Source organism: Ramlibacter aurantiacus (assembly GCF_016722895.1).
Lineage (GTDB): Bacteria > Pseudomonadota > Gammaproteobacteria > Burkholderiales > Burkholderiaceae_C > Ramlibacter > Ramlibacter aurantiacus.
In genome coordinates this window covers 324,620-379,864 of record NZ_JAEQNA010000002.1, presented here as the reverse complement: position 1 = coordinate 379,864, position 55,245 = coordinate 324,620, and the positions used below count along the sequence as shown (strand labels likewise).

The 55,245-nt window shown below is 69.2% G+C and carries 56 protein-coding genes (2 of these 56 only partly in view); 33 read left to right on the top strand and 23 right to left on the bottom strand.

Annotated elements, in window-relative coordinates; all coding sequences use genetic code 11:
- The 4 genes in view from JI739_RS09605 to JI739_RS09590 are tightly spaced (at most 53 nt apart) and all read right to left on the bottom strand, a layout consistent with a single transcriptional unit that may run on beyond the window.
- Window positions 1-392, bottom strand: partial view of a M16 family metallopeptidase gene (locus tag JI739_RS09605; RefSeq protein WP_236589436.1) — the beginning only. The gene continues 937 nt to the left of window position 1, outside the view; 392 of the gene's 1,329 nt are visible here — the first part of the coding sequence; the start codon lies at window positions 390-392; its stop codon lies beyond the left edge, outside the window.
- Complete coding sequence (locus JI739_RS09600; protein WP_201683661.1) at window positions 392-1,156, bottom strand: hypothetical protein; 765 nt, start codon at window positions 1,154-1,156, stop codon at window positions 392-394. Before JI739_RS09600 ends, JI739_RS09605 begins: the two co-directional genes overlap by 1 nt.
- Before the next feature lie 20 nt (window positions 1,157-1,176).
- On the bottom strand, window positions 1,177-1,650 hold the full coding sequence (locus JI739_RS09595) for a cupin domain-containing protein (RefSeq protein WP_201683750.1): 474 nt from the start codon (window positions 1,648-1,650) through the stop codon (window positions 1,177-1,179).
- A 53-nt stretch (window positions 1,651-1,703) separates the two neighbouring features.
- Window positions 1,704-2,618 (bottom strand): LysR family transcriptional regulator, encoded by a 915-nt coding sequence (locus JI739_RS09590; RefSeq protein ID WP_201683660.1) that lies wholly within the window; start codon window positions 2,616-2,618, stop codon window positions 1,704-1,706.
- Window positions 2,619-2,700: 82 nt separating this feature from the next.
- Here JI739_RS09590 and JI739_RS09585 point away from each other — a divergent pair, with 82 nt between their 5' ends.
- Together JI739_RS09585 and JI739_RS09580 are read left to right on the top strand one after the other, a co-directional pair.
- Entirely contained in the window at window positions 2,701-3,690 is a 990-nt protein-coding gene (locus JI739_RS09585; protein ID WP_201683659.1) for a Bug family tripartite tricarboxylate transporter substrate binding protein, read from the top strand.
- Window positions 3,687-4,889 (top strand): aromatic ring-hydroxylating dioxygenase subunit alpha, encoded by a 1,203-nt coding sequence (locus tag JI739_RS09580; RefSeq protein ID WP_201683658.1) that lies wholly within the window; start codon window positions 3,687-3,689, stop codon window positions 4,887-4,889. The genes JI739_RS09585 and JI739_RS09580 overlap by 4 nt, the downstream gene beginning before the upstream one ends.
- Before the next feature lie 393 nt (window positions 4,890-5,282).
- Here the strand turns inward: JI739_RS09580 and JI739_RS09575 are convergent, their stop codons facing one another.
- Window positions 5,283-5,909 carry an OmpW/AlkL family protein gene (locus tag JI739_RS09575; protein WP_201683657.1) on the bottom strand — a complete coding sequence of 209 codons (627 nt, stop codon included), beginning with the start codon at window positions 5,907-5,909 and terminating at the stop codon, window positions 5,283-5,285.
- Between the two features lie 193 nt (window positions 5,910-6,102).
- Here JI739_RS09575 and JI739_RS09570 point away from each other — a divergent pair, with 193 nt between their 5' ends.
- The 3 genes from JI739_RS09570 to JI739_RS09560 all read left to right on the top strand — a co-directional run bounded on the left by JI739_RS09570 (window position 6,103) and on the right by JI739_RS09560 (window position 8,440).
- Window positions 6,103-7,611, top strand: coding sequence for a protein adenylyltransferase SelO (locus JI739_RS09570; RefSeq protein ID WP_201683656.1), 1,509 nt, complete (start codon window positions 6,103-6,105; stop codon window positions 7,609-7,611).
- 104 nt (window positions 7,612-7,715) lie between these two features.
- Window positions 7,716-8,159: a PACE efflux transporter gene (locus JI739_RS09565; RefSeq protein WP_201683749.1), complete on the top strand. Its 444-nt coding sequence runs from the start codon at window positions 7,716-7,718 to the stop codon at window positions 8,157-8,159.
- Window positions 8,160-8,230: 71 nt separating this feature from the next.
- The gene (locus tag JI739_RS09560) at window positions 8,231-8,440 is read left to right on the top strand and encodes a hypothetical protein (RefSeq protein WP_201683655.1); all 210 of its coding nucleotides are present in this window, start codon (window positions 8,231-8,233) and stop codon (window positions 8,438-8,440) included.
- Between the two features lie 6 nt (window positions 8,441-8,446).
- Here JI739_RS09560 and glgX read toward each other — a convergent pair whose 3' ends face one another.
- From glgX to JI739_RS09545, 3 genes are all read right to left on the bottom strand, one after another.
- A complete protein-coding gene (gene glgX / locus JI739_RS09555) occupies window positions 8,447-10,579 on the bottom strand; it encodes a glycogen debranching protein GlgX (protein WP_201683654.1) in 2,133 nt (710 codons plus the stop codon).
- An 85-nt stretch (window positions 10,580-10,664) separates the two neighbouring features.
- Window positions 10,665-11,549 carry a pirin family protein gene (locus tag JI739_RS09550; RefSeq protein ID WP_201683653.1) on the bottom strand — a complete coding sequence of 295 codons (885 nt, stop codon included), beginning with the start codon at window positions 11,547-11,549 and terminating at the stop codon, window positions 10,665-10,667.
- A gap of 84 nt (window positions 11,550-11,633) precedes the next feature.
- A complete protein-coding gene (locus tag JI739_RS09545) occupies window positions 11,634-12,566 on the bottom strand; it encodes a LysR family transcriptional regulator (RefSeq protein WP_201683652.1) in 933 nt (310 codons plus the stop codon).
- A gap of 206 nt (window positions 12,567-12,772) precedes the next feature.
- On the opposite strand from JI739_RS09545, the gene JI739_RS09540 reads away from it, so the two are divergent.
- The 4 genes from JI739_RS09540 to JI739_RS09525 all read left to right on the top strand — a co-directional run bounded on the left by JI739_RS09540 (window position 12,773) and on the right by JI739_RS09525 (window position 16,138).
- The gene (locus JI739_RS09540) at window positions 12,773-13,123 is read left to right on the top strand and encodes a DUF4148 domain-containing protein (RefSeq protein WP_201683651.1); all 351 of its coding nucleotides are present in this window, start codon (window positions 12,773-12,775) and stop codon (window positions 13,121-13,123) included.
- Window positions 13,124-13,243: 120 nt separating this feature from the next.
- Window positions 13,244-14,146, top strand: a complete 903-nt coding sequence (locus JI739_RS09535) for a LysR family transcriptional regulator (protein ID WP_201683650.1) — start codon at window positions 13,244-13,246, stop codon at window positions 14,144-14,146.
- 117 nt (window positions 14,147-14,263) lie between these two features.
- A complete protein-coding gene (locus JI739_RS09530; RefSeq protein ID WP_201683649.1) occupies window positions 14,264-15,283 on the top strand; it encodes a Rieske 2Fe-2S domain-containing protein in 1,020 nt (339 codons plus the stop codon).
- Between the two features lie 42 nt (window positions 15,284-15,325).
- Window positions 15,326-16,138, top strand: coding sequence for an IclR family transcriptional regulator (locus JI739_RS09525; protein ID WP_236589434.1), 813 nt, complete (start codon window positions 15,326-15,328; stop codon window positions 16,136-16,138).
- Between the two features lie 19 nt (window positions 16,139-16,157).
- On the opposite strand, the gene JI739_RS09520 is transcribed toward JI739_RS09525, so the two are convergent.
- Window positions 16,158-17,195, bottom strand: coding sequence for a VWA domain-containing protein (locus JI739_RS09520; RefSeq protein ID WP_201683647.1), 1,038 nt, complete (start codon window positions 17,193-17,195; stop codon window positions 16,158-16,160).
- A 176-nt stretch (window positions 17,196-17,371) separates the two neighbouring features.
- On the opposite strand from JI739_RS09520, the gene JI739_RS09515 reads away from it, so the two are divergent.
- The gene (locus JI739_RS09515) at window positions 17,372-18,793 is read left to right on the top strand and encodes an FAD-dependent oxidoreductase (protein WP_201683646.1); all 1,422 of its coding nucleotides are present in this window, start codon (window positions 17,372-17,374) and stop codon (window positions 18,791-18,793) included.
- A gap of 24 nt (window positions 18,794-18,817) precedes the next feature.
- A complete protein-coding gene (locus JI739_RS09510; protein WP_201683645.1) occupies window positions 18,818-19,837 on the top strand; it encodes a Bug family tripartite tricarboxylate transporter substrate binding protein in 1,020 nt (339 codons plus the stop codon).
- Between the two features lie 97 nt (window positions 19,838-19,934).
- On the opposite strand, the gene JI739_RS09505 is transcribed toward JI739_RS09510, so the two are convergent.
- Both JI739_RS09505 and JI739_RS09500 read right to left on the bottom strand, forming a co-directional pair.
- The gene (locus JI739_RS09505; RefSeq protein ID WP_201683644.1) at window positions 19,935-20,909 is read right to left on the bottom strand and encodes a Bug family tripartite tricarboxylate transporter substrate binding protein; all 975 of its coding nucleotides are present in this window, start codon (window positions 20,907-20,909) and stop codon (window positions 19,935-19,937) included.
- A 41-nt stretch (window positions 20,910-20,950) separates the two neighbouring features.
- Window positions 20,951-22,258: a sulfatase family protein gene (locus tag JI739_RS09500; RefSeq protein ID WP_201683643.1), complete on the bottom strand. Its 1,308-nt coding sequence runs from the start codon at window positions 22,256-22,258 to the stop codon at window positions 20,951-20,953.
- A gap of 72 nt (window positions 22,259-22,330) precedes the next feature.
- Between JI739_RS09500 and JI739_RS09495 the strand changes: the two genes are divergently transcribed.
- Window positions 22,331-23,233: a LysR family transcriptional regulator gene (locus JI739_RS09495; RefSeq protein WP_201683642.1), complete on the top strand. Its 903-nt coding sequence runs from the start codon at window positions 22,331-22,333 to the stop codon at window positions 23,231-23,233.
- Window positions 23,234-23,248: 15 nt separating this feature from the next.
- Here JI739_RS09495 and JI739_RS09490 read toward each other — a convergent pair whose 3' ends face one another.
- Window positions 23,249-23,899, bottom strand: a complete 651-nt coding sequence (locus tag JI739_RS09490; protein WP_201683641.1) for a trimeric intracellular cation channel family protein — start codon at window positions 23,897-23,899, stop codon at window positions 23,249-23,251.
- A gap of 61 nt (window positions 23,900-23,960) precedes the next feature.
- Between JI739_RS09490 and JI739_RS09485 the strand changes: the two genes are divergently transcribed.
- The 8 genes from JI739_RS09485 to JI739_RS09450 all read left to right on the top strand — a co-directional run bounded on the left by JI739_RS09485 (window position 23,961) and on the right by JI739_RS09450 (window position 30,482).
- A complete protein-coding gene (locus tag JI739_RS09485) occupies window positions 23,961-24,263 on the top strand; it encodes a 2Fe-2S iron-sulfur cluster-binding protein (protein ID WP_201683640.1) in 303 nt (100 codons plus the stop codon).
- 109 nt (window positions 24,264-24,372) lie between these two features.
- Entirely contained in the window at window positions 24,373-25,209 is an 837-nt protein-coding gene (locus JI739_RS09480; protein ID WP_201683639.1) for a phytanoyl-CoA dioxygenase family protein, read from the top strand.
- 112 nt (window positions 25,210-25,321) lie between these two features.
- Window positions 25,322-26,467 (top strand): S1C family serine protease, encoded by a 1,146-nt coding sequence (locus JI739_RS09475; protein WP_201683638.1) that lies wholly within the window; start codon window positions 25,322-25,324, stop codon window positions 26,465-26,467.
- A gap of 9 nt (window positions 26,468-26,476) precedes the next feature.
- On the top strand, window positions 26,477-27,412 hold the full coding sequence (locus tag JI739_RS09470) for a cation diffusion facilitator family transporter (RefSeq protein WP_201683637.1): 936 nt from the start codon (window positions 26,477-26,479) through the stop codon (window positions 27,410-27,412).
- A 33-nt stretch (window positions 27,413-27,445) separates the two neighbouring features.
- A complete protein-coding gene (locus JI739_RS09465) occupies window positions 27,446-28,135 on the top strand; it encodes a 4'-phosphopantetheinyl transferase family protein (RefSeq protein ID WP_201683636.1) in 690 nt (229 codons plus the stop codon).
- On the top strand, window positions 28,132-28,896 hold the full coding sequence (gene aat, locus JI739_RS09460; RefSeq protein ID WP_201683635.1) for a leucyl/phenylalanyl-tRNA--protein transferase: 765 nt from the start codon (window positions 28,132-28,134) through the stop codon (window positions 28,894-28,896). Before JI739_RS09465 ends, aat begins: the two co-directional genes overlap by 4 nt.
- Window positions 28,893-29,648 carry an arginyltransferase gene (locus JI739_RS09455; protein WP_201683634.1) on the top strand — a complete coding sequence of 252 codons (756 nt, stop codon included), beginning with the start codon at window positions 28,893-28,895 and terminating at the stop codon, window positions 29,646-29,648. The genes aat and JI739_RS09455 overlap by 4 nt, the downstream gene beginning before the upstream one ends.
- A 39-nt stretch (window positions 29,649-29,687) precedes the next feature.
- The gene (locus JI739_RS09450) at window positions 29,688-30,482 is read left to right on the top strand and encodes an IclR family transcriptional regulator (RefSeq protein ID WP_201683633.1); all 795 of its coding nucleotides are present in this window, start codon (window positions 29,688-29,690) and stop codon (window positions 30,480-30,482) included.
- 51 nt (window positions 30,483-30,533) lie between these two features.
- On the opposite strand, the gene JI739_RS09445 is transcribed toward JI739_RS09450, so the two are convergent.
- The 7 genes from JI739_RS09445 to JI739_RS09415 form a co-directional block, all read right to left on the bottom strand.
- Window positions 30,534-31,532, bottom strand: a complete 999-nt coding sequence (locus JI739_RS09445) for a serine hydrolase (RefSeq protein ID WP_201683632.1) — start codon at window positions 31,530-31,532, stop codon at window positions 30,534-30,536.
- 141 nt (window positions 31,533-31,673) lie between these two features.
- Entirely contained in the window at window positions 31,674-33,212 is a 1,539-nt protein-coding gene (locus tag JI739_RS09440) for a 2-isopropylmalate synthase (RefSeq protein ID WP_201683631.1), read from the bottom strand.
- Complete coding sequence (gene leuA, locus JI739_RS09435; RefSeq protein WP_201683630.1) at window positions 33,197-34,891, bottom strand: 2-isopropylmalate synthase; 1,695 nt, start codon at window positions 34,889-34,891, stop codon at window positions 33,197-33,199. Before leuA ends, JI739_RS09440 begins: the two co-directional genes overlap by 16 nt.
- Before the next feature lie 176 nt (window positions 34,892-35,067).
- Window positions 35,068-35,886: a CDP-diacylglycerol--serine O-phosphatidyltransferase gene (gene pssA, locus JI739_RS09430; protein ID WP_201683629.1), complete on the bottom strand. Its 819-nt coding sequence runs from the start codon at window positions 35,884-35,886 to the stop codon at window positions 35,068-35,070.
- A 130-nt stretch (window positions 35,887-36,016) separates the two neighbouring features.
- Window positions 36,017-37,033: a ketol-acid reductoisomerase gene (gene ilvC / locus JI739_RS09425; RefSeq protein ID WP_201683628.1), complete on the bottom strand. Its 1,017-nt coding sequence runs from the start codon at window positions 37,031-37,033 to the stop codon at window positions 36,017-36,019.
- 108 nt (window positions 37,034-37,141) lie between these two features.
- On the bottom strand, window positions 37,142-37,633 hold the full coding sequence (ilvN, locus tag JI739_RS09420; protein ID WP_201683627.1) for an acetolactate synthase small subunit: 492 nt from the start codon (window positions 37,631-37,633) through the stop codon (window positions 37,142-37,144).
- A 105-nt stretch (window positions 37,634-37,738) separates the two neighbouring features.
- Window positions 37,739-39,511 (bottom strand): acetolactate synthase 3 catalytic subunit, encoded by a 1,773-nt coding sequence (locus tag JI739_RS09415; protein WP_201683626.1) that lies wholly within the window; start codon window positions 39,509-39,511, stop codon window positions 37,739-37,741.
- A gap of 264 nt (window positions 39,512-39,775) precedes the next feature.
- Between JI739_RS09415 and JI739_RS09410 the strand changes: the two genes are divergently transcribed.
- Genes JI739_RS09410 through JI739_RS09390 form a run of 5 tightly spaced genes read left to right on the top strand, consistent with a single transcriptional unit; the run spans window position 39,776 to window position 42,520 of the window.
- On the top strand, window positions 39,776-40,342 hold the full coding sequence (locus tag JI739_RS09410) for an RNA polymerase sigma factor (RefSeq protein ID WP_201683625.1): 567 nt from the start codon (window positions 39,776-39,778) through the stop codon (window positions 40,340-40,342).
- Window positions 40,339-40,764 (top strand): DUF3619 family protein, encoded by a 426-nt coding sequence (locus tag JI739_RS09405; protein WP_201683624.1) that lies wholly within the window; start codon window positions 40,339-40,341, stop codon window positions 40,762-40,764. The genes JI739_RS09410 and JI739_RS09405 overlap by 4 nt, the downstream gene beginning before the upstream one ends.
- A gap of 18 nt (window positions 40,765-40,782) precedes the next feature.
- Entirely contained in the window at window positions 40,783-41,397 is a 615-nt protein-coding gene (locus JI739_RS09400; RefSeq protein WP_201683748.1) for a DUF3106 domain-containing protein, read from the top strand.
- A gap of 2 nt (window positions 41,398-41,399) precedes the next feature.
- Window positions 41,400-41,936 carry an RDD family protein gene (locus JI739_RS09395; protein WP_354003701.1) on the top strand — a complete coding sequence of 179 codons (537 nt, stop codon included), beginning with the start codon at window positions 41,400-41,402 and terminating at the stop codon, window positions 41,934-41,936.
- Window positions 41,933-42,520, top strand: a complete 588-nt coding sequence (locus tag JI739_RS09390) for an LOG family protein (RefSeq protein ID WP_201683622.1) — start codon at window positions 41,933-41,935, stop codon at window positions 42,518-42,520. The genes JI739_RS09395 and JI739_RS09390 overlap by 4 nt, the downstream gene beginning before the upstream one ends.
- Before the next feature lie 50 nt (window positions 42,521-42,570).
- Here the strand turns inward: JI739_RS09390 and kefC are convergent, their stop codons facing one another.
- The 3 genes from kefC to JI739_RS09375 form a co-directional block, all read right to left on the bottom strand.
- Window positions 42,571-44,397: a glutathione-regulated potassium-efflux system protein KefC gene (kefC, locus tag JI739_RS09385; protein ID WP_201683747.1), complete on the bottom strand. Its 1,827-nt coding sequence runs from the start codon at window positions 44,395-44,397 to the stop codon at window positions 42,571-42,573.
- Window positions 44,398-44,429: 32 nt separating this feature from the next.
- Entirely contained in the window at window positions 44,430-44,648 is a 219-nt protein-coding gene (locus JI739_RS09380) for a hypothetical protein (protein WP_201683756.1), read from the bottom strand.
- Window positions 44,649-44,738: 90 nt separating this feature from the next.
- Window positions 44,739-45,077: a P-II family nitrogen regulator gene (locus JI739_RS09375; RefSeq protein ID WP_201683621.1), complete on the bottom strand. Its 339-nt coding sequence runs from the start codon at window positions 45,075-45,077 to the stop codon at window positions 44,739-44,741.
- A gap of 141 nt (window positions 45,078-45,218) precedes the next feature.
- Here JI739_RS09375 and JI739_RS09370 point away from each other — a divergent pair, with 141 nt between their 5' ends.
- The gene (locus tag JI739_RS09370) at window positions 45,219-46,409 is read left to right on the top strand and encodes a GNAT family N-acetyltransferase (RefSeq protein ID WP_435531598.1); all 1,191 of its coding nucleotides are present in this window, start codon (window positions 45,219-45,221) and stop codon (window positions 46,407-46,409) included.
- 14 nt (window positions 46,410-46,423) lie between these two features.
- Here JI739_RS09370 and ppa read toward each other — a convergent pair whose 3' ends face one another.
- Complete coding sequence (gene ppa, locus JI739_RS09365) at window positions 46,424-46,966, bottom strand: inorganic diphosphatase (protein WP_201683619.1); 543 nt, start codon at window positions 46,964-46,966, stop codon at window positions 46,424-46,426.
- 203 nt (window positions 46,967-47,169) lie between these two features.
- On the opposite strand from ppa, the gene JI739_RS09360 reads away from it, so the two are divergent.
- From JI739_RS09360 to JI739_RS09330, 7 genes are all read left to right on the top strand, one after another.
- The gene (locus JI739_RS09360) at window positions 47,170-49,302 is read left to right on the top strand and encodes a sodium-translocating pyrophosphatase (protein WP_201683618.1); all 2,133 of its coding nucleotides are present in this window, start codon (window positions 47,170-47,172) and stop codon (window positions 49,300-49,302) included.
- A gap of 150 nt (window positions 49,303-49,452) precedes the next feature.
- Window positions 49,453-50,496, top strand: coding sequence for an ArsJ-associated glyceraldehyde-3-phosphate dehydrogenase (locus tag JI739_RS09355; protein ID WP_201683617.1), 1,044 nt, complete (start codon window positions 49,453-49,455; stop codon window positions 50,494-50,496).
- 1 nt (window position 50,497) lies between these two features.
- A complete protein-coding gene (arsJ, locus tag JI739_RS09350; protein WP_354003700.1) occupies window positions 50,498-51,739 on the top strand; it encodes an organoarsenical effux MFS transporter ArsJ in 1,242 nt (413 codons plus the stop codon).
- A 211-nt stretch (window positions 51,740-51,950) separates the two neighbouring features.
- A complete protein-coding gene (gene moaA, locus JI739_RS09345) occupies window positions 51,951-53,063 on the top strand; it encodes a GTP 3',8-cyclase MoaA (RefSeq protein ID WP_201683615.1) in 1,113 nt (370 codons plus the stop codon).
- 54 nt (window positions 53,064-53,117) lie between these two features.
- Window positions 53,118-53,672: a molybdenum cofactor guanylyltransferase MobA gene (gene mobA, locus JI739_RS09340; RefSeq protein WP_236589466.1), complete on the top strand. Its 555-nt coding sequence runs from the start codon at window positions 53,118-53,120 to the stop codon at window positions 53,670-53,672.
- Window positions 53,672-54,940: a molybdopterin molybdotransferase MoeA gene (moeA, locus tag JI739_RS09335; protein ID WP_201683746.1), complete on the top strand. Its 1,269-nt coding sequence runs from the start codon at window positions 53,672-53,674 to the stop codon at window positions 54,938-54,940. Before mobA ends, moeA begins: the two co-directional genes overlap by 1 nt.
- 133 nt (window positions 54,941-55,073) lie before the next feature.
- Window positions 55,074-55,245 carry the 5' end (the start) of a hybrid sensor histidine kinase/response regulator gene (locus JI739_RS09330; RefSeq protein ID WP_201683613.1) on the top strand. It continues 2,429 nt past the right edge of the window, so only the first 172 of its 2,601 coding nucleotides appear in the window; it begins with the start codon at window positions 55,074-55,076; the stop codon falls past the right edge of the window.

Sequence of the window (55,245 nt, the reverse complement as noted above, 5' to 3'; positions counted from 1 at the left end):
CGCGAGAGTTCGGCCTCGGGGAAAGTGCTGTTCAGGACGATGTCCGCCGTCATCTCGAGCATGCGCGGCACATGGCGGCCCAGCCCGGTCATGAAGTAACCCGTGGTGTCCTTGCCGGTGAACGCGTTCACCTCCGCGCCCAGGCGCTCGGCGTCGAGGTTGATGGCCTGCACCGAGCGCGTGCGGGTGCCCTTGAAGGCCATGTGTTCCAGCACATGGCCGATGCCGTTGTTGGCGGCGTCCTCGTCGCGCGAGCCCACGCGCACGAACACGCCCACGCTGGCGCTGCGCACATGCGGCATGGGCACGGCCAGCAGCCGCACGCCGTTGGGCAGCATCCGCCAGACGGGGCGGGGTTCGTCGTCCGAAGAGGAATCGGATCGATCGGACATCACGAACGCCCGGTTTCGGCGGGAGCGCACAGCAGGGCCTTGGCGGCCTCGATGCGCAGGGGCAGGGCGACGGCCGCGTCGTTCATGACCGCCAGCAGGAAGGTGCGGGGATCGGAGTTGCCGCCTGCGCCTCGAGGCGGCTGCGGATCGGTCGGCGCGGGCTCGGTGCTTGCCGGTGCGGGTTCGGCGGACGGCTGCAGCATCCGCTCCATCGCCTGCCGCAGCTCCTCCGCGCCGATCGTGCGCAAAGGGGCCAGGAGCTCGGCCTGTGCATCGCGGCCGGGTGGCAGGTCGAGCCAGGGCTCATCGGCGAAGAGGCGGGCCAGGTCGGGCGCCAGGAAGGCCGACCAGCGGCCGGGCGCCACCTCCGAGGGTGGCAGCGTGGCCGGCGGCGTCGGTGCGGGCCCGGCGCCGTTGCCGCGGGGATGCAGCCGCACCCGCTCGGGCGCCAGCTCGCCCAGGTAGCGCCGGCGCAGCGCGTCCAGAAAGGCCGCGCCCTGGGTCCAGGGGACGGGCTCGGCCAGCGAGAACCACAGCTGCAGGCCATCGACGCCATTGACCGCGACCGCCGGCGCGGGCAATCGCAGCTCGGCCTGCACGCCTTGCCAGACGCGGGTGATGGCATCGCAGCCGTCTCGCCCGCCCAGCTCCAGCACCATGGCTCGCATCCGCCCGTGCGGACCCAGCAGGTCCAGCGGCTCGGTATCGGCGCCTGGCCGCTGCGCGGCGTAGAGGCGCTGCAATTCAGCTCGTAATCGGCTCATCGGTCGTGTCGTGTGGGTGCTCAGTAAGGCGTGCCGTCCTTGCGGGTGAAGCGCCAGCGGCCCTCCACCAGCTCGGCCTGCAGGTCGTCGTCGGGGTAGAAGGCCTGGTCGCCCGGGCTGCGGTCGCCGATCTCCAGGTACTCGACGGGCTCATCGGTGTCGTTGACGAGCTGGTGCGCATCGCCGGTGCCCGCCTTGAACCCGGCGCACATGCCCGGCGCGAGCGGCGTGTCGCCCTGGTCGGTGCGCAGCGTCGGGTGGCCGCGCAGGACGTAGATGAACTCGTCCTGCCGGCTGTGGCCATGGCGCAGCGCGGAGATCGAGCGCGGCGCGAGGCGCGTGAGGTTGACGCCGAAGTTGGTGAGGCCGAACACGTCCCCCAGCTGCCGCTTTTCGCGGCCCTGCATGCGCGAGGCGAACGGCTCGGGGTAGTTCGATGGCTTGCTGCGCGGGGCCACCTCGGCGGCCGCGGTGGCGATGACGGGATGGGTCATGAGATCTCGAAGATAACTGAGCGACCGCGCCGGCTTGCGGACGTCGATGGCGCTCATGCCGCCTGCGCCGCGATGCGCACCACTTCGTCCCTGAGCCATCGCACGCCCGGATCGCTGGCGGCGCTCGCGCTCCAGCAGACCAGCCCGTGGTACGGCGGCAGCTCCATCGGCACCGGATGGATCGCCAGCTCGTCTTGATGGCGGCGCGCCAGGCGCTCGCCGATGACGCCGGCATGGTCGCTGTGCAGCAGCTGGTGAATGATCTGCCCCAGTCCGCTGACCGCCAGCTGCGCATGGCGGCGGCGGCCTTCGCGAGCCAGGGCTTCGTCGATCAGGTCCTCCAGCACCGAATGGCCATAGCCATGGAAGATCTGCGGGATGCTGCAGAAGTCGTCGAGCGTGATCGGCCCGGCCGCGCGCGGATGGCCCTTGCGCAGCACGTAGACGTAGCGGTCTTCATAGAGCAACTCGGTCTCCATGTCGTGCGGGCGCCGGATGCGCGAGAGCACCGCCAGGTCGATCTCGCCCTTGTCCAGGCGTTGCCCGATCGCGCCGGTGCTGGCGGGCTCCCACGACAGGCGCACGGCCGAGCCGGCGTCGATCAGGCGGCGCGACAGGGGCGCGAGGAACTGGCTGCTGGCGAAGTCGGAGCCGGCGATGCGGAAGATGCGGCTGGACGCCGCCGGGTCGAAGGGCGCGTCATCGTCCAGCAGCCGCGCCAGGTCCTGCAGCAGCCGGTCCACCTGCGGCGCCAGCGCCTGCGCGCGGGCGGTGGGCACCACGCCGTGCGCGGCGCGGGTGAACAGCGGGTCGCCGAACACTTCGCGCAGGCGCGTGAGCGAGGCGCTCACCGCCGGCTGGGTGACGAACAGCCGGGCCGCCGCGCGCGAGACGCTGCGCTCGTGCACCAGGGCCTGGAAGGTGCGCAGCAGGCCCACGTCGAGGCTGCGGATATCACGCGTGCTCATATCTCCTATCAAATCTTTCGAATTGCCCGGCCGCTCTTGGCCGGGGATGATTTTCGGCTTTTCGCACAAGAGGAAGACAAGCATGCCAATCGACCGTCGCGCCTTCGGCGCAAGCATGGGCGCCGCCGCGCTGAGCCTGGCTGCCGGCCCGCTGCTGGCCCAGGCCCCCGGCACGTTTCCCAGCCGCCCCATCCGCATCGTGCCCTTCGGCACGCCCGGTGCGCCGCTGGACATCCTGGCCCGTGTCTACGGCGAAAAGCTGCAGGCACGCTGGGGCCAGCCCATCGTGGTGGAAACCAAGCCCGGCGCCGGCGGCATCATCGCGGCCGATTTCGTGGCCAAGGCCGCGCCCGACGGCCACACGGTGCTCTTCACGCTGCCGGCCTCGCACATCAATGCAGCCATCCTGCAGCCCAAGCTGCCCTACGACCCGTTCAAGGACTTCCAGCCCCTGAGCATCATCGGCACCGGCGGCGTGATGCTGGTGGCGCGCGCCGACGCGCCCTACAACAACGCGCGCGAATTCGTCGAGTTCGCCAGGAAGCAGCCCAAGGGCCTGACCTACGGCACCTGGGGCAACGGCTCGTCCGGCCACCTGATGGGTGAATTGCTCAAGCGCCAGGCCGGCGTGAACCTGATCCACGTGGCCTACAAGGGTGAGGCGCCCGCGCACAACGACCTGTTCGGCAACGCACTGGACTTCGCGTGGGCCAACCCGGCCACCGCCAAGACGCACTCGCAGTCGGGCCGCATCAAGGTGCTGGGCGTGACCGGCACCCGGCGCCTGTCGGTGCTGCCGCAGGTGCCCACCTTCACCGAGCAAGGCTTCGCGGGCTTCGACCTGGACAGCTGGTGGGGCATCTACGGCCCCGCGAAGATGCCGCAGCCCGTCGTGGATGCCTGGGCGGCGGCACTGCGCGAGATCACCGCCATGCCCGACGTGTCGGCGCGCGTGGTCGCCTTCGGCCTGGAGCCGCTGGGCAACACGCCCGCGCAGTTCGCCGATCGCATGAAGCAGGACTACGCCCGTTATGCAGAACTCATCAAGGCCGCTGGAGTGACCGTCGAATGAGCGCGCGACAAGCCGGCGTCGACGCGGACAGCGGCACGGCCTATGGCCGCCCCGCGCCGACTCACCGCGCCGAGCTGGCCGAGGTGGGCCCGGGCACGCCCATGGGCGAGCTGCTGCGGCGCTACTGGCACCCGATCGGCGTGGCCGCCGACGCCAGCGAAACGCCGCGCAAGGTGCGCGTGCTGGGCGAAGACCTGATCCTGTTCCGCGACAAATCGGGCCGGCCGGGCCTGGTGTACCCGCACTGCGCGCACCGGGGCAGCTCGCTGTACTACGGCCGGGTGGACGAGCGCGGCATCCGCTGCTGCTACCACGGCTGGCTGTTCGACGTGCAGGGCCGCTGCCTGGACCAGCCCTGCGAACCCGGGAACGGCGCGAAATTCCGCGAGCGGGTGCGCCAGCCCTGGTACCCGGTGGCCGAGCGGTACGGCCTGGTCTTTGCCTACCTGGGCCCGGCCGATCGCAAGCCGGTGCTGCCGCGCTACGAGTGCCTGGAAAACCTGGACGAGGGCGAGATGCTGGAGGCCAATGCCAACAGCATCGGCGGCGGCGGCCCGGCCGTCATCCCGTGCAACTGGCTGCAGCACTACGAGAACATCGCCGATTCGTTCCACGTGCCCATCCTGCACGGCGCCTTCAGCGGCACGCAGTTCGTGGACCAGATGGGGCTGATGCCCGAGGTGTCGTGGCGCGTTCGTGACGCCGGCCTGGAAGTGACGGCGGTGCGCAGGATGCCCGACGGCCGCACCTTCCGCCGCGTGTCCGAGGCGGGCCTGCCGACCCTGCGCGTGGTGCCCAGCCCGCGCGTGGGCCAGTACGGCCGGGTCGAATCGCTCGGCTGGGTGCTGCCCATCGACGACCACCACTTCCGCATCTACGTGGTGGGGCGCGTGAAGCAGGTGGGCGACCTGGCCCGCATGCGCTCGCGCCAGAACGGCAAGCTGTGGGAGGAGCTCACCGAGGAGGAGCACCAGCAGTTCCCAGGCGACTACGAGGCCATGGTCAGCCAGGGCTCGATCGCCAGGCACTCCGAGGAGCACCTGGCCACCTCCGACCGGGGCATCGTGATGCTGCGGCGCTTGCTGCAGCAGCAGGTGGAGACGGTGGCGGCCGGGGGGGATCCGGCGGGGGTGAGCTTCGACCCCGAGGCGAAGCCCATCGAGTTCACGGCGGGCAACTACCTCGAAGACCAGGACTGAGGATCTGGCCGGAGCTTTTCCGCTCAGGCCGAAGCACTCCGTTCGGGCCGAGCCACTCCGTTCGGGCTGAGCCAATTCCGTTCGGGCTGAGCTAGTCGGAGCCTGCACCGCGCGCCCGGCCCTTCGACAAGCTCAGGGAGAACGGAGATTGCCCGCTGGCCGGAGCTTGTCCGCTTAGGCTGAAGCACTCCGTTCGGCCTGGCCAACTCCGTTCGGGCTGAGCCATTTCGGTTCGGGCTAAGCCAACTCCGTTCGGCGTGAGCGACTCCGTTCGGCCTGAGCCAACTCCGTTCGGGCTGAGCTCGTCGAAGCCTGCACCGCGAAAGGGACCCTTCACGAGCTCAGGAAGAACGGAGCTTGTCCGGCGATACATGCCCGGTTGTCGCTCACCCGTCAGAACCGGTAGCCCACCCCCACCCCCCACAGCGTGGGGTCGACCCTGACGTGGCTGACCCGCGCGCCGCCGACGAACACGTCGCTGCGGATCCAGAGCTTCTTCACATCGAGGTTGAGGAACCAGTTGCGGTCCAGCTGGATGTCCAGGCCGGCCTGCAGGGCCGGGCCGGTGGAGTCGTCTTCGACCGAGCCCGCGCCGCCCAGCAGGTCCACGTTGCTGATGCGCGTGTGGTTGATGCCCAGGCCCAGGTAGGGCCGCAGGGTGGCGGTGGGCCGGAAGTGGTATTGCACCAGCACCGTGGGCGCCAGGTGCTTGAAGCTGCCGACGCGCTCGCTGCCCAGGTACATCGCGTGCTTCTGGCGGGCGCCGAAGATGACTTCGGCGGCGATGTTCGGCGTGAAGAAGTAGCTCACGTCGATCTCGGCGATGTTGCGCGTGGTCACCGTGATCAGGTCGGCCGGGCCGGTGCCGCCGATGGGTTCGGACTTGTCGGCCGGCGCGATGTGGACGGCACGCAGGCGCACGAGCCAGGGGCTTTGCTCCTGGGGGGTTTGTTGGGCGATGGCCGGGTGAGCGGCGGCGCAGGCGGCGAGGAAAAGGCCGAGCTTGAGGTGGGGTGTCATGGGCGTGGGGGGTGGCGTAGGGAGCCGTACGGATGGGATGTGCGGCGGCGCACTCTACCGAACCCACTGTCGGGTCAAGCCAACGCACCCTGCTGCTTCTGCCGCCCTTGCCGGTGACCGGCCTCGCGCACGGGGTCCGGGAACGCGGCCACGTCTGGCGGTGGGGGCTTCGCGCGCGGGGCACACTCGGGCGATGCAATCGCCTGCGTCCCTCTTCCGTTTCGACAACAGCTATGCCCGCGACCTGCCCGGGCTCTACGTGTCCTGGCGCCCCGCCGAGGTGCCATCGCCACGGCTGCTGTATCTCAACGAGGAACTGGCCGAGGAGCTGGGGCTGGATCCGCAGGCCTTGCGCGGCGAAGAGGGCGCGGCCCTCTTCGTGGGCAACCGGGTTCCCGAAGGTGCGCAGCCGCTGGCCCAGGCCTATGCAGGGCACCAGTTCGGCGGGTTCTCGCCCCAGCTGGGCGACGGCCGCGCGGTGCTGCTGGGCGAGGTGATCGACCGCCACGGCCTCCGGCGCGACATCGCCTTCAAGGGTTCGGGCCGCACGCCCTTTTCCCGCGGCGGCGACGGCAAGGCGGCGCTGGGCCCCATGCTGCGCGAAGTGATCATCGGCGAGGCCATGCACGCGCTGGGCATCCCCACCACCCGCGCGCTGGCGGTGGCCGCCACCGGCGAGCCCGTGATCCGCGAACAGGTGCTGCCCGGCGCCGTGCTCTCGCGCGTGGCGGCCAGCCACCTGCGCGTGGGCACCTTCCAGTTCTTCGCGGCCCGGCAGGAGATGGACAAGCTGCGCCAGCTGGCCGAGTACGCCATCGCGCGCCACGACCCGGACCTTGCAGGGCAGCCCGATCGCTATCTGTCGCTGCTGGCCCGCGTCGGCGAGCGGCAGGCCGCGCTGATCGCGCAGTGGATGAACGTGGGCTTCATCCACGGCGTGATGAACACCGACAACATGACCATCTCGGGCGAGACCATCGACTACGGGCCCTGCGCCTTCATGGAGGCCTATGACCCGACGACGGTGTTCAGCTCGATCGACCAGCAGGGTCGCTACGCCTACGGCAACCAGCCGCTCATCGCCCAATGGAACCTGGCGCGGCTCGCCGAGGCGCTGTTGCCGCTGACGGTGGGCGACGGCCACGACGAGGTGGCGAAGCAGGCGATCGATCGGGCCACGGCCGTGGTGCACGCCTTTTCCGGGCAGTACAAGGCGCAGCTGTTGCAAGGACAGCGCGCCAAGCTCGGCCTGCAGCCCTCGGCGGCAGACGACGCCGACAGCGCGCTGGCGACCGACTGGCTGGCGCTGCTGCAGGCGCACGCGGTGGACTTCACGCTCGGCTGGCGCCGCCTGGCCGATGCGGCCGCGGGTGACGAGGAACCGCTGCAGGCCTTGTTCCCCGGGCAGCCGGCGGCACTGGACGAGTGGCTGGATCGCTGGCGCGCGCGGCTGGCCGCCGACGGCGGCGCGCCCGGGGAGCGCGCCCGGCGCATGCGCCGCGTGAACCCCTGGATCATCCCGCGCAACCACCGGGTCGAAGAGGCGCTCGAAGCCGCTTCGGCGCAGGACGACCTGGGCCCGTTCGAGCAACTACTGGCCGCGCTGCGCGACCCCTGCACCGAGCGGCCCGGGCACGAACGTTACGCACAGCCCGCGCCCGCCGCCATGACGGCGAGCTACCGCACCTTCTGCGGCACCTGAGCGACCTACAATCCGCGGCTGCCCCTCGCGGGCACAGGAGGAACGGCCTCCCCCATCCTGGGCAAGCCATGTCGGGACGACCCGGCTTCACGGAGCCGGCCGTCGTGCAAGGCATCAAGAGAAAACTCGTCTACGTCATCTCCTTCGAGATCATCGCCATCGCGCTGTCCACCGCGCTGCTGCGCCTGCTGTCGGACAGCCCCATCGGCCCCGCCGGCCTGGCCGCGGTGGCGGCCTCGGCGGTCGCGATGGGCTGGAACTTCGTCTACAACCTGATGTTCGAGGCCTGGGAGTCGCGCCAGCCGCGCAAGGGCCGCAGCCTGCTGCGGCGGGCCTGCCACGTGCTGGGCTTCGAGGCCGGGCTGGTGCTGATGCTGGTGCCGCTGTTCGCGGGGGTGCTGGGGGTGAGCCTGTTGCAGGCCCTGGTGCTGAACGCGGCCATGATCGCGTTCTTCCTGGCGTACGGCTTCCTGTTCAACCTCGCCTTCGACCGCCTGTTCGGGCTGCCGCTGTCGGCGCAGGGCAAGCCGGCGTCCGAGGTGATGTAACAGGCCCGGGCGCGGCCGCCGCCGCGGGTTCCCGGGGGCTACGATGCCGCCAGGACCAGCCGAGGCAAGCCGTGCGAATCATCCAGAAGGACCACAACCCGCCCACCTTCGAGTTCAACGAGGTCACGGAGGAAGACCGGGCCCGCGTCACCGCGTTCGTCGAGCACTCGGGGCACGGCACCATCGTGAACCCCTGGGAGCCCTTCCTGCTGTCGTTCACCGACCCGCAGGTGATCGAATCGTTTCGCCGCGAATTCGCCCGGGACTTCGATTCGACCTGAGCGGCGTCACGCCGGCCGCATTCGGTACAGCTTCACGGCCCGTCCGGGCAGCCGCGTCTTCTCGCCACACGCGCGCGTCTCCTCGGCCGCGTCGTCGGCGGTGTCGAGCAGCAACTCCCAGGGCCCGCCGCCCTGCACCTCGGGCAAGGTGAATTCCAGGTCCTCGGGCGAAGCCGAGAGCATCAGCACCAGGTGGTCGTCGTGCAGCGGGCGTCCATCGGCGTCGCGGTCCTTCAGGCCGTTGCCGGCGAGGAACATGGCCAGCGACTGGGTGTGCGGGGCCTGCCAGTCTTCATCGCTCATGGGCTCGCCGTCATGGCGGAACCACATCAGGTCGCTGATGTCGGTGCCGCGGATCGGCCGGCCCGAGAAGAACTTCAAGCGGTGCAGCCCCGGATGCTTGCGGCGCAAGGCGATCAGTCGCCGCGTGAACCGCAGCAGCGATTCGTCGACCTGGCCCCAGTCGTACCAGCTGATTTCGTTGTCCTGGCAGTAGGCGTTGTTGTTGCCCTGCTGGGTCTGGCCGAACTCGTCGCCCCCCAGCAGCATGGGCGTGCCCTGGCTCAGGAGCAAGGTGGCCAGCAGGTTGCGCTGCTGGCGGCTGCGCAGCGCCTTGATGTCGGGGTCGTCGGTCGGTCCCTCGGCGCCGCAGTTCCAGGAGCGGTTGTCGTTGTGGCCGTCCTGGTTGCCTTCCTGGTTGGCCTCGTTGTGCTTGTCGTTGTAGCTGACCATGTCGCGCAGCGTGAAGCCGTCGTGCGCGGTGATGAAGTTGATGCTGGCCGAGGGCTTGCGGCCGTCGCCCTGGTACAGGTCGCTGGAGCCGGTGAGGCGGTAGCCCAGGTCGCTGGCCAGTCCGCCCTCGCCTTTCCAGAAGGCGCGGATGGAGTCGCGGTAGACGCCGTTCCACTCGGCCCACTTCACCGGGAAGTTGCCCACCTGGTAGCCGCCCTCGCCCACGTCCCAGGGTTCGGCGATGAGCTTGACCTGGCTGAGCACCGGGTCCTGGTGAATGATGGTGAAGAAGCCCGACAGCTGGTCCACCTCGTGCAGTCCGCGGGCGAGCGTGCTGGCCAGGTCGAAGCGGAAGCCGTCGACGTGCATCTCGGTCACCCAGTAGCGCAGCGAATCCATGATCAGCTGCAGCGTCTGCTGGTGCCTCACGTTGAGCGTGTTGCCGGTGCCGGTGTAGTCGAAATAGAAGCGCGGATGGTCCGGCACCAGCCGGTAGTAGGTCGGGTTGTCGATGCCCTTGAAGCTCAGCGTGGGCCCCATGTGGTTGCCCTCGGCCGTGTGGTTGTAGACCACGTCCAGGATCACCTCGAGGCCGGCGGCGTGCAGGGCCTTGACCATCTCCTTGAATTCGCGCACAGCACCTTCCGCATCGCCGCGGCGGAAGGCCGCGCTGTAGCGCAGCTCGGGCGCGAAGAAGTTGAGCGTGGAATAGCCCCAGTAGTTGGACAGCCCCTTGTCCAGCAGGAAAGGATCGTCCAGGTGCGCGTGCACCGGCATCAGCTCCACCGAGGTGATGCCCAGCTCCTTCAGGTACTGCAGCATGGCCGGGTGCGCCAGCCCCGCATAGGTGCCGCGCAATTCCTGCGGCACGTCGGGGTGGCGCATGGTCAGGCCGCGCACGTGGGTCTCGTACAGGATGGTTTCGTGCAGCGGGATGTCGGGCGCGCGGTCGCCGCTCCAGTCGAAGGACGGATCGATCACCACGCCCAGCGGCACGCCGCGGGCGTCTTCCTCGCGCAGGGCGTGGTCCTCGGCCTCGGCGCCCGTCTGGTAGGCGAACACGCCGGCCTCGAATTGCTCCAGGCTGGCCAGCGCCTTGGCGTACGGATCGAGCAGCACCACGTGCGGGTTGAAGCGCAGGCCGCGGTCCGGCTCGTAGGGGCCGTGCACCCGCCAGCCGTAGCGCTGGCCGGGGCCCAGGCCGGGAACGTAGCCGTGCCACACGTGCGCGGTCTGCTCGCGCAGCGCGTAGCGCTGTTCCCGGCCATCGGCGTCGAACAGGCACAGGTCGACGGCGGTGGCATTGGCCGAATAGATCGCGAAGTTGACGCCCCGGCCATCCCAGGTGGCTCCGAGGGGATAGTCGTGGCCGGGTCTGGGGACGGGAAGGCTGGCTCGCTCGATCATGGTCGTCGCTGGGATGGGTGAAGCCCGACATTGTTGGAGGCGGCCCGGCCGCCTTCCGTAGGACGGCTGCTCGCCCCGGCGTCCTTCAGAAGCGGCCGGCCCGGAAGTCGGCCACGGCCTGCTGGATCTGCTGCGCCGTGTTCATGACGAACGGCCCGACCTGCGCGATCGGCTCGTTCAGCGGACGCCCGGCGACCAGCAGCGCGCGGCTGGCGGTGGTGGCGTGCAACACCACGCCGTCACGGTCTTCGCCGTTGGCCAGCACGGCCATGCGGCCCGCCGGCACCGCCTGCCCGTCGATGCGCAACTCACCTTCATACGGCAGCACGAAGGCGTTGTGCGACGGATCGAGCCGCTGTGCGAAGCGGGAGGCGGCCGGCAGTTCCAGGTTCATGAGCAAGGGCGCCGTTTCGTCCCGGGTGACCGCGCCCGTGACGCCATGGCTGAGCCCGGCGACCAGCACGGCCCGCACGCCGTCGGCCGTCTCGAGCTGCGGCAGGTCGGCGGCGGTGAAGTCGCGGTACCAGGGCTCCTGCATCTTCCGGGCGGCCGGCAAATTGAGCCACAGCTGGAAGCCCGACATGAGGCCGTCCTGCTGCTGCGGGATCTCGGAGTGGATGACGCCTCGGCCGGCGGTCATCCATTGCACGCCACCGGCCTCGAGCAGGCCCTCGTGGCCGGCGCTGTCGCGGTGCCGCATGCGCCCGGCCACCATGTAGGTGATGGTCTCGAAGCCGCGGTGCGGATGGTCGGGGAAGCCCGCGATGTAGTCACCCGGCTGGTCGCTGTGGAAGTGATCCAGCATCAGGAACGGATCGAGCCGGCGCTGCAGGTCCTGCGTGAGCAGGCGCATCAGCCTGACGCCCGCGCCATCGGACGTCGGCCGGCCGGCCACGATGAATTCGACGGCGCGCGGCCGGCTGACCTCGGCGGGCGCCGCAACGGGATGGGTGGAGGTGTGGGAGGTCATGCGGGCAATGTAGGGACGCCACGGGTCCGCGGGAAGTCCGGCGCATGGGTCGGACCGGCCCATGGATGGAACGATGGCCGCGGCTCAGGTCGGGCCGATCTCGAGGCGCGTGGCTTCGATGTTGCGCCGCGCGTAGTCGACCAGGTGGTCCACGAAGGCACGGGTGCGCAGCGGCATGTACTGGCGGCTGGGGATGGCCGCCACCAGCCGCAGGCGCCCGGTGATCCACGGCGCCAGCACGCGGCGCAGCGACCCGTCCCGGATCGGCCCCACCAGCAGGTCGACGGGTTGCATGCTGATGCCTCCGCCTTCGAGCGTGGCTCGCAGCAGGGTGTCGGTGTGGTTGGCGGTGAGCACGGCCGGCAGATCCAGTTGCAGTGTGCGGTCGCCGTCGGTGGGGTCGATCAGGCGCACCGGCCCCGGCCGCTGGCTGGGGGGGCGCAGCCGCAGCAGGCGGTGCTGCAGCAGCGCCTGCGGGTCGCGCGGATCGCCATGCCGGGCCAGGTACTCGGGCGAGGCGCACAGCACCGCAACGCTTTGCACGATGGGGCGGACGATGACCTCGGGATCGATCACCGACAGCCCGGTGAGTACCGCCAGGTCGAACTCGTGCACGGGCGGTTCGGAGGCGTCCTCCACGTGGACTTCGACGTTGACTCCCGGGTGCAGCCTCTGGAAGTCCACCGCCGCGCCGGCGAGCACGTGCGCGGCCGCCACCGGCGGCGCCAGCACCCGCACCGTGCCCTTCATCTCCTGCGTCTGGGCCTGCGCGGCATCGCTCGCATCCTCGATGTCGACCAGGATGCCGCGCAGCCGCTCCAGGTAGGACTCCCCTGCCTGCGTCAGCGCGAGGCGGCGGGTGGTCCGGTGCAGCAGCCGAACGCCCAGGTGCCGCTCCAGGTCGCTGACCAAGCGCGTGACCACCGCCGGCGCCAGGTCGAGCCGCCGCGCGGCCGCCGCGAAGCTGCCTTCGTCCACCACCTGCTGGAACACGCGCATCGATAGCAGCCGATCCATGGTCTTTCCCTCTCAACACCGCAACGAGTTCGATTGTTGACGATTCAGCAATGAGACGTGCCGCCGCCGGTGGTTTTTCGACGCCGTGGCCGTCTCCAGAATCCAGCCCATGCCACTCGCACACGAAGCTCGGAGCGAGACCGGCAGCCCGATCGGGCGATCGCTCGTCCGACCAGATTCGTCAACAGTCCTTCTTGGAGCCCTTCATGAACCTCAAGCCCGCCCGCATCGCCCTCCTCGCCGCCGTCGCCCTGACCGGCGCCGCAGCCTTCGCCGACGCCCTGCCGTCCGAGTACCAGGAGAACGCCGTGTCCACCAAGTCCCGCGCCGAGGTGCGAGCCGAACTGGCCCAGTTCCGGCAGTCCGGCGTGAACCCCTGGTCCACCAGCTTCAACCAGTTGCGAGGCGTCCAGAGCACCAGGACGCGCGCCGAAGTGGCGCAGGACTACCTGGACAACCGAGAGGCGGCCGCCGCCTTCACCAGCGAAGACAGCGGCTCGGCCTACCTGGCCCAGCACCGCGCGTCGGACGCCACCCGCACGCTGGCTTCCAATTGATCGCGAACTGATCGCGAGGGCGCCTCCAGGGCGTCCTTCTGGCGAGGCCACCAGGGCGCGGGCCGGGTCGGACGGCGGTGCGATACTGCCGTCCGCCTCAACCGTGACCGTCTGCCTCCGTTGGATTTCGACCTCAACTTGCTCAAGGTCCTCGCGGCCGTCGCGCGCACGCGGTCGGTCACGCTCGCCGCCGACGAACTGGGCCTGAGCCAGCCGGGGGTGAGTAGCGCGCTGGCCCGCCTGCGAGCCGTCACCGGTGATCCGCTCTTCGTGCGCACCGGCAAGGGCATGGAGCCCACGCCGCGTGCGCAGGACCTGCTGGGCTCGGCTCAGGACCTGCTGGCCAAGATCGGCCAGGCGGTGCGCGCCGGCGCCGCCTTCGACCCCGCCACCACGCCCACCGTCTTTCGCCTCGCACTGTCCGACGTCGGGGAAATGTCGGTGCTGCCCGCCCTGCTGAACGACCTGCGCGCCAGTGCGCCGCAGGCGACGGTGCAGACGGTGTCGCTGCCCCCGGGCGAGCTGAGGGCGACGCTGGAGGACGGCTCGGTCGACCTGGCGGTGGGCTACATGCCCGAGCTGGGCGGGGCCGGCCTGTACCAGCAGCAGCTCTACACCCACGGCTTCTGCTGCCTGCTGCGGGCCGATCATCCCGTGCAGTCCGCGCGCATCGGGCGGCGCGACTACGAGAAGCTGGAACACGTGGTGGTGCGCTCGCCGGTACGCAGCCAGGAGCTGATCGACCGGGAGATCGACAGGAGCGGCATCCGGCGCCGGGTGGTGCTGCACACGCCGCATTACCTGAGCCTGCCGGTGATCGTCTCGCGCACCGACCTGATCGCCACCGTGCCCCAAGCGGTGGGCACGGCCTTCGTCGAGATGGGCCTGCTGCGCAAGGCGCGCCCGCCCGTGCCGTCGCCCAGGTTCCCGGTGCGCCAGCACTGGCACGCCCGCTTCCACGCCGATCCGCGCCACCAGTGGCTGCGCGAGCGCATGCGGGCCCTGTTCACGACCAGGTCCTGAACCGACCTGCCGGGCAGCATTGCTCCGGCCGATTCCATCTATTGCGGCCATTGGATTGAGCGATGGGCCGCGCCTGCCTAGACTGCCTCTCTCCCCGTTCGACAAGGATCGATTGCCATGTTCGTCCGCGATCTCTGGTACCCCGTGATGTGGTCCGAGGAACTGAAGCCAGGACAGCTGCTCGCCCGCCGCGTGCTGGACGAGCCGCTGGTGTTCTTTCGCTCCCCGCAGGGCGATGCGGCCGCCCTGTTCGACATGTGCCCGCACCGGCAGGTGCCGCTGCACCTGGGGCGCGTGCTGCCCGGCGGCCAGCTGCAGTGCGGCTACCACGGCCTGGAGTTCGCCGCGGATGGCCGCTGCACGCGCAATCCGCACGGCGGCCCCATCGCTTCGGGCCTGAAGGTGCGCAGCTACCCGGTGCTGGAGAAGCACACGCTGGTCTGGGCCTGGATGGGGGACGCGCCACCCGATGCGGCGTCGATCCCCGACTTTGGCCTGATGGACGAGCGCCCGGACGGCCTGATGCGCGGACGCTCCTACCTGCACATCGCCGCCAATTACCTGCTGGTGGCCGACAACCTGCTGGACCTGAGCCACGCCAACTACCTGCACGAAGGCATCCTGGGCCTGCCCGAGCACAGCGCGGCGCAGGTGAGCGTCGAACAGGTGGGCGACACCGTCACCTGCCAGCGCTTCATGCCGGGCGTGCCCATCGCCCGCATGCACGACCTGATGTACCGGCAGGACGGCCAGCCCATCGACATGTGGAACCGGGTGCGCTGGGATCCGCCTGGCTGCCTCATCCTCACCCACGGCTTCGCGCGGCCGGGCGGCGCCGATCCGTTCGAGTTCAGCGCGGTGCACCTGCTCACGCCCGAGAGCGAGGCCAGCACGCATTACAGCTACGGCATCGTGCGGACGCCGGCCACGCAGGACGACGACACCGTGGCCGCGGAAGTCGCGGCCACGCGCAAGTTCGTCTTCGAGCAGCAGGACCGGCTGGTGCTGGAGGCGCAGCAACGCATGCACCAGGCCTACCCGCAGGCGGCCGCCGCGCCGGTGCTGCTGTCCATCGATGCCGCGTCCGTGCGCATGCGGCGCATCCTGCAGCGCAAGCTGGAGGCGATCAGGGTGTGAGCGGCGGGGGCATGGCGCCACGCCGTGGCTACCATCGCCCGCATGCGCCCCCGCCCGCAGCCCCGCTCCCCCCAGGCCGCGCCGCCGGTCCCGCCGGCGGTGAAGTCCGCCGAGCGGGTGCTGGACCTGCTGGAGTTGCTGGCGGGCACGGGGCGCGCCATGACGCACGCCGAGCTGGCCCGGCGTACCGGCATTCCCAAGAGCAGCCTCACGCAGCTGCTGCGCACGCTGGTGCAGCGCGGCTACGTGGAGCAGCCGGCGCAGGCGCCGCAGTTCCAGCTGGGCGAGCGCACGTATGCGCTGGCGCGGCGCGGCGCCCACAGCCGCGACCTGGTGCGGCTGTGCCAGCCCTGGCTGGAACGGCTGGTGCGGACGGTGGACGAGTCGGCCGCGCTGGCCGTGCTGCGCGACGACATGGCCGAGCGCATCGCCAGCGTCGAGACCGGGCGGGCGGTGCTGTACTCGGTGCACGTGGGCGTGCTCGCGCCGCTGTACGCCAGCTCGCCGGGCAAGGTGCTGCTGGCCTGGATGCCGCCGGCTGAGCGCGAGGCCTACCTGCGCCGGGTGACCCTGCGGCCTCGCACCGAGCAGACCATCCGGTCGGTGCCCGTGCTGCGCCGGCAACTGCAGGCGGTGCGCGAGGAAGGCGTGGCCTGGTCGTTGGGCGAGTTCACGGCCGGTGTGACAGGCATCGCGGTGCCGGTGCTGGACGTGCACGGCCGCTGCCTGGCCGCGGTGGGCGTGGCGCTGCCGAGCGAGCGGCTGACCGATGCGCGCAGGGATGGCATGGTGCGCGCGCTGCGGCAGGCGGCCCAGGGGATTGCGGATTCGGTGGCGGAATCGGCATCGAGGTGATGCTCCGCGGCTGTGAGCCTCAGTCGATCCGCCGCAGCCACACCATCGACAGCAGCCCGGCTGCCAGCGTCGACAAGGCGGCCGCCAGCGCGAACAGGGCCGTGACCTCGGTCTCGCGCTTGACCACCTGCATCTGGGAGCCCAGGTTCTCGTACACGTTGCGCAGCTTTTCGGCGGTGCCGGCGTGGTGGTATTCGCCGCCGGTCATGCGCGCCACCTCGCGCAGCGTCGGTTCGTCCAGCCGCAGGTAGATCGGCATGCCTTCGGCCGAACCGGCCTCACCGTCGGGCACACCCAGCCCCACCACCTCGATGCGCACGCCGCGATCGGCCGCCATGCGGGCCGCCTCCAGCGTGTCGACGCCGGTGGTTCGGCGGCCGTCGCTCAGCAAGATGATGGCCGCCGAGGTGAACGAGCCCGGCTTGACCGGCGTGATGGGCTTGGGCGGCGCCTTGGGCTTCTCGTCCAGGCTGCGGCTCTTGGAAGGCCGGCCGAAGGTGAGCGCCTCCAGGTCGATGCCGTGATCGGGGAACAGCTCGGCCAGGCTGACCACGATCGCATTGCCGACGGCGGTGCCGGTCTGCATCTGGAAGCCGTCGATGGCCGCCAGCAAGGCCGCGCGATCGCGCGTGGCCCGCTGGGCCACCTGCGTGCTGCCGGCGAAGGTGACCAGCCCGACATCGACGTGGCGCGGGACCTCGCGCAGGAACAGGCGCGCGGCTTCCTGCGCGGCCACCATGCGGCTGGGCTTGACGTCGGACACGCGCATGCTGAGCGACACGTCCATGGCCAGGATGAGGGTCGAGCGGGCCCAGGGCAGCGCCACCGTGGCCGTGGGCCTGGCGCTGGCGACCAGCAGCACCGCCAGGGCCAGCAGCAGCAGCGCGGGAGGCACGTGCCGTCGCCAAGCGCGGCCGGCCACCGCCGCACGCACCACGCCCAGGTGGCTGAAGCGCACCGCCGAGCGCGAACGCCGCCGCAGCAGCCAGGCGTAGAGCGCCGGCAGCAGGGGCAACAAGAGCAGCAGCCACAACGATTGGGGCGAGAGGAAGTACATCGAGGCGGCTTGCCGCGAGCTGCGACACGCCGGGCCGTATCGTGCCGGGGTGCCCGCCGATTGACAATCACCGGGACCGCTGCAGCCGCCTGGTCTGGCCCAACCCGGCGCAATGGCCGTTCATATGCGTGAACACCGGCTGGCCCGGCGCGCGGCGGCTGCCCACACTGCCGGCCATGGAAAGCGAAACATTCGAACGCCCGGCCCTGGGCCGCACGCCACGCGGGGTGCCGGTGGTGGCCGAGGCCGACGTGGTGGTGATCGGTGCCGGTCCCGGTGGCTTCGCGGCGGCCCTGCGGGCCCGGCGCGAGGGCTGCAGCGTGGTGCTGCTGGAAAAGTTCGATATGCCCGGCGGCGTGCACACCTCGGGCCTGCAGGGGGCCGCCGGTGCGGGGGTCGGCGGCATCCACACCGAGCTGATGGATCGCTTCGCGCGCGAAGGCGCCATCTACACCGCGACCGAGCGGGACCTGCCCGACTGGGCCGGCAACCCGCTGTCGCACTACGACTACTACCTGCCCCCGGGCAGCCCCTTCAAGCGCAGCTCGTTCAACCCCGACGGCGCGGGCAACGTGATGCTGCGCATGCTGGAAGAGGCGGGGGTGCACGCCATCTACGGCGCGAGCTTCACCGACGTGGAGATGGAACCCGCGGGCGATCAGCGCCGCATCACGCACGCGATCTGCGAAACGGTCGAAGGCCGGCAGGCGGTGCGCGGCCGGGTCTTCGTCGAGGGTTCGGGCACGGCCGAGGTCGTGGCGCGCGCCGGCTGCCCGTTCGTGCGCGGCGGCGGGCGGCAGCCGGACACGGTGCCGCAGGACGGCGCCAGCCGCCCGGTCCCGGGCGGGCTGCTGTGGATCATGGGCGGCATCGACTTCGCCGCGACGGCGGCCTACCAGAAGCGCGAGGGCGACCCCGAGCTGCAGCGCCTGATCGAGCGGGCCCGCGCCGCCGGCGACATCCCGCCCGAGCTGTACCGCCCGCGCCTGCCCTCGCCCGACGTGTACGGCACCCACTACATCGGCCACCCGACCGTGGACATGAGCCCGATCCAGGGGCCGGGCACCTTCATCCTGTGGCAGAACGTGCCCTACGAGTGGGCGCTGCACATGGACGACGACGCCGGGCATGCGTCGCGCGCCAAGAAGGCGCTGCGGCAACTGATCGATGCCGAGGCGCGCTTCCTGACCAAGTACGTGCCGGGCTTCGAGCGTGCCTTCATCACCCACGTGGGCCGCTACGTGGGCGTGCGCGACGGCCGCCACCCCATCGGCGAATACGTGTTCTCGATCGACGACGCGCGCAGCGGCCGGCGCTTCGAGGACGCGGTGACCCAGCCGATGACCAAGACCTTCTTCTGGGACCGCTACACGCGCTACAGCTTCGAGGTGCCCTACCGCTGCTTCCTGCCGCGCGAGGTGGACAACCTGCTGCTCACGGGCGCGTCGCTGTCGTTCACCTTCGAGACCATCTTCATGGTCATGCGCAATTTCCCTTGGTGTACCCAGACCGGCGAGATCGCGGGATATGCTGCGGCAAGGTGCATCCGCCAGGGAATTCCCCCCAAGCAACTGAGCTGGCGCGAGCCGCTGTTCTGAATACCCACGACCTCAGGAGACGACATGACAAGCACCCAAGCCCTTCGCCGCTGGTTCGGCAAGACCCTGCTGGCCGGCGCCTTCGCCGCACTGGCCGCACCGCTGGCGCTGGCGCAAGATGCCGCGAGCTTCCCGAGCAAGCCGATCACGCTGGTCGTGCCCTTCCCGGCAGGCGGCTCGCTGGACGTGACGGCCCGGATCATCGCGGAGAAGCTCAAGGAGACGCTGGGCCAGCCGGTGGTGATCGCCAACCGGCCCGGCGCAGGCTCGGCCGTGGGTGCGCGCTCGGTGGCCACGGCCCCGCCCGATGGCCACACGCTCTTCATCACCTCGGGCTCGGCCTACGGCTACCTGCACCTGCTGGTGCCCAACTTCGAGTTCAAGCTCGATGACTTCGCGCCCATCGCCGCAGTGGCGGTGAACTCCTCGGTGATCGCCACCAACAGCAGCTTCCCGGCCAAGACGCTGCCCGAGCTGGTGAACTACGCCAAGACGGTGCCCGGCGGCGTGAGCTTCTGCACCACCGGCGTGGGCGGGCTGAACCACCTGCAGCTGGAAATGCTCAAGGGCCTGGTCAAGACCAAGACCGGCAGCGAACTGAACGTGACGCATGTCCCCTACAACGGCCTGGCCCCGGTGCTGGTGGGCCTGCGCGGCGGCCAGGTCGGCATCTGCACGGCGCCCTTCGCCTCGCTGGTGAAGAACCTGCACGGCAAGGAACTGCGCGTCATCGCGGTGCAGCGTCCGAAGCGGCTGCCCTCGCTGCCGGACGTGCCCACCACGGGCGAGCAGGGTTACCCGGAGATGGACGCCAACGACGCCTTCGTGAACATCGCGGCCCCCAAGGGCACGCCGCAGCCGATCCTGGCCAAGCTCGAGTCGGCGGTGCTGGGCGCGATGCGCGACCCGGTGGTGCGCAAGAAGATCGAGGAGCTGGACATCGAGGTGCTCGACATGGGCAGCGCCGAGACCCGCAAGTGGCTGGAAGACGACGTGAAGCGGCTGAGCGCGGTGATCCAGAAGGCGGGGTTGACGCTGAAGTGAGTGCGCCCCGGGGGGCCTTGCCGCAGGGGCCCTTCGCCCTCAGGCGCGTCGGAGCCCCCCGCCAGCCATACAGGCCAATGGAGGCCTCGGCCGCGCCCTACTCTCCCGCCACGAACCCCGTGGCCTTCACGACCCGGCCCCAGCGTTCCGTTTCCTGGTCGATCTTCTTCTGGAACGCGTCCCCGCACACATTCGGCGCGACGTTCAAACCACCCGCTTCGATGCGGGTCTTGAATTCCGGCGAAGCCAGCGCCTGCTGGTGGGCCGTGGTCAGGCGCTGCACGATGGCCGGCGGCAGGTTCTTCGGAGCCGAGAGGCCGAACCAGACCGTGCTGGTCAGCTGCGGCAAGCCCACTTCGGCGACGGTGGGCACGTCGGGCAGTTGGGGCGAACGCTTCTCGCTGGTGGTGGCGTAAGCCACCAGCTTGCCCGTCTTGAAGTGCGGCGTCGCATTGGAAATCTGCACGAAGCCCAGCGGCGCCACGCCGGCCAGCAGGTCGGTCAGCTGCTGCGGAGTGCTGCGGTACGGCACGTGCGTCATCTCGATCTTGAGCGCCTCGGCCAGTTGCCAGCCCAGGAAGTGCGCGGGCGAGCCGGCCGAGTACGAAGAGTAGGTCGGCGGCGTCTTCTGCGACTTGAGGTATTGCGACAGCTGCGCGAAGTTCTTGGGACCGAGCTGGCTGTTGCCGGTGAGCACCAGCGCCGCGTCCACGCCCTGGCAGATCTGGGTGAAGTCGCTGCTCTTGTACTGCGCACGCGGGTTGGCGTTGGGCGTGATGGTGAGCATGCCCGCCGTGTTGACCATGAGCGTGTAGCCGTCGGCCGGCGCGCGCAGCATCTGCTGGGCGGCGATCATGCCCCCGGCGGCGGGCACGTTCTCCACCACGAAGGGCTGGCCCAGCGACTTGGACAGATGGTCCGCGAGCGCGCGGGCATACAGGTCGGGCGGGCCGCCGGCGGCCGAGGGCGCCAGCAGCTTGATCGGGCGGGTGGGCCATTCCTGGGCCTGGGCCGCGGTGGTGGCGAGGGCAGCCAGGGCCAGCAGGGCGGCGCGGCGGGGGATGGTGTTCATGGGGTCGTCTCCTGGTAGGTCAGTGAAGAGGGTGTTCGCTTTCAGCGCTGTGGCATGTCCTTGGCCGAATAGCCGACGCTCACCGCGGCGTCGTCGGGGATGGGGGGCACGCTCTCGTTCCAGGCGAGCCAGTCGGCCTGCATCTGCGCAAAACGTTCCGGCTCGCGCGGGGCCAGGTTGGCCCGCTCGCGCTCGTCGGCGGCCAGGTTGAAGAGGTATTCGTGCTGGTCGACCTTGAGGTACTTCCAGTCGCCCCGGCGCAGCGCGCGCTGCTGCCGGTGGTTCATGCGCCAGTACAGGGGCCGCTCGAAGCGGTGCGAGGGATCGCGCAGCACCGGCGCCAGCGACACCGCGTCCAGCGGATGGGCCGGATCGGGCTGGCCGCCGCCCACTTCCAGCAGCGTGGCCGACCAGTCCATGGTCATGCAGTGCTGGCGGCTCACGCTGCCGGCGGGAATGACCGCTGGCCAGTGCGCGATCCAGGGCACGCGGATGCCGCCTTCGGTGAGATCCATCTTGCCGCCCACCAGCGGCCAGTTGTCCGAGAAGCGCTCGCCGCCGTTGTCGCTGGTGAAGACGATCAACGTGTGGTCCAGCACGCCCTTGCGGCGCAGGGCCTCGACCAGCCAGCCGATGCCTTCGTCCATGTGCTGGATCATGCGGTGGTAGCTGTGGACATTGCCGCCGTCCAGGTGGAACAGGCGCCCGGCGAGGTCGGCCGAGGTGCGCGCGTCGTCGCGCGTCTGCCAGGGCCAGTGCGGCGCCGTGTAGTGCAGGCTGAGGAAGAACGGCTTGCCGCCCGTGGCCATGCGCTCGACGTAGTCGACCGCGCGGCGCGACAGCAGGTCGGTGAGGTAGCCCACCTCGTGCGTCTCGGCCTCGCCGGCGAAGAGGTCGTGGCTGCCGTTGTTGGCACAGTGGGTGAAGTAGTCCACGCCGCCGCCGTAGGCGCCGAAGAACTCGTCGTAGCCCGACTTCAGCGGACCGAATGCCGGCGGGTTGCCCAGGTGCCACTTGCCGATGAGCGCGGTGGCATAGCCGGCCTGGCGCAGCAGGGACGGCAAGGTGGGCATGTGCGGCGGCAGGCCCATGGCCGCGAGGTTCCTGGTGCGGCTGCCCATCGGCTCTTCCAGGCCGCCCCGGATGCGGTACTGGTAGCGCATGGTCATGAGGCCGAAGCGCGTGGGCGAGCAGACCGGCGAGTTGGCGTAGCCCTCGGTCAGGCGCAGGCCGCCTTGGGCCAGCGCGTCGAGCCGCGGGGAAACCGCGTCACCGCGCCCCCCATAACAACCCAGGTCGGCGTAGCCGAGGTCGTCGGCCACGATGTAGATGATGTGCGGCTGCTGCATGGGTCGGAAAGGTTAGGTCACGACCTGCCATTTGTAAAATTGGCATTCGCTTTTTTGGTTTGCAGTTTTTCTATGGATCCTCGCCACCTGGTCCAGCTCGCGGCCATCCTCGAACACGGGTCCATCAGCCAGGCCAGCCGCCACCTGCACCTGACCCAGCCCACGCTCACGCACAACATGCAGGCCCTGGAAGCGCAGGCCGGCGGCAAGCTGTTCGAACGCAGCCGCTTCGGGGTGCGCAGCACGCCCTTGGGCGAACTGCTGGCTCGCGAGGGCCGGGCCATCTCGCGTCGGCTCAAGGACGCGGCCGAGACCACCGCCCGCCACCGCAGCGGCCTGCGCAGCACGGTGCGCCTGGGCACCGGTCCGCTGATCGGCGCTGCCCTGCTCCCCGGGCTGGCGCAGGAGCTGCTGCAGCGCCACCCGCACGCCCACCTCACCTTGCAGAGCGACCGGCCGCACCTGCTGGTGGACCAGCTCATCGACGGCCGGCACGACCTGGTGATCGCCCCGTCGTGGCTGGAGCGCCCGCCGGCGGGCATCGAACGCTTCCTGATGATCGAGGACGACCTGGGCGTGTTCTGCGGCGAGGCGCACCCGCTCGCGGCGGGCGGCGTGCTCAGCCCGTCGGCCACCGATGGCATCAAGTGGATCAGCATGGGATCGGCCTCGCCCTTCGACCAGCCGGTGCGAGAGATGCTGGGCGAGGCAGGCATCCACACGCCGGCCACCGAGATCACGGTTCTTGGCGAGGTGTTCATGCTGATGCGCCTGCTGATGCAAGGCCGGCACCTGGCCGTGCTGCCGCACTTTCCCCTGCGGCTGCTGCGGCCGATGTTCCCGCTGCGCGAACTCGCCCTGCCGGCACGCCCGCAACCCCGCCACACCTACCTGTGGTGCCGTGCCGCGCTGCTGGAAGACCCGGCACTGGTGGCGGTCAAGGACACCATCCTGGCCCATGCCCGCAGCGCGTGAGCCGGCCCTGCGGTCCTACCGCCTTTCGGCACCCGAGCTCCAGCGCGGCAGCGTGTAGCCGCTGAGCAGCGCGGCGGCGCGCAGCCCGCTGGCGGTGGCCGCTCCGACCAGCAGGGCCAGCCCCGGGGAGAGCCCGGCCTGCTGCACCCCGATGAGGACCCAGCCGCCGATGAAGGCGCAGACGGCATAGGGGCGGTGGTCACGCAAGGCGGTGGGGATCTCGTTGCACACGATGTCGCGCAGCACGCCGCCGAAGGTGGCCGTGATCACGCCCATGAAGACGGCGACGATGCCGGGCAGGTCCTGGCCCAGGGCGAGCTGGGTGCCGCTGGCGCTGAACAGCCCCAGGCCCATCGCATCGGGCCATTGCATGGCTTTTTCGGTGGGCGCGAAGTGCCGCGCCCGCAGGAACAGCATGGCCGCGACGCACAGTACCAGCAGGCCCCACAACCAGTTGGAGTGCGTGACCCAGAAGAACGGGCGGCGGTCGAGCAGCACGTCGCGCAGCGTACCGCCGCCGAACGCGGCCAGGCCGGCGACCAGGCAGACACCGACCGCGTCGAGCTGCTTGCGCGCGGCCTCCAGCAGGCCCGACAAGGCGAAGGCGAGCGTGGCGCCGGCCTCGACCGCCAGCAAAGCCCAGGAGAGCAGATGAGGATTCGACATGGCTGGGGCATTGTCGTCGCGGGTCGCCGGCCGGCGCGCACCGCGCCCCTAACATCGCGCCATGTCCAGCTCCCATCGCCACGAGGTCGTGGTGCACGCGACCGGCCAGGCGTTCGACGCGGCGACCGACGTGCCGCTCCTGGTGTCGGCCGCGCAGGCCGGCGTCGCCCTGCCGAGTTCCTGCCGCAACGGCACGTGCCGCACCTGCATGCGACAACTGCTGCAGGGCACGGTGCGCTATCTCGTCGAATGGCCGGGCCTGACGGCGGAGGAAAAGGCGCAGGGCTGGATCCTGCCCTGCGTGGCGGTACCCACCTCGCCATTGCGCCTGGGCGAGGCGGCGCAGCGGAGCTGGTGGGAGTAGGGCGTGCATATTCCCGGCTCCGGTGAGCTGGGGGGCTTTGGCCGAAGACGCCACGCCGCGGGGCGAAGGGCCCCTGTACGGTGGAGTCCGCACCCAGGAGAGCACTGCCATGAACGCCCATGAACCCGCCGGATCCGACCCGCTGCGCGCCGACGTCGAGGCCCTGTACCGGGACGGCATCGCCGCCTGCCGGGGCGCGTTCACGCGCGCGTTCGTCGATCGGCTGCGCGAGGACATGATGAGCGCGTTCTGGGACGCGATCCAGCGCCCCGGTGGAGCCGTGGGGCGCGGCCCGCGGCGCTGGTACGTCGAAGCGCCACCGCAGGCGTTCAGCGGCTTCATGGAGCTGGTGACGCATCCGTGGGTGCACGGCATGGCCGAGGCGGTGCTGGGTCCACGCTACGAGATCGTGGAGATCGGGCTGGACGTGCCGTTCCAGGGCGCCCGCTACCAGCCCTGGCACCGTGACTTCCCGTCGCCGCGCGAGAGCTACGAGGACCGTCGCATCACCGCGCTGGCCTTCAACGTCACGGGTGTGGACGTGACGCCCGACATGGGGCCGCTGGAGGTGGCGCACGGCACGCAATGGGACGATGGGCGCGACTGGAAGCACCTCATGTTCCCGCCGCCCGAGCTCTGGCCCGGCTACGCGGCCCGTGCCGTGCGCAAGTACCCGCAGGCGGGCGACATCAGCTGTCGCTCGGCGCTGACGCTGCATCGCGGCACCGAACACCTGTCGCCGGTCGCCCGGCCGGTGCTGGTGCTCGGTTACGACGCGCCCGGGGCGGGCCACGCGGCGCTGCACGACCTGACGGTGACCCGCGACTTCCACCAGGCGCTGCCGTTGCTGGTGCGCGAGCGCCTGGTGTGCCGCGTGGTGGAGCGGCTGGAACCCATGGTGCAGAAGCACGCGATCGAAGGCCTGGTGATGGCCGGCGAGCCCTGAGCGCGCGGCCCTGGCGGCGCCGCCACGGCGCGACTGATTGCCGATATGCTGCGTTTGCACTTCGTGCAGGTCACCTCCCGCAAGCATCGACAGACCATCCGCCGCACCTTCGATGAAGCGACTCTGGCTCTTGTTCTCGCAGGCCGTCACCGTTTTCCTGGCCCTGGTCCTGGTCGCGCTGGTGTTCAAGCCGGACTGGCAGCCGGGGGCACCCATGCCGTCGTCCAGCGGCCCGGTCACGCTGCAGACCGCGCCACCCGTTGCGCTGAGCGGCTCTGCACTGTCGAGCTTGCGCGGTCCGGCGCAGCGGGCATCGCCGGCGGTGGTGAGCATCAACACCGCCCGGGGCATGGACTCCACCAATCCGTGGCGGCGCTATTTCTACGGCCGGCAGAACGAACAGGCACCGGCGGGGCTGGGCAGCGGGGTGATCGTGAGCCCGGAGGGCTACGTGCTGACCAACCACCATGTCATCGAAGGCGCCGACCTGATCGAGGTGGTGCTCAACGACGACCGCCGCGCGCAAGCCCGCCTGGTGGGCACCGACCCGGAGAGCGACCTGGCCGTGCTGAAGATCGAGCTCGAGGGGCTGCCCGCGATCACCCTGGGCAACTCCGACGAGCTGCGCGTGGGCGACCTGGTGCTGGCCATCGGCAATCCGTTCGGCGTGGGGCAGACCGTGACCAGCGGCATCGTGAGCGCGGTGGGCCGCAATGAGCTGGGCATCAACATCTTCGAGGACTTCATCCAGACCGATGCCGCCATCAACCCCGGCAACTCGGGTGGCGCCCTGGTCGATTCGCGCGGCTACCTGGTGGGCATCAACACGGCCATTTATTCGCGCTCGGGCGGGCACATGGGCATCGGCTTCGCCATTCCGGTGTCCACCGCGCGCATGGTGCTGGAGAGCATCGTCAAGGAAGGCCGCGTCACCCGCGGCTGGATCGGCGTGCAGACGATCGAGCTCACACCCGACGTGGCCCGCACCCTGCAGAGCCGCGTGCGCGAGGGCGTGGCCATCACCGGCGTGGTCCAGGGCGGCCCTGCCGACGCCGCCGGGCTGCGCGTGGGCGACGTGGTGCAAGCCGTGGGCGACAAGAAGATCCGATCCACGCACGAGCTGCTCAGTGCCGTGTCGGCCCTGCGGCCGGGTACGCCCGTGCGTTTCGAGGTGAACCGGCGGGACGAACGGGTCGAGCTGACCGTCACGCCTGGGCGACGGCCGGCCCCGGCCATGGCGCCCGGGCGGGCCAGGTGACCGAGGCGCATGGGACACGATCACGCACATCACCATCACGGCGGCGCCGACCCGCCCACCGGGCGCCTGGCCATCGCACTGGCGCTGACCTGCACGGTGCTGCTGATCGAGCTGGTCGGCGCCTGGGTGTCGGGCAGCCTGGCCTTGCTGTCCGATGCCGCGCACATGTTCACCGACGCCGCGGCGCTGGCGATCTCCCTATCCGCGGCGCGGCTGGCCCGGCGACCGGCCGATGCCCGCCGGAGCTTCGGCTACCACCGTTTCGAGGTGCTGGCCGCTGCCCTGAATGCCGTGCTGCTGCTGCTGGCGGCCGGCTACATCCTGGTCGAGTCGGTGCGGCGTGCCTTCGAGCCGCCGGAGGTGGCCACCGCCGTCATGGGCGGCGTGGCGGTGCTGGGCCTGCTGACCAACCTGGCCGCCATGGCCCTGCTGCACGGCGACAAGGACACCAGCCTCAATCTGCGCGGTGCCTACCTGGAGGTGTGGAGCGACATGCTGGGTTCGCTGGGGGTGATCGTGGCGGCCATGGTGATCCACTTCACCGGCTGGCAGTGGGTGGACGCGCTGGTGGCCGCGGCGATCGGGCTGTGGGTGCTGCCGCGCTCGTGGCAGCTGTTGCGCGCCAGCACCCATGTGCTGCTGGAGGGCACGCCCGAGCACATCGAACCCGAGGCGGTGGAGCAGGACCTGCTGGCCGCCTCGGGCGTCGGCAGCGTGCACGACCTGCACGTGTGGTCGCTGGGAACCCGCACCATCAGCCTGAGCGTGCACGTGGTGGTGACCGAGGGCGTGGCCGACATGGACGCCATGCTCGAGAGCCTGCGCTCACGCCTGGCGAGCCACTTCGGCATCCACCACAGCACCGTGCAGCTCGAGCGCGTGCCCTGCCACCAGGCCCGCACGCCGCACAGCTTCGAGCCGGGGCACGCCCACCCGCCGCACTGAGGCGGCACCGGGGCGCTGTCGATAATCGGCCGCATGGAGCTCTGGCACGTTCCCCTGCGGATCACCGCCGACACCGCCGATCGGGTGCAGGCATGCCTGGACGCGACCGAGCGGGGCCGGGCCGCGCGCTTCCGCAGGCCGGCCGATCGGCTGGCCTATATCGCGGCGCACGTGGCGCTGCGCAGCCTGCTCGCCCGCAAGCTCGGCCGCCAGCCGCACGAGTTGCGCTTCGTCGGCGGCGCCGAAGGCAAGCCGGCGCTGGCGCCGCCCCACGACGCGCTCGAATTCAACCTCTCTCACTCGGCCGGCTTCGGCCTGGTGGGGCTGGCGGAGTCGAGGCCGGTGGGCGTGGACATCGAGGCCTGGGACGTTGGTGCAGTGGCGGTGCAGGGCGAGGACAGCCTCGATGCCGTGCTCAGCCCCGCCGAGCGCGAGGCGATCGCGGCCTGCGATCCGGCAAGCCGGCCGCTCGCGCGGCTGCGCTGCTGGGTGCGCAAGGAGGCGCTGCTCAAGGCGGCGGGGTGCGGGTTGTCCGACGAGGTGCGGCAGGTCAGCGTGGACGTCGGCGCCGAGGCCCGCCTGCTGGCGTCCACCCATGCGCGCCTTCGGCAAGGCGACTGGTCGGTGCGCGCGTTCGAGCAGGCGGGCTCGTGGAGCGCTGCGGTCGCCACCGGCGGCGCGATGCCGCCGGTGACGATCCACCACTGGACCTGGTCCGCATGACGCCTCGCCGCCAGCCACCGCTGCCCTGGCTGGAGCCGGGCGATCCGTTTCCCGATCCGAGCCTGGCCTGGGGACCGGCCGCGCCGGCGCCGGGATTGCTTGCCGCGGGCGGCACGCTCGACGTCGACACGCTGCTGCGCGCCTACCGCCACGGCATCTTCCCCTGGTTCAGCGAGGGCCAGCCGATCCTCTGGTGGAGCACCGATCCGCGCATGGTGCTGTTCCCGGGCGAGTTCCGGCTTCACCGTTCGCTGCGCAAGACGCTGCAGCGCTTCGTGCAGGCGCCCGGCTGCGAGCTGCGTTTCGACAGCGACTTTCCGGCGGTGATCCGGGCCTGCGCCGGCAGCCCGCGCGAGGGCCAGTCGGGCACCTGGATCGTGCCGGCCATGGTGCAGGCCTACGAGGCGCTGCACCATGCCGGCTGGGCGCACAGCGTGGAGACCTGGATCGACGGCGAACTGGCGGGCGGCCTCTATTGCCTGGGCATCGGCCGCGCGGTGTTCGGCGAATCCATGTTCACCCGGGTGCCGGACGCCTCGAAGATTGCCCTGGCGGGCCTGGTCGCCTTCTGCCGGGCGCAAGGCGTGGAGCTGATCGATTGCCAGCAGAACACGCGGCACCTGGCCTCCCTGGGCGCGCGGGAAATCGATCGCGCGGCCTTCGTCGCGAGCGTCGCACGGCAGGGCACCGGGCCCGCGCTGCCTTGGCGATTCGACCCCGTATACTGGCGCCAACTTCCGCTCGTGAAGGGCCCAGAGTGACGCTGCTGAAGGATCTTCCTCTCCAGACACTGCAGTTCTATGCGACTGCGCCCTACCCTTGCAGCTACCTCCCCGGCAAGCAGGCCCGCTCCCAGGTCGCGACGCCCAGCCACCTGATCCACAACGACGCGTACTCCGACCTGGTGGTCGGGGGCTTCCGTCGCAGTGGGATGTTCACCTACCGACCGTATTGCGACGGCTGCAAGGCCTGCGTTCCGCTGCGCGTGCTGGCCCATGAATTCAGTCCGGATCGAAGCCAGCGGCGCGCTTGGCGGCGACACCGCAACCTGCAGGCCCGGGTGCTCAAGCTGTGCTTCGTGCCCGAGCATTACCAGCTGTACCTGCGCTACCAGAGCGGCCGGCATTGCGGCGGCGGCATGGACCACGACAGCATCGACCAGTACACGCAGTTCCTGCTGCAAAGCCGGGTCAACTCCCGACTGGTGGAGTTCCGCGAGACGCAGGCCGATGGCAGTCCGGGTGCGCTGCGAATGGTGTCCATCCTCGACGTGCTGGGCGACGGCCTCTCGGCCGTGTACACCTTCTACGAACCCGATGCAGCGGCCAGCTACGGCACCTATAGCGTGCTGTGGCAGGTGGAGCAGGCGCGCCAGCTCGGGCTGCCGCACGTGTACCTGGGCTACTGGATCCAGGAGAGCCCGAAGATGAACTACAAGTCGCGCTTCCGCCCCTTCGAGGTGCTGCGCGACGGCGTCTGGACGCCTGCCACGCCCGCCGATCCGGCCTACTGATTTTCACAACGTAAAATGGGGCCACACGACTGGAGCCCCATGAAACACGCCGACAGACCCAAGGCCGTCACGCCGACCATCCAGGTGATCGAGCGCATGTTCGCGCTGATCGACGTGCTGGCTTCCCGCGAGGAGCCGGTGCCGCTCAAGGAGATCGCCGAGCGGACCGGGCTGCACCCGTCGACCACCCACCGCATCCTGAACGACCTGGCGGTCGGCCGCTTCGTCGACCGGCCGGAGGCCGGCAGCTACCGGCTGGGCATGCGGCTGCTGGAACTGGGCAACCTGGTCAAGGCCCGGCTCAACGTGCGCGACGCGGCTTTGGGCCCGATGCGCGAGCTGCACCGGCAGATCCAGCAACCGGTGAACCTCAGCATGCGACAGGGCGACGAGATCGTTTACATCGAGCGGGCCTACAGCGAACGCTCCGGCATGCAGGTCGTGCGCGCCATCGGGGCTCGCGCCCCGCTGCACCTCACCTCCACGGGCAAGCTGTTCCTGGCGGCCGACGATCCGCAGCGGGTGCGCGCGTATGCCACCCGCACCGGCTTGGCCGGCCATACCCGCAACAGCATCACGCAGCTGCCGGTGCTCGAGCGTGAACTCGCCAAGGCTCGCCAATACGGTATGGCCCGGGACAACGAGGAACTGGAACTGGGCGTGCGCTGCATGGCCGCCGGCATCTACGATGACCAAGACCGCCTGGTGGCCGGGCTGTCGATCTCGGCGCCGGCCGACCGGCTGGACGAGAGCTGGCTGGCCAAGTTGCAGGCTACGGCCAAGGAAATCTCCAACGCGCTGGGGCACCGGCCGCCCAGCCTGCGCGTGGCTTGAAACGGCAAACGGCCCATCGGGGCCGTTTGTCTCGAGGTGGGGCGCGACAGCTCAGCGCGACAAGGCCATGCCCTGGCCCGAGGACGCGTGGTTTTCCACCCAGCGCCGCACGCGCTCGGCGTCGGCGATCCGGTTGAGTTTGCCGGCCGAGTCGAGGAACACCATGATCAGCTTGCGGCCGGCGATCTGCGCCTGCATCACGAGGCACTGGCCGGCCTCGGAGATGTAGCCGGTCTTCTGCAGGCCGATCTCCCAATCGGGATGCTTGACCAGCCGATTGGTGTTGTTGTACTGCAGCGTGTGCTTGCCCACGGCGACCTGGTAACTGGGCGAGGTGGAGTACTCGCGCAGGAGCGGGTCGGCGGACGCGGCATGCACCAGCAGCGCCAGGTCCTTGGCGCTGGACTGGTTGCGGCTGGACAAGCCGGTGGGCTCGACATACGTGGTGGTCAGCATGCCCAGTTGCTGCGCCTTCGCGTTCATCTTCTCGACGAAGACCGCGAGACCGCCCGGATAGGTACGCCCGAGCGCATTGGCCGCGCGGTTCTCGCTGGACATGAGCGCCAAATGGAGCGCCTCGGCGCGGGTGAGCTGCGTGCCCACGCGAAGCCGCGAACCGCTCCATTTTTCAGTATCGACGTCGTCCTGGGTGATGGTGATCACCTCGTCCATCGGCAACCTGGCCTCGCTGATGACGATGCCCGTCATCAGCTTGGTCAGCGAGGCGATGGGCAGCACCGCGGATTGATTCTTGGACAGCAGCACTTCGTGGGTGTCCTGGTCGATGACCAGGGCCACGGCGGACTTCAGGTCGAGTTCATCCTGCGTGGCGTGCAAGCCGGCCAATTGCGCGTAGGACACACGGGCGGGGGCCGCTGCACTTGGGGCGACGGCACGCGCCCTCACTGCGACGCGCTTGGCCTTGGCGGCCACCTTCTTCTTGACGACCGTCGGCTTCTTGGGAGCGGCGGTGGCGACGGCTGGCGCGAACCCGCCGAGGATCAGGGCTGCTGCAACAACATGTACAAAACGCTTCAAGTGTTTGGTCATTGCATTTCTTCATTCGGCTATGGCTGGGGGAGACATCCTCTTGCAAATACTGCAAAAGGATTAACTCCGCTTGTTTTATCGCCAATTATCAACGACTTAGGCGCGTTTCCTAAGAACGTTTCCGAATTATAGATATTGCAACTAACCTTGTGCAGCCACCCGATCAGCTTTACTTTGTAACTTGTTCAAAGCACTTAGATACGCCTTGGCAGATGCCACGACGATGTCCGGATCGGCGCCCACCCCGTTGACCACGCGTCCGGCGTCCTGCAGACGCACGGTCACTTCGCCCTGGCTCTCGGTGGAGCCGCTGATCGCGTTCACCGAATAAAGCACCATCTCGGCTCCGCTTCGCACATGGCTCTCGATGGCCTTGAGGGAAGCGTCCACCGGGCCATTGCCGTCGGACTCGCCCCTGACCTCCTTGCCGTCCATGGTGAAGACGATGCTGGCGTGCGGGCGCTCGCCGGTCTCGCTGTGCTGCGACAGGGACACGAAGCCGAAGCGCTCCTGGTGTGCCGCCGTGTCCTCTGCGATCACCAGGGCGAGGATGTCCTCGTCGAAGATCTCGCTCTTGCGATCGGCCAGTTCCTTGAAGCGGGCGAAAGCGGCGTTGACCTCGGATTCGCTCTCCAGTTGGACACCCAGGTCCTGCAGGCGCTGCTTGAACGCGTTGCGCCCGGAGAGCTTGCCCAGCACGATCTTGTTGGCCGACCAGCCCACGTCCTCGGCGCGCATGATCTCGTAGGTGTCGCGCGCCTTGAGCACGCCATCCTGGTGGATGCCGCTCGCGTGGGCGAACGCATTGGCGCCCACCACGGCCTTGTTCGGCTGGACCACGAAGCCGGTGGTCTGGCTGACCATGCGGCTGGCGGGCACGATGTGCCGCGTGTCGATGTTCACGTCCAGCCCGAAGTAGTCGCGGCGCGTGCGGACCGCCATCACGACCTCTTCGAGCGCGCAATTGCCGGCCCGCTCGCCCAGTCCGTTGATCGTGCACTCCACCTGCCGCGCGCCGCCGATCTTCACCCCGGCCAACGAATTGGCCACGGCCATGCCCAGGTCGTTGTGGCAATGCACCGACCAGATCGCCCGGTCCGAATTGGGGACACGCTCACGCAGCTGGCGGATGAAGTGGCCATACAGCTCGGGCACCGCATAGCCCACGGTGTCAGGCACGTTGATGGTGGTGGCCCCTTCGGCGATGACAGCCTCGAGCACCCGGCAGAGGAAATCGGGATCGCTGCGATAGCCGTCCTCGGGCGAAAACTCGATGTCGGCGCAAAGGTTGCGCGCGAAGCGCACCGAAAGCCGCGCCTGCTCGAGCACCTGCTCGGGCGTCATGCGCAGCTTCTTCTCCATGTGCAGCGCCGAGGTGGCGATGAACGTGTGGATGCGCGCACGCTCGGCGCTCGCCAGGGCCTGGGCGGCGCGCGAGATGTCGCGGTCGTTCGCCCGAGCCAGCGAGCACACCGTGCTGTCCTTGATGGACTGCGCGATCGCCTGCACGGCCTCGAAGTCGCCGTTGGAGCTGGCGGCGAAGCCGGCCTCGATCACGTCCACCTTCAGGCGCTCGAGCTGCCGCGCGATGCGCAGCTTCTCCTCCTTGGTCATGGAAGCGCCGGGCGATTGCTCGCCGTCGCGCAGGGTGGTGTCGAAGATGATCAGTTGGTCTGGCATGCGCCCTCTCCTTGGTGGCGCCGCGCGCGAGCGCGCTCGACACCGCTCATGATGGCCTTGAGCGAGGCCGAGACGATGTTCGCATCGATGCCGACGCCGAACAAGGTCTGCTCGCCCACCCGCAGCTCCAGGTAGGCCACGGCCTGGGCGCTCGCGCCCTCGCCCACCGCATGCTCGTGGTAGTCGAGCACGCGCACGGCTTCACCCGTGGCCTGCTGCAGGCCGGCCACGAAGCCGTCGATGGGGCCGTTGCCGGCGCCGCTGATCTCGAGGCCTTCGCCCCCCAGCTCGACCCGGGCCAGGACGTGTACCTGCCGGGACGAGCCGGCCTCGGCAGCCTCCACCTGGTGCGCCGGCGCCTGGATGCGCTTGGTGCCGTATTCGCGCTCGAACAAATCGAAGATCTGCGCCGCCGACAGCTCCTTGCCGGTGGCGTCCATCACGCCCTGCACCACCTGGCTGAACTCGATCTGCAGCCGGCGCGGCAACTCCAGCCCGTACTCGTTTTCGAGCAGGTAGGCGATGCCGCCCTTGCCCGATTGGCTGTTCACGCGGATCACCGCCTCGTAGCTGCGGCCGAGGTCCTTGGGATCGAGCGGCAGGTAGGGCATGTCCCAGATATCGCCTTCGCGGCGCGCGGCGAACGCCTTCTTGATCGCGTCCTGGTGCGAACCGGAGAATGACGTGTAGACCAGGTCACCCGCATAGGGGTGGCGCGGATGCACCGGCAGCTGGTTGCAGTATTCAACCGTCCGGCGGATCTCGTCGATGTCGGAGAAGTCCAGGCCGGGATCGACGCCCTGCGTGTAGAGGTTCAGCGCGACGTTGACCAGGTCGAGGTTGCCGGTGCGCTCACCATTGCCGAACAGGCAGCCCTCGAGCCGGTCCGCGCCGGCCATCACCGCGAACTCGCCGGCCGCCGTGCCGGTGCCGCGGTCGTTGTGCGGATGCACCGACAGCACGATGCCCTCGCGCCGCGCCAGGTTGCGGTGCATCCACTCGATCATGTCCGCGAAGATGTTGGGCGTGGAATGCTCCACCGTCGAGGGAAGGTTGATGATGCACGGGCGGCCGGGGCTGGCTTGCCACGCCTCGGTCACCGCGTCGACCACGCGCTTGGCGAAAGGCAACTCGGTGCCCGAGAACATCTCCGGCGAATACTGGAACACCCATTCGGTCTGCGGCTGCGCCGCAGCGAGGCGGTTGAACATGCGGGCGTGGGTGACCGCCAGCTCGACGATGCCGTCTTCGTCCAGGCCCAGCACCACCTTGCGCATCACCGGCGCGGTCGCGTTGTACAGGTGGACGATGGCGCGCCGCGCGCCGCGCACGGCCTCGAACGTGCGCTCGATCAGGTGCTCGCGGGCCTGCGTGAGCACCTGAATGGTGACGTCGCGGGGGACGCGGTCTTCATCGATCAGCCGCCGCAGGAAATCGAATTCGACCTGCGAGGCGGACGGAAATCCGACTTCGATTTCCTTGAATCCGATCTTGACCAGCGCGTTGAACATGCGCAGCTTGCGCTCCACGTCCATCGGCTCGATCAGGGCCTGGTTGCCGTCGCGCAGGTCGACGCTGCACCAGACAGGCGGCCGGCTGATCACGGCATCGGGCCAGGTGCGGTCGGTGAGGTGCACCGGGGAAAACGGACGGTACTTGCTGGCAGGGTTCTTCAACATGGCGTCTTTCCAGGAATTCATGTGAACCAGCAGCCCCAAGCAAAACGGCCCGCTGCTGGTGCATACGGGCCGTCGATCAGGTGATTGCGCGTGCGCTACCGTCTCCGCCCGGGGGGGATTAGCAGTAGGGCCAGCGCAATGCGGTTCATGACGGCCGAATGTAGCACACGGGTCGATTACCGATGCAGCCCACGCTCGTCCGGCTCATCGGTGGATGTACTGATGACGCTGGTCTGTTCGCCCTTTGACTTGCGCCAGATGTAGACCACATACCCCGAGATGCCGTAGACCACGAAGAGGGCGAACAGGACCACGGGCGGATCGATGTTGATGATGGCGATGGCCAGTGCCATGAGCACGATCACCGCAAAGGGCACCGAGCGCTTCATGGAGATGTCCTTGAAGCTGTAGAACGGCACGTTGGTGACCATGGTCAGCCCCGCATACAAGGCCAGCGCGAACATGGCCCACGACACCGAGCCGCGCTCGAAGCCATAGTCGTTCAGGAGCCAGATGAAGCCGGTGACCAGGGCCGCCGCCGCGGGCGACGGCAGCCCCTGGAACCATCGCTTGTCGACCACGCCGGTGTTGACGTTGAAGCGCGCCAGTCGCAATGCGGCACAAGCGCAGTAGACGAACGCCGCGATCCAGCCCCAGCGACCCAATCCCCGCAGCGCGTACTCGTAGGCGATCAGGGCCGGCGCCGCGCCGAAGGACACCATGTCGGCGAGCGAATCCATCTGCTCGCCGAAGGCGCTTTGCGTATTGGTCATGCGGGCGACGCGCCCATCGAGGCTGTCCAGCACCATGGCCCCGAACACTCCCGCGGCCGCCAGGTCGAAGCGGCCGTTCATGGCCATCACGACGGCATAGAACCCACCGAAGAGCCCGCCGAGCGTGAACAGGTTCGGAAGGATGTAGATGCCCTTGCGGCGCTTGCGAACCACGACACCATCGGGTGTGTCGGTCGGTTGCGGGTTGGATCCGTCATGCATCTTTTGAGTGTAACCAGGGGCTAGGGCCTGGGTTCCAGGGCCTGGGGAACAGCCGGCACGCGTGTCCTTCTCCCAGCCCCCAGCCCCCAGGCCCTAGCCCCTTGTCGAACGGCCTCGCGGCCGCTGGACATCAGTTGCGCGTCTGGTCGACCAGCTTGTTCTTCGCGATCCAGGGCATCATGGCGCGCAGCTGCGCGCCCACCTTCTCGATGCTGTGCTCGGCGGTGTTGCGGCGACGCGCGGTCATGCTGGGGTAGCCCATGCGGCCCTCCAGGATGAACATCTTGGCGTACTCACCGCTCTGCACCCGCTTGAGGGCATTGCGCATGGCGACGCGCGACTGCTCGTTGATCACCTCGGGGCCGGTCACGTACTCGCCGTACTCCGCGTTGTTGGAGATCGAGTAGTTCATGTTGGCGATGCCGCCTTCGTAGATCAGGTCCACGATGAGCTTGAGCTCGTGCAGGCACTCGAAGTAGGCCATCTCGGGCGCGTAGCCGGCCTCGACCAGGGTCTCGTAACCCATCTTGATCAGCTCGACGGCGCCGCCGCACAGCACGGCCTGCTCGCCGAACAGGTCGGTCTCGGTTTCTTCCTTGAAGTTGGTCTCGATGATGCCGGCCTTGCCGCCGCCGTTGGCCATGGCATAGGACAGGGCCAGGTCACGGGCCTTGCCGCTCTTGTCCTGGTGCACGGCCACCAGGTGCGGCACGCCGCCACCCTGGGTGTAGGTGGAACGCACGGTGTGGCCCGGGGCCTTGGGCGCCACCATCCAGACGTCGAGGTCGGCGCGCGGGACCACCTGGTTGTAGTGCACGTTGAAACCATGGGCGAAGGCCAGCGAGGCGCCTTCGCGGATGTTGGGCTCGACGTTGTTGCGGTACACGTCGCCGATCTGCTCGTCGGGCAGCAGGATCATCACCACGTCGGCGGCCTTCACCGCCTCGTTGACTTCCATCACCGTCAGGCCGGCCTTGCCGACCTTGTCCCAGGACGCGCCGCCCTTGCGCAGGCCCACCACCACCTTCACGCCGCTGTCGTTCAGGTTCTGGGCATGGGCATGGCCTTGCGAGCCGTAGCCGATGATGGCCACCGTCTTGCCCTTGATCAGGCTCAGGTCGCAGTCCTTGTCGTAGAAGACTTTCATTTCTCTCTCTCCGGGTTGAATGGGGTTGGTCGCCGTTCGGCCTGAGCCTGTCGAAGGGCTCGATCGACAGGCTCGATCCGAACGGACGCGACCGAGCCTGGGGATTCTTCAGACGCGCAGGATGCGCTCGCCGCGGCCGATGCCGCTGGCGCCCGTGCGCACCGTCTCGAGGATGGCGGTGCGGTCGATGGCTTCGAGGAAGGCGTCGTTCTTGCCGAGGTCGCCCGTCAGCTCGATGGTGTAGCTCTTGTCGGTCACGTCGATGATGCGGCCGCGGAAGATGTCGGCCATGCGCTTGATCTCCTCGCGCTCCTTGCCGACGGCGCGCACCTTGACCATCATGAGTTCGCGCTCGGTGTAGGCGCCTTCGGTGAGGTCGACCACCTTCACCACCTCGATCAGGCGGTTCAGGTGCTTGGTGATCTGCTCGATCACGTCGTCCGATCCGGAGGTCTGCAGCGTCATGCGCGAAAGGGACGGATCCTCGGTCGGCGCGACGGTCAGCGACTCGATGTTGTAGCCGCGGGCCGAGAACAGGCCGACCACGCGGGACAAGGCGCCCGGCTCGTTCTCGAGCAGGACGGCGATGATGTGCTTCATGGGTTCACTCCTCTTTTCGCCGCCCTCCCCCGCGCACGGTAATGCGCAGGCTCGGCGGGCAATAGATTCGTTGCAGGGACGGGTGGGTGTGGAAAAGGCTGGCCGCTAGAGGTCCTCGGACCCCAACAGCATCTCGGTGATGCCCTTGCCGGCCTGCACCATCGGGAACACGTTCTCGGTGGGGTCGGTGCGGAAGTCCATGAAGACGGTGCGGTCCTTGAGCTTGCGCGCCTCGCGCAGCGCCGGCTCGACATCGCGCGGGTGCTCGATCAGCATGCCGACATGGCCATAGGCCTCGGCCAGCTTCACGAAGTCGGGCAGCGCGTCCATGTAGCTGTGGCTGTAGCGGCCCTCGTAGTCGAGTTCCTGCCACTGCCGCACCATGCCGAGGTAGCGGTTGTTCAGCGACAGCACCTTGATCGGCGTCTTGTACTGCAGGCAGGTGGACAGCTCCTGGATGCACATCTGCACCGAACCCTCGCCGGTCACGCAATACACCTCGGAATCGGGCTTGGCCATCTTGATGCCCATGGCGTACGGGATGCCCACGCCCATGGTGCCCAGTCCGCCCGAGTTGATCCAGCGGCGCGGCTCGTCGAACTTGTAGAACTGCGCGGCCCACATCTGGTGCTGGCCGACGTCGGAGGTGACGTAGGTGTCGACGCCGCGGGTGAGATTCCACAGCGTCTCGATCACGTGCTGCGGCTTGATCACCTGCTGGTTGTTGCGGTCGTAGCGCAGGCAATCGCGCTTGCGCCAGCCCTCGATCGTGTCCCACCAGTCGCCAAGAGCCTGGGTGTCGGGCTTGTGGCCGCCGTCGCGGATCATGCCGATCAGCTCGGTGAGCACGTCCTTGACGTCGCCCACGATCGGGATGTCGACCTTCACCCGCTTGGAGATGCTCGACGGATCGATGTCGATATGGATGATCTTGCGTTCGTTCTGCCCGAAGTGCTTGGGGTTGCCGATCACGCGGTCGTCGAAGCGCGCACCCACGGCCAGCAGCACGTCGCAGTTCTGCATGGCGTTATTGGCTTCCAGGGTGCCGTGCATGCCCAGCATGCCCAGGAACTTGGGATCGGTGCCCGGGTAGGCGCCCAGGCCCATGAGCGTGTTGGTGCAGGGGTAACCCAGCATGTCCACGAGCTGCCGCAGTTCGGCCGTGGCATTGGCCAGGATCACACCGCCGCCGGTATAGATGTAGGGCCGCTTGGCCGCCATCAGCAGCTGCAGCGCCTTGCGGATCTGGCCGGAGTGCCCCTTGCGCACCGGGTTGTACGAGCGCATCTCGACCTTGGCCGGATAGCCGGTCCAGGCGGTCTTGTTGAACGAGACGTCCTTGGGGATGTCCACCACCACCGGACCGGGTCGGCCGCTGCGGGCGATGTGGAAGGCCTTGCGCATGACGTCGGCCAGTTGCCGCACGTCCTTGACCAGGAAGTTGTGCTTGACGATGGGCCGGGTGATGCCGACGGTGTCGCACTCCTGGAAGGCATCGAGGCCGATAGCCGCCGTGGGCACCTGCCCGGTGACGATCACCATCGGGATGCTGTCCATGTAGGCGGTGGCGATGCCGGTGACCGCGTTGGTCACGCCGGGGCCGGAGGTGACCAGGGCCACGCCCACCTCGCCGGTGGCGCGGGCGTAACCGTCGGCCGCGTGCACCGCCGCCTGCTCGTGGCGCACCAGCACGTGCTGGATGGTGTCTTGTTTGTAGAACGCGTCGTAGATGTGCAGCACGGCGCCACCGGGATAGCCCCAGATGTACTTCACGCCTTCGGCCTGCAGCGACTTGACGAGGATTTCGGCGCCCCGCAGGTCCTGCGATGCGGCGCCAGCGGCGGCTGCCGAGGTGATTTCGGCCTTGGAGACTTCCATGATCAACCTTTCGATTTTTCTCTGACGAAAAACGTGGGGTGCCCCTTCGCCCACTCTCGTGAAGCAGCGTCGGGACTTAGAGCACCGGACCATGGGCGGCGGATCGCTGCCGGATCAGGGCTCGTTTGCCTTTTGACTTGCCGGTGCATTATCGCACCGCAGCAAGCCCTGCCAGTGCGCGGCGGATGAGATAATTCCACGCCCCGCCACGGCCGGGCCAGCCCGCGAGCGCGGCACCTTCGAGCAACATCCGCCGCCTTCTCCTTGGCCACCGAACACGAACTTTCGGACTTCCTCAAGAGCGTTGAAAAGCGTGCGTTCAAGCGTTCGCTGTTCCATGTCCGGGACGAGGAAGCTGCGCTCGACATCGTGCAGGACAGCATGATCAAGCTGGCCCAGCACTATGGCGACAAGCCGCCGGCCGAGTTGCCCATGCTGTTCCAGCGCATCCTCACCAACAGCACGCTCGACTGGTTTCGACGCCGCAAGACACGCAATGCGCACGTCACCCGGCTGAGTGATCTGGAGGGACCGGAAGACGGCGGTGAGATCGACTTCCTGGATGCCTACCTGGCCGAGGATCCATCCCAGCGCGTCGAAAGTGCCGAAGATTCGGCACGCCGCATGCAGGTGCTGCGCGAAATCGAGCTTCAGTTGCAGGAGCTGCCGGCGCGTCAACGCGAGGCCTTCCTGCTGCGTTACTGGGAGGAGATGGACGTGGCCGAGACGGCCGCAGCGATGGGCTGCACCGCAGGGAGCGTCAAACAACACTGCTTTCGCGCCATTCAGGCTCTGAGCAAGGCACTGAGGGCCCGGGGGATCAACGCATGAAAACCGACCACGCAAACCGCCGCGACATCGCGGCCGATGCATTCGGCCAACGAGTGGCCGCGCGCCTGGGCGAAGGCATCGACGCCCTGCCCTACGCCACGGCCGAGCGCCTGCGGGCCGCTCGCGAACAGGCCCTGGCCCGGCGCAAGCGCGACGATGTCCGTCCGCTGCGTGTCCAGCAGTCGGCCGGGGCCGACGGGCGCCTGGGCGTGGGCGACCGCGCACTGGGCCTGTGGGGGCGGCTGGTATCGGCCGTGCCGCTGCTCGCCTTGGTGGCGGGACTGGTCGCCATCCAGCTGCTGCAGACCGATGCCCGCGCGCGGCAGGTGGCCGAGGTCGATGCGGCCCTGCTGACCGACGAGCTCCCCCCGGCGGCCTACACCGATCCCGGCTTCCTGGCCTTCCTGCGGCGGGAGCAGTAACGCGTGTCGCCCTGCCGCATGCCGTTCCGTCCTTCGCTGGTGAAGCTGGTCCTCGTCGCCACGCTGGGCGCAGGCTGGGTGGCGGTCCACGCCACCGCGACCGCTCCCGCCACCGCACCGGCGATCGGCGCGGCGCCGGCCAAGGTGGCGCGTCCGGCCAGCCAGCCGGCCTGGGCCGAACTCGATGCCACCCAACGCCGCGCCCTGGCGCCACTGGCCGCCAGCTGGCCTCGCCTGAGCGTGAGCCAGAAGCGCAAGTGGCTGGCGCTGGCCGGCAACTTCGAGGCACTGTCGCCCGAGGAGCGGTCCAAGCTGCACAGCCGCATGACCGAGTGGGCCGCGCTCACGCCGCAGCAGCGCGCCCACGCCCGGCTCAACTTCGGCGAAGCGCAGCAGGTCTCGCCCGACGAGCGAAAGAGCAAGTGGGAGGCCTACCAATCGCTCAGCGCCGAAGAAAAGCGCCGGCTTGCTAACGACGCCAAACGCCGCCCTCCCGCCACGGCCGCGCCCGTCCGGCCGGTATCTCCTGACAAGCTGGCGGTGGTGCCGCGGCCCGATGCGCACGACACCCGAGCCGTGCGCATCGAGGCCCCGGGCCGAGCCGCCGAAAACCCTCCCCTGATCCCGGAATGAATGTGACCCAAGACTCGGGGCCCGTCGCGGCCCGCTCCGACGCGTCCGCGCTGGACCCGCTCACCGCCCCTGGCGTGTGGCGGCGCATGGCCTGCTGGCTGTACGAAGGCGTCCTGCTGTTCGGCGTGCTGGTGGCCGCCGGGCTCGTGTTCAGCATCACCACCCAGATGCGGCACGCGCTGAGCAATCGGCCCCTGTTCATCGCGTTCCTGTTCGTGGTGCTGGGCGTGTACTTCATGTGGTGCTGGGTCCACGGCGAAACCCTGGCCATGCGCACCTGGCGCATCCGCATCGTGGACCGGTACGGCCGGCGCCTGACCTATGGCCGCGCGTTCCTTCGCTACGTCTACAGCTGGATCTGGCTGCTGCCACCGCTGGCGGCGTTCGGAGGCCACCAGCTCGCCATGGGGCCGCTGATGGTCTTCGTCGTCGCATGGGTCGCGTTCTGGGCCTTGCTCAGCCGGATGCATCCGCAGCGCCAGTTCTTGCACGACGTCCTCGCCGGCACCCGGCTGGTGCCCCGGGAGGTGCAGCGATGAACCCGACCTTCTCCATCTGCGTGTACTGCGGCTCGCGCGACGGCGTGGCCGCGCCGTATTTCGACGCGGCACGGGCCGTCGGCCAGTGGATCGGCCAGCGCGGCGGTCAGCTGGTCTACGGCGGCGGCAATCGGGGGCTGATGGGCGCCGCTGCGAGCGCCACCCTGCAAGCCGGCGGGCGGGTCGTGGGCGTGATCCCGCAGGGCCTGGTCGACCGCGAGTTGGCCAAGCGCGACTGCGACGAACTGCATATCGTGAGCAGCATGCACGAGCGCAAGACCATGATGGCCGAGCGCGCCGACGCCTTCCTGGCGCTGCCCGGCGGCATCGGCACCTTCGAGGAGTTCTTCGAGGTCTGGACCTGGCGCCAGCTCGGCTACCACGACAAACCCGTGGGACTGCTCGACGTGAATGGCTATTACGCGCCGCTGCACGCATTCCTGCAGTCGTCCGTGAAGGCTGGCTTCATGAATGCCGACCAGATGGAGCTGATCCGGATCGGGAGCGATCTGCCCGCCATGCTGGAGGGGCTGGTGCGCCAGTCGCGGCGCTCGAGCGGACGCGAGGACCTCTCCAAGACCTGAGGCGGGTTCGTCCCCGCGCAGGTCGGGGGCGCCCGCGGCCGAACCACCGGCTAACGCTTGCCAGGGCGATCCGGCACGTTTGTGGAGATGGACGCCGCCTCGCGCTCCTGCGCCATCTGCTGCTCGAACTGCTCACGCCCCTCGCGCACCACCGCGATCAGCCGGGCGCGGTCCTTGTGGTGCGGGTACATCCGCTCGAACAGCGCGATGTTGTGCTCCCTGAACCGGCCCACCTGGCGCTGCGCTTCGGACGACTCCATCCCCAGCACCTCGAGCACCGTGGCCCCGCTCTGCAGGCTCGACTCGAACAGTTCGCGCTGCACCCGCACCACGCCGCGGTCGCGCAGGGCGTTCCAGTGCGTGACGTCGCGTGCGCGCACCACCAACTCCAAATGGGGGAAATGAGCACGTGCGAGCTCGACGATCGCCAGAGACTGCTCGACGTCGTCGACGGCCACCACCAGCACCTTCGCGCGCTCGGCGCCCGCAATGCGCAGCAGGTCCAGCCGACGTGCGTCGCCATAGAACACTGGCGAGCCGAATGCGCGCGCCGCCTCCACCATGTCGGCATCGTGGTCCAGCAAGGTGGTGGCGATTCCCTGGGACGCCAGCAGGCGCGCGACGATCTGCCCATACCGGCCGAAGCCCGCGATGATGACCGGCGCATCCTGCGGATCGCTGATCTCCGGCAGGCGGCGCGGCACCTGCCACCGGGGCAGCAGCCAACGATCCACCGCCGCCAGCAGCAAGGGGCCCAGCAACATGGAGATCGCCACCGCGCCGACCAATAGCGACGCCGTGGCCGGCGCCAGCACGCGCGCGCCCGCCGCGGCCTGGAACACCACGAATGCGAACTCACCCCCCTGGGCCAGCAGCAAGGTGAACACCGGACGCTCGGCCGGCGCCAGCCCGATGGTCCGCGCCAGCCACCAGATCACCAGGCCCTTGATCGCCAGCAGCCCGACCACCAGCGCGGCGATCGATGCCGGGGAGGCCCGCAGCACCTCGAAGTCGATGCTCATCCCGACCGCGATGAAGAACAATCCGAGCAGCAGCCCCTTGAACGGCTCCAGGTCGGCTTCCAGCTCGCGGCGGAACTCGCTGTCGGCGAGCAGCACCCCGGCCAGGAAGGCGCCGAGCGCCATCGACAGGCCCACCGACAACATCAACATCGCCGTCGCCACGACCAGCAGCAAGGCACCGGCGGTGAACACCTCCGGGCTTCGGCTGCGCGCGATCCAGCGCAACACGGGGCGCAACAAGAGGCGCCCGCCGAGCACGATGGCCGCGATGGTGCCGACGATCCGGCCCGCTTCCAGCAGGCGCGCGGACGGGCCCACCGTCTCGTCGACGGCGCTCGTCGCCAGCAGGGGCATCAGTGCCAGGATGGGGATGGCGGCGATGTCCTGGAACAGCAGGATCGAAAAGCCCGCGCGCCCGCCGGGCGTGCCGAGCAGGTTGCGCTCCCCCATGACCTGCAGCGCGATGGCGGTGGACGACAACGCGAGGCCGAGCGCGGCCACCAGGCTCAGTCGCCAGTCCGCCCCGGCCACCACGCCCGCCACGAACAGCAGCGCGGTGCATCCGAGCATCTGGACCGAGCCCCACCCGAAGATCGGTCGCCGCAGCGACCACAGCCGCCGCGGCTCGAGCTCCAGGCCGACCAGGAACAGCATCAGGACCACGCCGAATTCGGCGAAATGCAGGATGTCCTGGACCTCGCTCACCAGGCCCAGGCCAGCCGGCCCGATGACGATGCCGGCGGCCAGGTAGCCCAACACAGAGCCGAGCCCGAGCGCCCGCGCCACAGGAACGGCGAGCACGGCTGCGCCGAGATAGATGAGGCTGTTGACCAGCCAGGCGGGGGCGTGTTCGATGGGAGCGCTCCGGATGGGTCGGCGCGGTGAGTCTAGGCGAGCCGGACCGTCGGTGTCGTGACGCCGACGGCACCCGCCCGCGAAGTCTCGGGGTCGAACGACGGGCTCGCCGGAGAAGGTGCGGTGATCAGCACCGAGCTGGGCTTGACGAACGAGCAGGCCGCCGCCTTGGCGGCACGCGTCTCGCAAGCCATGGAGTCCATGTCTTGCAACGACAGTCCCATGAGGACGACGACGAGAACCCGGCCCATCGGTGGACGAAGGTTCGCCTGCAGGCGCGTGAAGCCGGCGCACCCGCCATTCGCCGATGCCGGAGCGCCGAAGAGGCTATGGGGGTGGTCCTAGACAGCCGACTCGTCCGTCTCGCCGGTGCGGATGCGAATGACGCGCTCGACCGACGTCACGAAGATCTTGCCGTCACCGATCTTGCCGGTGCGGGCTGATTTCACGATGGCGTCGACGCAGTTGTCGACGTCGGCATCTCGCACCACCACCTCGATCTTGACCTTGGGCAGGAAATCGACCACGTACTCGGCGCCCCGGTAAAGCTCGGTGTGGCCCTTCTGCCGGCCGAAACCCTTGACCTCGGTCACCGTCAAGCCGGTCACGCCGCACTCGGCGAGGGCCTCCCGGACTTCCTCCAGCTTGAAGGGTTTGACGATGGCGGTGATCTGCTTCATGTTCAACAAGGACTCCGATTGCGGGTGACGATCAGGCGCGGAAACGCGAGGTAATAGGATAGCGCCAATCCCTACGAATGCCCGGTGTCCGCGACACCGGCATCATGGCCTCCCTTCCGTCATCCAGCTGGGCCGTACCGAATCGTGAGAGCCAGACCCGCCGAGAAACGCAAGCCCGACGATCCGCTCGTCCGCGTCGTCGGCCACCCCGCCGGCGTGGGCCGCGACGAGTGGAACGACCTGCTCGCGTCGCAGCCCGACCCGACACCCTTCATGCGACACGAGTACCTGTGCGCGCTGCACGACAGCGGCAGTGCCACCACCGACACCGGCTGGTCGCCGCGCCTCGTCGGCCTGTGGCGCGAGGGCCGCTTGCAGGCGGCGTGCGCGCTGTACCTCAAGACGCATTCCTATGGCGAATACGTGTTCGACTGGGCCTGGGCCCAGGCCTACGAGCAGCACGGCCTGGCCTACTACCCCAAGGGCCTGGTGGCCGTGCCGTTCACGCCGGTGCCGGGCGCACGGCTGCTCGCCCGGGATGACGCGGCGCGGGCCGCGCTGTTGCGCGAACTGCTGTCGCTGGCCCGCGAAGAAGAACTCTCGTCGCTGCACCTGCTGTTCCTGTCCGATGCCGATGCGGCCGCCTGCGAAGCGGCCGGCCTGATGGCGCGGCACACGGTGCAGTTCCACTGGCTCAATGCCGCGCCGGCCACGGGTGGTGCCTTCCGGACGTTCGATGAATTCCTGTCCACCCTGGCGCAGGACAAGCGCAAGAAGATCCGCCAGGAACGGCGCAAGGTGGCCGATGCCGGCATCGGCTTCCGCGTGGTGCGCGGCCCGGAGATGACAGCCGCCGACTGGGACTTCTTCTATCGCTGCTACGCCCGCACCTACCGGGAGCACGGCAACCCGCCCTACCTCACGCGCGACTTCTTCGCCCGCATGGCGCGCGACATGCCGCAGAACTGGGTGCTGTTCGTGGCCGAGCGCGCCTCACGCCCGATCGCCAGCAGCCTGGTGGCCGTGGGCGACGGCGTGGCCTACGGCCGCTACTGGGGTGCGCTGGAGCGCGTCGATTGCCTGCATTTCGAGACCTGCTACTACCAGCCGCTGCAGTGGTGCATCGAGAACGGACTCGAGCGCTTCGAGGGCGGCGCGCAGGGCGAGCACAAGATGGCCCGCGCGCTGATGCCGGTGCGGACCTCGAGCGCCCACTGGATCTCGCACCCGGCGTTCGCCGACGCCGTCGAGCGCTTCCTGGAGCGCGAGGGCAGGGGCGTGGACAACTACCTCGAGCACCTGGAGTCGCGCACGCCGTTCCGCCGGGCGTGAACCCGGCGTCGCGATCAGGCGGCCTGCTCGGCCTTCTGGTAATTGGCGATGCCGCTCATCACCTCCGCCTTGGCCGCTTCGGGGCCTTCCCAACCCAGCACCTTCACCCACTTGCCGGGTTCGAGGTCCTTGTAGTGCTCGAAGAAGTGCGCGATGGTCTTCAGGCGCAGCGGGTTCATGTCCTCGGGCTTTTGCCAGTGCGTGTAGATCGGCAGGATCTTGTCGATGGGCACGGCCAGCACCTTGGCGTCATCGCCGGCCTCGTCCTCCATCTTGAGGATGCCGATGGCGCGGCACGGAACCACCACGCCCGGAATCAAGGGCACCGGCGTGATGACCAGCACGTCCACCGGGTCGCCATCGCCGCTGATGGTCTTGGGAACGTAGCCGTAGTTGGTGGGGTAATGCATCGCGGTGCTCATGAAGCGGTCCACGAAGATGGCGCCGGTCTCCTTGTCGACCTCGTACTTCACGGGGTCGGCGTTCATCGGAATCTCGATGATCACGTTGAACGCTTCGGGCACTTGCTTGCCGGGGGTGACTTGGTCGAGGGACATAGGACTGTTGTGGGAGCGAACTAGGAAATACCCTGATTTTAGTTTGCGGGGTGCATCCCGCCTCGCGGGTGTCATGAACGCGCTTGTATATTGCGCCGGTTGGCCAATCGTCTCCGCCTTCAGGGAGCTACGAGGAAGCAACGCAGCGGGGGTACCGCATGCGTTGTACCCCCTCCAAGTTCAACAAGGACAGGAGTGACTTCATGACAGGCAACTCGGCGCTCGTATTGGCGCTGGTCTGCGGCCTTGCGGCCGTGGTCTACGGCTTCTGGGCAAGAGGCTGGATCCTCAGGCAAGACCCCGGCAACCCCCGCATGCAGGAAATCGCCTCGGCCATCCAGGCCGGTGCCGCGGCTTACCTGTCGCGCCAGTACAAGACCATCGCCGTCGTCGGCGTGGTGCTGGCCATCCTGATCGGCATCTTCCTGGGGCTGGCCACCGCCGTCGGTTTCCTGCTCGGCGCGGTGCTCTCGGGCGCCTGCGGCTTCATCGGCATGAACGTCTCCGTGCGCGCCAACGTGCGAACCGCGCAGGCGGCCACCCGCGGCATCGGCCCGGCCCTTGACGTCGCCTTCCGCGGCGGCGCCATCACCGGCATGCTGGTGGTGGGCCTGGGCCTGCTCGGCGTGTCGGGCTTCTTCTGGTTCCTGGTGGGCAACGGCAACCTCACGCCCACGGTCTCGCTGGCGGCCCTGCTCAATCCGCTGATCGGCTTCGCCTTCGGCGCCTCGCTCATCTCCATCTTCGCCCGCCTGGGCGGCGGCATCTTCACCAAGGGCGCCGATGTGGGCGCCGACCTGGTGGGCAAGGTGGAGGCCGGCATCCCCGAGGACGACCCCCGCAATCCCGCGGTGATCGCCGACAACGTGGGCGACAACGTGGGCGACTGCGCGGGCATGGCGGCCGACCTGTTCGAGACCTACGCGGTGACCCTGATCGCCACCATGGTGCTGGGCGCGCTGCTGTTAGGCGCGGCCGGCTTCAGCGCGGTGGTCTACCCGCTGGTGCTGGGCGGCGTGTCCATCATCGCCTCCATCATCGGGTGCTTCTTCGTGCGGGCCCGCCCCGGCATGATCAACGTGATGCCGGCCCTCTACCGCGGGCTGGCCGTGTCCGGCGTGCTGTCGCTGATCGCGTTCTATTTCGTCACGATCGCGGTCATCCCCGACAACGCCATCACCGCCACCGGCTCGCAGATCCGCCTGTGGGGCGCGTGCGCCGTGGGCCTGGTGCTGACGGGCGCGCTGGTCTGGATCACCGAGTACTACACCGGCACGCAATTCAAGCCGGTGCGGCACATCGCGCAGGCGTCCACCACCGGCCACGGCACCAACATCATCGCGGGCCTGGGCGTGTCCATGCGCTCCACCGCCTGGCCGGTGCTGTTCGTGTGCGCGGCCATCATCGCCTCCTATGCACTGGCCGGCCTGTACGGCATCGCCGTGGCCGCCACCTCCATGCTCAGCATGGCCGGCATCGTGGTGGCGCTGGACGCCTACGGCCCCATCACCGACAACGCCGGCGGCATCGCCGAAATGTCGGACCTGCCCGCATCCGTTCGCGCGGTCACCGATCCGCTCGACGCCGTGGGCAACACCACCAAGGCCGTGACCAAGGGCTATGCCATCGGCTCGGCCGGGTTGGCCGCGCTCGTGCTGTTCGCCGACTACACGCACAAGCTCGAGAGCTACGGGGCCTCGATCCGCTTCGACCTGGCCGACCCCATGGTGATCGTCGGCCTGTTCATCGGCGGCCTGATCCCCTACCTGTTCGGCGCCATGGCGATGGAAGCCGTGGGCCGCGCCGCCGGTGCGGTGGTGGTCGAGGTGCGGCGTCAGTTCAGCACCATCAAGGGCATCATGGACGGCACCGGCAAGCCCGAGTACGGCAAGGCCGTGGACATGCTCACCACCGCGGCGATCAAGGAGATGATCATCCCGTCGCTGCTGCCGGTGGTGGCGCCGATCCTGGTCGGCCTGATCCTCGGCCCTGCGGCCCTGGGCGGCATGCTGCTGGGCACCATCGTCACCGGCCTGTTCGTGGCACTGTCCATGTGCACCGGCGGCGGCGCCTGGGACAACGCCAAGAAGTACATCGAGGACGGCCATCACGGCGGCAAGGGCTCCGAGGCGCACAAGGCCGCGGTGACCGGCGACACCGTGGGCGACCCTTACAAGGACACGGCCGGTCCGGCCGTCAACCCGCTGATCAAGATCATCAACATCGTGGCCCTGCTGATCGCGCCGCTGGTGGTGCAGTTCCACGGCACGGGCGTGAGCCAGGCGCCTACGGCGCCGGCGACAGCCGCGGTGGTGGTCGTGCCCCCGGCACGCTGATCCGGGACGCCCTGCCCCAAGGCCCGCGCAAGCGGGCCTTTTTGCTTGCTCCGCCGCAACCCGGCCGGAGCGCTTCCCGGTAACCCCCTTCACGCCGCTGTCACAAACCCGATCTACATTTCGACGTTTATCGAATAGTCGAGGGATGCGATGCGGGTCGGAATCAACGGGATGGGGCGGATTGGCCGCCTCGCGCTGCGTGCAGCCCTGGGCGCCGCGGAACGGGGCAAGGACGATCCGCGGGCAGGCAACCGGCTCGAAGTCGTCCACCTGAACGAGGTCAAGGGCGGTGCGGCGGCGACGGCGCACCTCCTGGCCTTCGACAGCGTGCAGGGCCGGTGGCGCGCCGGCATCGAGGCCGAGGGCGATGCCCGGATCCGGATTGGCGACGGCGCCCTGTCCTTCAGCGCGCACCCCAGCCCCGGGGACATTCCGTGGGGCGAGCTCGGCGTCGACCTGGTGCTGGAGTGCACGGGCAAATTCCTGACCCCGGAGAGACTCCAGGGTCACCTGGACCGCGGCGCCCGGCGTGTCATCGTCGCGGCGCCGGTGAAGACGGGCGACGTGCTGAACATCGTGATGGGCGTGAACCACGAGCTGTACGCTCCCGCGCGGCACCCGTTCGTCACCGCGGCCTCGTGCACCACGAACTGCCTGGCGCCGGTGGTGAAGGTCGTGCACGAGGCGATCGGCATCCGGCATGGCCAGATCACCACCCTCCACGATCCGACGAATACCAACCTCGTGGTCGACGCGCCCCACCAGGACCTGCGGCGAGCCCGCAGCGCCCTGCTCAGCCTGGCACCCACCACCACCGGCAGCGCAACGGCCATCGCGCTCATCTACCCGGAACTCGAGGGCAAGCTCAACGGCCACGCGGTGCGCGCGCCGGTGTTGAACGCCTCGCTGACCGACTGCGTCTTCGAACTGCAGCGCGCGACCACGGCCGACGAGGTGAACGACCTGTTCCGCCAGGCCGCGGCCGGCCCGCTGGCGGGCATCCTCGGGTACGAGGACAAGCCACTCGTCAGCGCCGACTATGCGCGCGACACGCGCAGCAGCATCGTCGATGCGCCGTCCACGATGGTGACCGACGGCACGCTGCTCAAGGTCTATGCCTGGTACGACAACGAGATGGGCTACGCCTGTCGCATGGTCGATCTGGCCTGCCACATGCGAGAGCGCGGGATCTGACGTGCAGCCGGCCGTCCGCAACTACGCGGTCGTCACCGCGGCCTACTGGGGCTTCACGCTCACCGACGGCGCGCTGCGCATGCTGGTGCTGCTGCACTTCTACCGCCTGGGCTACTCGCCGTTCACGCTCGCCTTCCTCTTCCTGCTGTACGAGGCGGCGGGCATCCTGGCCAACCTGATCGGCGGCTGGCTGGCCACCCGCTACGGCATCACCCGGATGCTGGCCGTGGGCCTGGCCACGCAGGTCTGCGGCTTCGCGCTCCTGTCGCTGCTCGATCCGCAATGGACGGCGGCGATGTCGGTTGCCTGGGTGGTGCTGGCCCAGGGCATCTGCGGCGTGGCCAAGGACCTCACGAAGACGGCGAGCAAATCGGCGATCAAGGTGACGCAGGCGCAGGTCCGGCAGCAGGGACCGGGGCAACTGTTCAGGTGGGTCGCCTGGTTCACCGGCAGCAAGAACGCGATGAAAGGTGTCGGGTTCTTCCTGGGTGGGCTGCTGCTGCAAACGCTCGGGTTTCGCCATTCGCTCTGGGTCATGGCCGCCCTGCTGGGCGCCGTGCTGCTGGGCGTGCTGGCCTCGCTGCCGCCGATGATGGGCAAGGCCAAGGCGTCACGCAGTGCGCGCGAGCTCTTCGCGAAGAACGCCGGCATCAACGCGCTGGCGGCCGCCCGGGTCGGCCTGTTCGGTGCGCGCGATGTCTGGTTCGTGGTCGGCGTGCCGGTGTTCCTGTACTCGATGGGCTGGACCTTCACCATGGTCGGCGGCTTCCTGGCCGCCTGGACGATCGGCTACGGCCTGGTCCAGGCCCTGGCGCCCCAGCTGGTGCGCCGCAGCCCTGATGGCTTGAGCCTGGAAGTGCCGGCGGCCCGCCGCTGGTCCGCCGGGCTGGCGCTGGTGCCGCTCGCCCTGGCCGCGGCCGTGGGCCTGGGCGCGCCCCATCTGCAATGGGTGGTCGTGAGCGGCCTGGCCGTGTTCGGGTTTGCCTTCGCCGTCAATTCGTCCCTGCACTCGTACCTGGTGCTCGCCTGCGCGGGTTCGGAGAAAGCGGCGGAGGACGTGGGCTTCTACTACGCCGCCAACGCGCTGGGGCGCTTCATCGGAACGCTCCTGTCCGGTCTCTTGTACCAGTGGGGCGGGCTCATGGTCGCCTTGCTCGGATCGTCCGTCATGCTGGGCATCTGCTGGCTCTTCACCCTGGCGCTGCCCACAAGCCGAGGGCAGACCTCTGGCGCCCGCGCATGAACGATGCACACACACCCTGCCCTTGCCGGTCCGCTGAAATGAAGCTCGCTCCAACGAAACGCTCGGCTGTTGGGTACCTGCCGCTCGAAAGCTCAACCGGCGCACGCTTCGGGGCGCACCGGACCGAACCGGACGGCAGCAGTGACTGCTTGCGCCGCCATGGATGGCCCGGCGCCGATGCGGCTACGTCCGTCGGCGGCACAATCGCCCCATGGCTGAACGCGTCATCCCCCTGATCGCCCAACGTCCGTCGGGCCGCCCCGTCGCGGTACCGGCCGAGGCGCCCGTCGGCCCCCTCGCCGACCGGCTCGGTCGGCCGCTGCACGACCTGCGCATCAGCGTCACCGACCGGTGCAACTTCCGCTGCAGCTACTGCATGCCCAAGGACGTGTTCGACAAGGACTACCCCTACCTGCCGCATGCCGAGCTGCTCAGCTTCGAGGAGATCACCCGGCTGGCGCGGCAGTTCGTCGGCCTGGGCGTGCACAAGATCCGCCTCACCGGCGGCGAGCCCCTGCTGCGCAAGAACATCGAGGTGCTGATCGAGCAGCTGGCGCAGCTGCGCACGCCCGACGGCCAGGCGCTGGACCTGACCCTCACCACCAACGGCTCGCTGCTCGCACGCAAGGCGCGCGCGCTCAAGGCCGCCGGCCTGCGTCGCGTCACCGTGAGCCTCGATGGCCTGGACGACGCCATCTTCCGGCGCATGAACGACGTGGACTTTCCCGTGGCCGAGGTGCTGGCCGGCATCCAGGCCGCCCACGCCGCCGGGCTGGGGCCGATCAAGGTCAACATGGTGGTCAAGCGCGGCACGAATGAACACGAGATCCTGCCCATGGCGCGGCACTTCAAGGGCACGGGCCAGGTGCTGCGCTTCATCGAGTACATGGACGTGGGCGCCACCAACGGCTGGCGCATGGACGAGGTGTTGCCCTCGGCCGAGGTCGTGCGGCGCATTGCCGCCGAGATGCCGCTGGTCCCGCTGGAGCCGGCCGCCCCCGGCGAGACCGCGCAGCGCTGGGCCTACGCCGATGGCGGCGGCGAGGTCGGCGTCATCAGCAGCGTCACGCAGGCCTTCTGCGGCGACTGCAGCCGGGCCCGCCTGTCCACCGAAGGCCAGTTGTACCTGTGCCTCTTCGCCAACCAGGGCCACGACCTGCGGTCCCTGCTGCGGGGTGGGGCCAGCGACGAGCAGATCGCGGCCGCCATCGGCCACATCTGGCACGGCCGCGCCGATCGTTATTCGCAGCTGCGCGGACAGCTGCCGCCCGAAGCCGGCGAAGCCGGCCGGCGCCGCGTCGAAATGAGCTACATCGGAGGCTGATTGAACCCCCAGGACATCACCGGGCTGATCCTCGCCGGCGGCCGCGGCAGCCGCATGGGCGGCGTCGACAAGGGCCTGCAGAACTTCAACGGGCTGCCGCTGGTGGCCCACACCCTGATGCGCCTGGCGCCGCAGGTGGGCGAAGTCCTGATCAACGCCAACCGCAACCTCGCTGCCTACGAGTCGTACGGCGTGCCGGTGTGGCCCGACGCCCTGCCCGACTACGCCGGCCCGCTGGCGGGCTTTCTCACCGGCCTGGAACACTGCGAGACGCCGCTGCTGGTCACGGTGCCCTGCGACACGCCGCTCTTTCCCACCGACCTGGTGTCGCGGCTCGCCGAGGCCCTGCACGCCGATGGCGCCGACATCGCCCTGGCCAGCGCGCCCGAGGCCGACGGCCAGCTGCGCCCGCAGCCGGTCTTCGCGCTGCTGCGGCGCGAACTGCTCGAAAGCCTGGTGCGCTTCACGCAGGGCGGCGGCAGAAAGATCGACGCATGGACCGCGCAGCACAAGACCGTGCCCGTGCCCTTCGACCGGGCCGGCGATCCGCCGCGCGCTTTCTTCAACGCCAACACCTTGGCCGAGCTTCGCCAGCTGGAGCAGCCGTGATCCGCTCGCTCGACCAGATCGCCAGCGAGCTCCAGGGCTACGACCCGCAGGCCCTCAGCGCCGAGGCCGTGGGCGAGTTCCTGTCGCGGCTGGTGGCGCCGGTGGCCGACACCGAGTCCGTGCCCCTGGTCGATGCGCTCGACCGGGTGCTGGCCATGGACATCATCTCGCCCTTCAACGTGCCGCCGCACGACAACTCGGCCATGGACGGCTTCGCCTTCGATGGCGCGGGGCTGCAGCCCGATGCGCCGCTGGACCTGCAAGTCGTGGGCACCGCCCTGGCGGGCAAGGCGTGGCAGGGTGCGGTCGGCCCCGGCCAGTGCGTGAAGATCATGACCGGCGCCATCATGCCGGCCGGCCTGGACACGGTGGTGCCGCAGGAGCTCACCCAGCTCGATGGTGACCAGGTGCGCATCCCGCCCAGGCTGCTTCAGCGCGGCGACAACCGGCGCCTGGCCGGCGAGGACCTGGCGGAGGGCAAGCCTGCTCTCCTGCGCGGGGCCCGCATGACCCCGGCCGCCTGTGGCCTGGTGGCCAGCCTGGGCATCGCGCAGGTCCCGGTGGTGCGGCGCCTGCGAGTGGCCTACTTCTCCACCGGCGACGAAATCCTGTCGCTGGGCGAGGCGCCGCGCGAAGGCGCGGTGTACGACAGCAACCGCTACACCGTGCGTGGCCTGCTCACCCGACTGGGCTGCGAGGTGATCGACCTGGGCGTGGTGCGCGACGACCCGGCGCTGCTCGAACAGGCCTTCACCCGCGCGGCGGCGCAGGCCGACGCCATCATCACCAGCGGCGGCGTCAGCGTCGGCGAGGCCGACTTCACCAAGACCATGATGAAGCAACTGGGCGACGTGGCCTTCTGGCGCATCGCCATGCGCCCGGGTCGCCCCATGGCCGTGGGCCGCATCGGCAGCGGCGATCGTTCGGCCGTGCTGTTCGGCCTGCCCGGCAACCCGGTGGCCGTGATGGTCACCTTCCTGGCCTTCGTGCGCCCGGCCCTGCTGCGGATGATGGGCGCCACGGCCGCCCCCCCGGTGCTGCTGCGTGCGCGCAGCGCCGAGGCCATGCGCAAGAAACCCGGCCGCACCGAATACCAGCGCGGCATCGTCACGCGCCAGCCCGATGGATCCCTGCAGGTGCGCACCACCGGCAACCAGGGCTCCGGCGTGCTCAGCTCCATGGTGCAGGCCAACGGGCTGATCGTGCTGCACCACGGGCAGGGCAGCGTGGCGCCAGGCGACGAAGTGGACGTGATGATGCTGGAGTAGCCCCGGGGCCAGGCACTCGCCAGGCCCATCAGGATGAATCCCTATTGCGGCGCAGCAGCCGACCGGACTAGAACGGCCGGGCCGGCCCGCGCATGCCCAGGCTAGCTGGATTCGCCACAGCCTGAAGGAGCGCATGCCAACGTCATTGAATCGTCGCCAGCTGTTTCCCGCCACCGTCGCGATCGGGGCGGCCCTGCTCGTCGCCCTTGTCGCAGCCCTGTGGACCACCATCGAGCGCGCGCGCGAGGCATCGCGCCAGGTGGTCCACACCTACGCCGTCATCGACGCCGTCGACCTGCTGGAAG

Coding starts and splice junctions, on each gene's coding strand:
- JI739_RS09600 (WP_201683661.1), bottom strand. CDS start 1,156: ATGAGCCGATTACGAGCTGAATTGCAGCGCCTCTACGCCGCGCAGCGG.
- JI739_RS09595 (WP_201683750.1), bottom strand. CDS start 1,650: ATGACCCATCCCGTCATCGCCACCGCGGCCGCCGAGGTGGCCCCGCGC.
- JI739_RS09590 (WP_201683660.1), bottom strand. CDS start 2,618: ATGAGCACGCGTGATATCCGCAGCCTCGACGTGGGCCTGCTGCGCACC.
- JI739_RS09585 (WP_201683659.1), top strand. CDS start 2,701: ATGCCAATCGACCGTCGCGCCTTCGGCGCAAGCATGGGCGCCGCCGCG.
- JI739_RS09580 (WP_201683658.1), top strand. CDS start 3,687: ATGAGCGCGCGACAAGCCGGCGTCGACGCGGACAGCGGCACGGCCTAT.
- JI739_RS09575 (WP_201683657.1), bottom strand. CDS start 5,909: ATGACACCCCACCTCAAGCTCGGCCTTTTCCTCGCCGCCTGCGCCGCC.
- JI739_RS09570 (WP_201683656.1), top strand. CDS start 6,103: ATGCAATCGCCTGCGTCCCTCTTCCGTTTCGACAACAGCTATGCCCGC.
- glgX (WP_201683654.1), bottom strand. CDS start 10,579: ATGATCGAGCGAGCCAGCCTTCCCGTCCCCAGACCCGGCCACGACTAT.
- JI739_RS09550 (WP_201683653.1), bottom strand. CDS start 11,549: ATGACCTCCCACACCTCCACCCATCCCGTTGCGGCGCCCGCCGAGGTC.
- JI739_RS09545 (WP_201683652.1), bottom strand. CDS start 12,566: ATGGATCGGCTGCTATCGATGCGCGTGTTCCAGCAGGTGGTGGACGAA.
- JI739_RS09540 (WP_201683651.1), top strand. CDS start 12,773: ATGAACCTCAAGCCCGCCCGCATCGCCCTCCTCGCCGCCGTCGCCCTG.
- JI739_RS09530 (WP_201683649.1), top strand. CDS start 14,264: ATGTTCGTCCGCGATCTCTGGTACCCCGTGATGTGGTCCGAGGAACTG.
- JI739_RS09525 (WP_236589434.1), top strand. CDS start 15,326: ATGCGCCCCCGCCCGCAGCCCCGCTCCCCCCAGGCCGCGCCGCCGGTC.
- JI739_RS09520 (WP_201683647.1), bottom strand. CDS start 17,195: ATGTACTTCCTCTCGCCCCAATCGTTGTGGCTGCTGCTCTTGTTGCCC.
- JI739_RS09515 (WP_201683646.1), top strand. CDS start 17,372: ATGGAAAGCGAAACATTCGAACGCCCGGCCCTGGGCCGCACGCCACGC.
- JI739_RS09510 (WP_201683645.1), top strand. CDS start 18,818: ATGACAAGCACCCAAGCCCTTCGCCGCTGGTTCGGCAAGACCCTGCTG.
- JI739_RS09505 (WP_201683644.1), bottom strand. CDS start 20,909: ATGAACACCATCCCCCGCCGCGCCGCCCTGCTGGCCCTGGCTGCCCTC.
- JI739_RS09500 (WP_201683643.1), bottom strand. CDS start 22,258: ATGCAGCAGCCGCACATCATCTACATCGTGGCCGACGACCTCGGCTAC.
- JI739_RS09495 (WP_201683642.1), top strand. CDS start 22,331: ATGGATCCTCGCCACCTGGTCCAGCTCGCGGCCATCCTCGAACACGGG.
- JI739_RS09490 (WP_201683641.1), bottom strand. CDS start 23,899: ATGTCGAATCCTCATCTGCTCTCCTGGGCTTTGCTGGCGGTCGAGGCC.
- JI739_RS09485 (WP_201683640.1), top strand. CDS start 23,961: ATGTCCAGCTCCCATCGCCACGAGGTCGTGGTGCACGCGACCGGCCAG.
- JI739_RS09480 (WP_201683639.1), top strand. CDS start 24,373: ATGAACGCCCATGAACCCGCCGGATCCGACCCGCTGCGCGCCGACGTC.
- JI739_RS09475 (WP_201683638.1), top strand. CDS start 25,322: ATGAAGCGACTCTGGCTCTTGTTCTCGCAGGCCGTCACCGTTTTCCTG.
- JI739_RS09470 (WP_201683637.1), top strand. CDS start 26,477: ATGGGACACGATCACGCACATCACCATCACGGCGGCGCCGACCCGCCC.
- JI739_RS09465 (WP_201683636.1), top strand. CDS start 27,446: ATGGAGCTCTGGCACGTTCCCCTGCGGATCACCGCCGACACCGCCGAT.
- aat (WP_201683635.1), top strand. CDS start 28,132: ATGACGCCTCGCCGCCAGCCACCGCTGCCCTGGCTGGAGCCGGGCGAT.
- JI739_RS09450 (WP_201683633.1), top strand. CDS start 29,688: ATGAAACACGCCGACAGACCCAAGGCCGTCACGCCGACCATCCAGGTG.
- JI739_RS09445 (WP_201683632.1), bottom strand. CDS start 31,532: ATGACCAAACACTTGAAGCGTTTTGTACATGTTGTTGCAGCAGCCCTG.
- JI739_RS09440 (WP_201683631.1), bottom strand. CDS start 33,212: ATGCCAGACCAACTGATCATCTTCGACACCACCCTGCGCGACGGCGAG.
- leuA (WP_201683630.1), bottom strand. CDS start 34,891: ATGTTGAAGAACCCTGCCAGCAAGTACCGTCCGTTTTCCCCGGTGCAC.
- pssA (WP_201683629.1), bottom strand. CDS start 35,886: ATGCATGACGGATCCAACCCGCAACCGACCGACACACCCGATGGTGTC.
- ilvC (WP_201683628.1), bottom strand. CDS start 37,033: ATGAAAGTCTTCTACGACAAGGACTGCGACCTGAGCCTGATCAAGGGC.
- ilvN (WP_201683627.1), bottom strand. CDS start 37,633: ATGAAGCACATCATCGCCGTCCTGCTCGAGAACGAGCCGGGCGCCTTG.
- JI739_RS09415 (WP_201683626.1), bottom strand. CDS start 39,511: ATGGAAGTCTCCAAGGCCGAAATCACCTCGGCAGCCGCCGCTGGCGCC.
- JI739_RS09405 (WP_201683624.1), top strand. CDS start 40,339: ATGAAAACCGACCACGCAAACCGCCGCGACATCGCGGCCGATGCATTC.
- JI739_RS09400 (WP_201683748.1), top strand. CDS start 40,783: ATGCCGTTCCGTCCTTCGCTGGTGAAGCTGGTCCTCGTCGCCACGCTG.
- JI739_RS09390 (WP_201683622.1), top strand. CDS start 41,933: ATGAACCCGACCTTCTCCATCTGCGTGTACTGCGGCTCGCGCGACGGC.
- JI739_RS09380 (WP_201683756.1), bottom strand. CDS start 44,648: ATGGGCCGGGTTCTCGTCGTCGTCCTCATGGGACTGTCGTTGCAAGAC.
- JI739_RS09375 (WP_201683621.1), bottom strand. CDS start 45,077: ATGAAGCAGATCACCGCCATCGTCAAACCCTTCAAGCTGGAGGAAGTC.
- ppa (WP_201683619.1), bottom strand. CDS start 46,966: ATGTCCCTCGACCAAGTCACCCCCGGCAAGCAAGTGCCCGAAGCGTTC.
- JI739_RS09360 (WP_201683618.1), top strand. CDS start 47,170: ATGACAGGCAACTCGGCGCTCGTATTGGCGCTGGTCTGCGGCCTTGCG.
- JI739_RS09355 (WP_201683617.1), top strand. CDS start 49,453: ATGCGGGTCGGAATCAACGGGATGGGGCGGATTGGCCGCCTCGCGCTG.
- moaA (WP_201683615.1), top strand. CDS start 51,951: ATGGCTGAACGCGTCATCCCCCTGATCGCCCAACGTCCGTCGGGCCGC.
- mobA (WP_236589466.1), top strand. CDS start 53,118: ATGGGCGGCGTCGACAAGGGCCTGCAGAACTTCAACGGGCTGCCGCTG.